Here is a 43772-nt window from a genome sequence, read left to right on the forward strand (position 1 = left end):
AAGAATTAGATTAGCATTCACATACATGAAGCGTAAGTTTCGTTCTGAACGCCAAGCATTAGGCAAAAAGAAAAAGGGAAATGCGATTCGTAGTTCAAGGTCATTTTATCGCCTGTCTCAGTTCATAAAAAATTCCTCCTTGGGTTTCGGTTGTATCGTGCTCATTGCGCCGGCTTGCAGGCTTGCCTGTCCCGGCTACACACCAAGAATAGTCAGGGCTTGTGTCCGCCAAATGACCGGAATATGGAAAAGTCGTGGAATACCGAAAACGCTTGCATTTTTTCCTGCCTTGTCATACATTAGAAGCAGGAATAAGATCGCAGAATTGGCGTGATTCTTATCCAAACAAGTGAATAGACAAAAGGCAAAGGTGCCCTTGAACACGAGTCTTGTTCTTTCGTGTTTAGGCACCTTTTTTTGCGTTTTGAAAAGGGAAGTTGTCTGAAAGGAGTGTGACACGCATGGAAAAACCAATTCGAGCGACGCCGCTTGCGATCCGAATGATTCCCAACGTCGATCCACAATTTGCGGAGAAGCTGAACCTGCCTTCCCATATTCGCAGTGTGGGGATGCTTACATCCACCATTGATGATGTGGGCTATACGGCCATTGATGAGGCGACGAAAAAGGCAGCTGTAGAAGTGATTTACGCCAAGTCGTTTTATGCAGGATCTGGAAATGCGTCCGGTCCGTTGTCCGGCGAGTTCATCGGGATGATCGGTGGAGCGACGCCATCGGAGGTAGAGAGCGGTATCGATGCAGCCGTTGCATTCATGGAGAGTGGAGCTTGCTTTTACTCGTTAAATGAAGAGGGGACGCATGCGTATTACGCACATGTCGTGTCGCGGACGGGCAGCTACTTGTCTGGGCTCGCCGGAATCAGGGAAGGGGAGCCGCTCGCCTATCTGATCGCTCCGCCGCTTGAGGCCATGTACGGCATTGACGCCGCCCTCAAAGCAGCAGATGTGCAGATGGTGCAGTTTTTTGGCCCGCCCACGGAAACGAACTTTGGGGGAGCGTTGCTTACTGGAAGCCAATCGGCATGCACTGCCGCAGCAGATGCTTTTGCCGACGCTGTAAGAAGCGTTGCCCGACAGCCAGTCAAACGATAAAAGGGATTTTCCCTCTTGAAGGGGAGGAAATGTAAATGCGCGCTCATGCATACTCACTGGGCATGATTGAAACACTTGGCTTGCCCGCTCTTATTGCGGCCGCTGATGCTGCTGCCAAAGCGGCAGACGTCAAGGTCGCCACATATGAAGGCGCGGACGGCGGGATCGTAACGGTCTACGTAATCGGAGATGTCTCTTCGGTTCAGGCGGCTGTTGACGCTGGCGCTGAGGCGGCAAAACGCGTTGGACGCTTGCTGCACTCCCACGTCATACCGCGTCCTGATGAAAATGTTCCGAAAATGATTAAAAATCTGATGCGTTCGGAAGCGCAGGAAGAAGCGAAGCCGCAGCCTGCACAGGCAAAGGCAGAGCCGACGCTGGCAGAGCAATCGATCAACGATCTGCGCAAGCTGGCTCGCTCGTTTGCTGATTTCCCGCTCTCGACCAATGACATCAATACGGCGAAGAAAGAAGACCTCATTCGCCTGATTGAAGAAAAGCAACAAGGCGGAGGTGACAAAGCATAATGACACTCGACGCTGATTTGTATTCCATTCAGGAAGTGCGTACGTACCTCGCCCAAGCGAAGGAAGCGCAGGCGAAGCTCGCTACTTACACGCAAGAGCAAATCGATCGGATCATCACTGCCATGTCCAAGGCTGGGGTTGAGAATGCCGAGCGTTTGGCGGCTCTTGCGGTTGAGGAGACAGGCTTCGGAAACGTCCCGGACAAACGGATGAAAAACTTGTTTGCTTCCCAAGATGTTTATGCTTCCATCAAAGACGTGAAAACCGTCGGCATCGTTCGCAAAGACGAGGAAAACAAAGTGTGGGAAGTGGCACAGCCGGTAGGAATCGTCGCCGGGATCGTACCATCCACCAACCCGACATCGACCGTTATTTTCAAGTCGATGATCGCGCTCAAAGCGAGAAACGCAATCGTATTCAGTCCGCATCCGTCGGCAGCCAAGTGCACGCTGGAAGCAGCGCGACTGATGGCACAGGCGGCTGTGCAGGCTGGGGCGCCGGAAGGCTTGATCCACTGCGTCTCCAAGCCGACGCTTCCAGCGACGAATGAGCTGATGAAGCACAAGCTGACCAATGTGATCCTCGCGACTGGCGGTACGCCAATGGTGCGGGCTGCATACAGCTCCGGAAAGCCTGCTTATGGTGTCGGACCAGGAAACGTTCCGGTCTACATCCACCACAGCGCTGACCTCGCTGCTGCTGCCAAGCGCATTGTGCAGAGCAAAACCTTCGACTACGGCACCATCTGCGCCTCCGAGCAGGCACTGGTGATCGAGGAATCGGTCAAACACCAGATGATTGCTGCCTTGAAGCGCGAAGGAGCGTACTTCCTGGACGAAAACGAGAAGGCCAAAGTAGCCGCCATTATTATGGTGAACGGCTCGCTCAACGCCAAAATCGTTGGACGTTCCCCGCATGTGATCGCGCAAATGGCAGGCATCTCGATTCCTGCCGAAACACGAGTGCTGATCGCGGAAGAAACCGGAGTAGGCAAAGAGTACCCGATGTCGGTTGAAAAACTGGCACCGATCCTCGCTCTCTACACCGTTTCGGGAGACAACGAAGCGTTTGCCCGCTGCCGGGAGCTTTTGACGCATGGCGGATTGGGGCACACCGCTGGGATTCACGCGCAGGATGACAATGTGATTGCATCCTACGGTCAAGCGATGCCGGCTTCCCGCATCCCGGTCAATACCGGAACGACTTTCGGGGGAATCGGAGCAACGACTGGCGTGCAGCCATCCTTTACACTCGGATGCGGTTCTTTCGGGAACAACATCACATCCGACAACATCGGTCCGAAGCATCTCTTCAACATCAAGCGCGTCGCTTTTGGCGTGAGAGAAATGCCTGAGTCCACGCCAGTGCAAGCTGCTGCAACGACACAGGCGGAAGAAGCTGTGCTGCAAGCTGTCTCGTCCATGAATGTCGGCCTGAGCCGGGATGAGATCAAAAACATCATTAAATCTGTTTTAACTGAAATGACGTCCTAAAACGTTAAAAATTTGTCCATATAATTAAGGAGGAACGAAAACATGGCTGGAGAAATGTCCGCATTGGGAATGGTAGAAACAAAAGGTTTGGTAGGAGCAGTTGAAGCTGCTGACGCAATGGTAAAAGCAGCTAACGTTAAATTGATTGGCAAAGTACACGTAGGTGGCGGTCTCGTAACAGTCATGGTACGTGGTGACGTAGGTGCAGTAAAAGCTTCCACGGACGCAGGCGCCGCTGCTGCCGAAAAAGTAGGAGAGCTCGTATCTGTACACGTTATCCCACGTCCACACGGAGACATTGAATTGATCCTGCCTAAGCTCGAAGGGTAATCCCCTATGGCAGTTATTACAGAAGCATCTTTGAGAGCAATGCATAAGACAGGCATCCCAAACCCCTTTCTCATTGAGAAAGGGGATAAAATCACACCAGCAGCGGCAGATTTCTTGAAAGGAAGAGGGATTCAAGTGAAATCTTTTGAAGAACAACAACAGCAACCTTCCACCAATCAGACTGCCGAGGCAGTGCGGGAAATTCCCCTTGGTGTATCGAATCGCCACGTTCATTTGTCGCCAACCGATGTAGAAAAGCTTTTTGGAGCAGGACATCAGTTGACGCCAATGCGCGATCTGTCGCAGCCTGGTCAGTTTGCTTGCCAGGAAACCGTGACAATCGTCGGGCCAAAAGGCAGCATTCACGGAGTGCGGATTCTGGGGCCAGCGCGTGGCGCGACACAAGTGGAAATCTCTCGTACTGACGGTTTTGCGCTCGGTGTGCACGCACCTGTGCGGATGTCCGGAGATATTGAAGGAACACCGGGTCTGGTACTCGTAACAGCAAAAGGCACAGTTGTACTCGACAAAGGTGTAATTGTAGCCAAGCGGCACGTTCATATGTCGCCTGCGGATGCCGAGCAATACGAAGTGAAGGATGGCGACACGCTGATCCTTGCGACGCAGAGTGACCGCCCTGTCATCTATCCGGATGTAGTTGTTCGCGTACATCCACAGTTCGCACTCGATTTCCACGTCGATTTGGATGAAGGGAATGCCGCCAATTTGAAAACGGGCGACCGGGTAAAAGTGATCGGCAAAAACGGCCAGTTTTACTCCGGCTAACGGAGGTAGAGCTTTGATGGACATCAGAGAAATGGTGGCATCGATTACAAAAGAAATTTTGCTGTCGATGAATACAGAAAAGAAACCTGAAGCACCTCGTGTCCTGTATGTCTTTTGCGACAGCCAGGCTCATGAGGCGTTTCAGGATCATTTTATCCAGTTGAAAAACCACGGCATCTGCCACGACATTCTCTTCCTGGACGGGGAAACCTCGTCCTGGCTGGGAATGCACAAGATCGAATGCGGGGGAGCAGGCAAAGTCCTGACTGCGGATGAGTACGCTCCTGCGCCATTGGAAGTGCCAAAAGATTACGCTGGTATCGTCATCCCGGAAATCGATCTGGACAATGCGGCAAGAATCGCATCCGGGTTGAAAGGCACGATCAAGGCAGAAATCGTCTTTTCCGCACTCGTGACAGGCAAGTTCGTCATTGCAGGCTCCGATGTGCCGGGCATCAAGCGTGCCGACCGTCGCACCCTGCAAACATTGACGCTGACGCCAGCCTATGAAAAGCTGTTCGAGCGCCACGTGGAAGCGATGAAAGAGCTGGGCGTAGAGTTTGCGGAACAAAAACGTTTGGCCGATCGCGTAGTCTCCAAGCTGAAAGCGCAGTTGCCAAAAGCGGAGGCAAAGCCTGAACAGCCGACATTGACTGCGTTGGACGAGGCAGAGGCGGTTTTTTCCGGCAAGCTGCTTACGGCTGACTGGATCAAATCCCAACCGGAACTTCGGGATACGACCTTGCATGTGAAAAAAGGAGCGATTGTCTCTCCTTTGGCTTACGACAGCATGAGGGAGCGCGGCATTACGGTCAGCTACTTAGGAAAAGGGTGATCGCATGTTTTTGGGAAAAGTGATCGGCAGCGTTTGGGCAACCCAAAAGGAAAACGGCATGGAAAATTTGAAGCTGATGGTTGTTCAGCCGATTGACTGGCGCGGCGAAGAGAGCGGGCAAACCGTGATCGCAGCAGACCGGATCGGGGCTGGGATCGGCGAGCAGGTCATCGTTTCACGAGGAACGCCTGCCCGGATTCTTTTCACGGGCAACAGCGTGCCGATCGATGCGATCATCGTAGGTATCGTGGATTCGTTTGAAGTGCCGGGGGCCGCAGGAGGAGAGGAATAGCGATGGAACAGGAACGTTCGCGAGTCATACAGGAATTTGTGCCAGGAAAACAGGTCACGTTGGCTCATGTGATCGCAAATCCTGACCCTATGCTTTACACCAAGCTGGGGATCAAGGAAGCCGGGGCAATCGGCATTTTGACCCTGACACCGACAGAAACAGCCATTATTGCTGCGGATATCGCGACAAAGGCTGCGGGTGTCGAGCTTGGATTTCTCGATCGCTTCACAGGCTCACTGATTGTCGTTGGGGATGTTTCTGCTGTGCAGATGGCAGTGGATGCGGTCAATCAGGTGTTGAGTGAAAAACTGCGGTTCACACCGGCGCTGGTGACGAAATCATGACAGGCCGTGTCATGATCATCGGTGCTATCGAAGCGGGCAAGTCTTCTCTGGTCAAAGCGCTGTTCAACGATGAACAGCCAGCCAGGAAGACTCAGGCGCTTGAATATCGGGACTGGGTGATTGACACGCCGGGCGAGTATAGCGAAAATCCGATGTTTTACCGCACGCTGATGGCTACCTCGCTGGAGGCGACCATCGTCGTGATGGTTCAGGATGCCACTCGCGACCGCAACTACTTTCCCCCAGGTTTCGCGCAAGGCTTTCCCCAAGCTTGCGTAGGGGTCATCACGAAAGTCGACCATCCCGATGCCGATGTACAACGAGCGGAGGGCTACTTGCGCCAGTCTCTGGGCGACGCGAGAATATTCCCGACGTCTTCCTACACGAGCGAGGGAGTGCCGGAATTGCGTGCGTATTTGCAAGAAATTGTCAGCGAATAAGCCTCTTTCCGCCGTAGCGAGTCTGTGAGAAAATGAAGTCAATATCAAACTCTTAGCAGGTGAAAAGAGGTTCGCATGCAATCCATACGGGAACTGTGCAAATCGTCTACGATATTGAGTGAGGACGACATCCAGATCGTGGAGGACCTTGCTTCCAAACTGCAAATTTTTGCCGATCTGTCGCAGGCAGACATGTTCATCGACTGCCCGACCGTAGATCGAAGTGCTGCTTTGGTTGTTGCGCAGGCCAAGCCGGGCACGGCGCGTTCCATGTACAGCGGTTCAGTCGTAGGCCATTTGGCGACTGCGATCAACGAGCCAGCCGTCATGTACTGCCTGACTACAGGCAAGCCGGTCATCGGCTCCAGAGGTGTATCGCAAGAGCAGGTCGTCATGCGTCAAAGCGTCGTACCGATCACAAACGCCGAGGGCAAGACGATTGGCACGCTGATTACCGAGCAAGACATTTCCAAGCAGGTAGAACAAGAAAAAAACGTCGAAATGCTCAAGGAAACGACCGAGCATCTCAGCGAGACACTGATTCAGTTTGCTGTGCCTGACATGCCGATTTCTTCGCTTCTGCATGAGGGCATGATTTTGTTTGATCAGAGCGGAATCATTACGTATGCCAACGGGCGTGCCCACAAGCTGCTCTCCATGATCGGCTTTGATCGGCCGGAAAAGGGAGAGAGCATCGAACGCATTTTTTCCTGGAGAGTTTCCCCGGAAAATTTCGTGCGCCATGGCGGCTACATTCAGGATGAGTTGTCAAAAGGGAAGCATTTTATCATGATGAAAGCGGTTTCGTCCGTTCGCAAGCTCGACATCATCGGGGGCATTATTTTGCTCCGGGACATTTCGGACATCCGCGAAAAAGAGAAGCAGCTGATGATCAAGTCGGCTGTCATCAAAGAGATTCACCATCGCGTGAAAAACAATTTGCAAACTATTTCAAGCCTGCTGCGCCTGCAAATGCGCCGGTCGCAGTCAAACGAGATTGAGAAAGTATACCGGGAGAGCATCAACCGGATTAACAGCATCGCCATTATTCACGAATATTTGGCGCAAGATGGTCTGGAACAGATCGATTTCAAAGAGATTCTCACCAAAATATCGAAAATTATCGTCTCCTCGATGAGACGTTCAGAGCAAGCCATACACGTCGTCGTGACGGGGGAATCCGTGTACCTTCCGTCCAACAAGGCGACATCTTTTGCTTTAATTGTCACGGAGCTGATTCAAAATTGCATGATTCACGGATTCCGCGAGCTTCATGAAGGGCGCATCTCGATTGCGCTCGTCTCGAAAGACGATTTCGTCAGCCTGTCTGTTACGGATGACGGAGTGGGAATCGAGGATATGGAGCATATTCATAAAAAGGGACACCTTGGCCTGAAAATCGTCGATACGCTCGTCAGGGAAGACCTGGAAGGAACCATGCATTTCCGCAACACAGGCAACGGAACGGAAGTTACCATTCTCTATCCGATCCAAAAGGAGGATGAAGATGACACAGCCGAAGATTATGGTGGTTGATGACGAGCCGATCATCCGCATGGACTTGCGCGAGATGCTCGAAAACGAAGGGTATCAGGTAGTGGCCGAGGCGAAAAACGGGGAAGAGGCAGTCGAACTCGCTCATCGCCACAAGCCCGACCTCATCATCATGGACGTCAAAATGCCGGGCCTGAATGGGATCAAGGCGAGTGGGATCATCCGCACCTTTTCGGACTGCTCCATCCTTCTTTTGACCGCGTACAGCCAGAAGGAACTTGTCCTGGATGCGCGCAAAGCCGGGGTAACGGCGTATCTGGTAAAGCCTGTATCCGAAGATGACCTGATTCCTGCGGTCGAGATTGCGCTCAGCCAAAAGGAAAAAGTGGTGTCGCTGAAGAAAGATATTAGTGATCTGAAACAAAAGATCGAGGATCGCAAAGCAGTGGAAAAAGCCAAAGGCAAGCTGATGAGCGCGCTCTCCCTAGAGGAGGAGGCCGCTTACAAATGGATGCAGCAAGTAAGCATGCAACGGCGCATGCCACTTGTGAAGCTGGCGGAAGAAATTCTTTCAGGCGAGCAAACGATTTTGACTCAGGGGTAATGTCTCTGAGCAGTTTTTTCATAAAAAGAAACGAACGCAACAAGTAGATAGCAAGAGAAGCAAAGGCGCTTGTATCAGACCGGAAGCGATTATTTCGGCTGTTCAAGCGTCTTTTTGCTTGCCTCGTCTGGCACGCCAATGGTTCAAGGAGGTTCATTATGGATGAACAGTGGATCCAAAGCGTCGGCATCGATGTCGGAACCAGCACAACGAAAATGATCGTCAGCCGATTGCGGTTGGGGCGCATGTCCAGCACGTTTTCGCTGCCGCGCTACCAGATCGTGGAGCGGCAGCTGCTGTATGCGAGTGAGGTGCATTCCACCCCGTTGATCGGGTTTGACGAGATTGACGCTGAAGGAATCGGTGCGATTTTGCAAGAGGAGTACAGAAAGGCCCAAATCAGTCTGTCGTCCATCAAGTCAGGCGCCGTGATCATTACCGGAGAGACAGCCAGCAAGAAAAACGCGCAGCACATCGTTCATCTGCTGGCGGAGCGATCCGGCGATTTCGTGGTAGCAACTGCGGGAGCGGACCTTGAAGGCGTGCTGGCAGGCAAAGGCGCGGGGGCGGAAAAACGCTCGCAAACGATCCAGGGAACGATCGTCAATGTCGATATTGGCGGCGGGACGGCGAATGCTGCTTACTTCCAGCGCGGCCGAGCGATTGCGACGGTGACTTTTCACGTCGGAGGCAGGCTGATTCGCCTGGACCAGCAAGATATGGTTACGTACGTGTCGCCGAACATCCAGGCATGGCTTTCTGCGAAAGGCTTGCGCATCACGGTCGGTCAAAGAATCAGTCTGGCCGAGATTTCGGAAGTGGCGCGGCAGATGGCGTGCAGCATGCTGGATTACTTGACGGGAAAAGAGCGGCAAATATCGGGCTTGCTGGTAGTAGGGCCTCAATTGCGCGGCGATTTCCCGGTGGAGGAGCTGACCGTTTCCGGCGGGGTCGGGAAGCTGATGGAAGGCGCTCCCGTAAGAAGCATGGCAGATGTGAGTCGCTACGGCGATTTTGGCCCGCTGCTCGGTTACGTGTTGCAGCAGGAGCGGGAAAAAGGGACGTACGCGGTTAACTGGCTCGATCCGGAACAGACGGTGCGGGCTACGGTTATCGGAGCAGGCATGCAAAGTACGGAGATCAGCGGATCGACTGTGCATATCAAGCCTGAGCTGCTCCCGATCAAAAACATTCCGATTCTCAAGCTGGAGCTTACCCAGGAGCAGTTGGCGAACCCGGCGCAGCTTCATCAGGAAGTGGCGGCGATTTACCAGCTGGGGGAACGGCTTTTTGATAAAACGACAGGAATCCCGTTCGCACTCGCGATCTCGGGCATCGGCTATTGCTCGTATGCGTTGCTGCAAACGATATCCCAGGAGCTGTCCGATCAGTATCGGCACTATTTTGCCGAGAGCCAGACGATGGTCGTGATCTGCGAGACAGATATGGCAAAAGCATTGGGGCAGGCGCTGGCGCTGCGTTGCAAGGGCGCACCGGAAATTATTTGCATCGATCAGGTGCGGGTAGAGTATGGCGATTATATCGACCTGGGCGAGCCGATTTCGGGAACGATTATCCCGGTCGTGGTAAAAACCCTCGCTTTTGACGAGAAGGCGTAACGTATAAAGGGGTGGACAAAATGAACACGAAAACGACTGTGCTTGGACAGACCTATCAATTTCGCGATTTGAAAGAAATTTTCGCGAAGGCAAACGAAGACAAATCAGGAGACCAGCTGGCTGGGATCGCTGCTTCCGATTCACGGGAACGCGTAGCTGCCAAGCAGGTTTTGGCTGACTTGACTTTGGCCGACATCCGCAACAACCCCATGCTTCCTCCAGAGGAAGACGAGGTCTCTCGTGTCATTGAAGAGGGGATTAACGAGAAAATTTACAACGAGATCAAAAACTGGAGCGTTGCCGAGTTGCGCGAGTACATTTTGAGCCACAATGCGGGCGAGAACGACATCAAGCGGATCAGCCGCGGCTTGTCCAGTGAAATGATCGCCGCAACAGCAAAGCTGATGAGCAACCTCGACCTGATCACAGCGGCGGCGAAAATTCGCAATGTGACCCACTGCAACACAGCGATTGGCCAGCCAGGCGTACTGGCCGCACGGGTACAGCCAAACCATCCGTCGGACAACGTGCAAGGGATCAAGGCAGCGCTGTACGAGGGGCTTAGCTACGGAATTGGCGACGCGGTTATCGGGATCAACCCGGTTATCGATACGGCAGACAGCGTCAAAGATATTCTCACGATGACCAAAGAAGTGATGAACAAGTGGGAGATTCCGACGCAAAACTGTGTTCTGGCGCACGTCACTACCCAAATGCGGGCAATCCGTCAAGGTGCGCCTGCCGACCTGATTTTCCAATCACTCGCAGGCAGCGAAAAAGGCAACAATGCTTTCGGTATCGACGTCAAACTGCTGGACGAAGCAGATGAGCTGATGCGCAAAGAAGGTACGTCCTACGGGCCGAACTTCTGGTATTTCGAGACGGGGCAAGGCTCCGAGCTTTCTTCCGAGGCGCATTTCGGCATCGACCAGGTGACGATGGAATCCCGTTGCTACGGATTGGCTCGCAAGTACAACCCGTTTATCGTCAATACGGTGGTCGGCTTCATCGGACCGGAATATTTGTACGACAGCCGCCAGGTCATCCGGGCAGGTTTGGAAGACCACTACATGGGCAAGCTGCACGGGCTGCCAATGGGTTGTGACGTATGCTATACGAACCATATGAAGGTTGACCAGAACGATATGGACAACTTGGGTATTTTGCTCTCGGCGGCAGGGGTCAACTTTGTCATCGGGGTAGCCATGGCGGACGACGTCATGCTGAACTATCAATCGACCAGCTTCCACGATATCGCTGCGTTCCGCGAAGTTCTCGGCCTGCGCCCGGCGCCTGCCTTTGAAAAATGGCTGGAGAAAATGGGGATCATGGAAAACGGCAAGCTGACGGCAAGAGCGGGCGATCCGACAATCTTCATGTAAGAAGAGGGGGTGTATGACGGATGGAACAACAATTGGATTTTTTAGTAGACAAAGTAGTGGCAGAACTGCAAAAGAAACTGTCTGAGCTGGGAGAAAAAGCTCCTGCGCAAGCGGTGGAACAGGCCGTGGAGAAAGTGGTTGAAGCAAGCATGCAACCAAGCGCACAGCCAAGCGCACAGCCAAGCGTGGAAGCGAATGGGGCAGCAGCTTTCCAGTCCGACGTATCGGAGGAGCCGGAGAGAACGGCACAAATTCCGAATCCGCAATGGAAAGAAGGACTCGATGAGCTGTTGACAAGTACGCCAGCCCGGATTGGCGTATGGCGTACAGGCGTCCGACCATTGACCAAAACGATGCTGCAATTGCGTCGCGATCACGCCGCAGCCGTTGATGCCGTATACGGCGAAGTCCGCCAGGAAGTGCTCGACCAATTCTCCCTGTTCACAGTGGAAACGCAGTACGACAACACCGAGAACTATTTGAAACGCCCGGACATGGGACGCATTCTCACGGATGAGGGAGTACGCCTGCTGCAAGAGCGTTGCCAAAAGAAACCGCAGGTGCAAATCGTCGTGTCTGACGGTCTGAGCGCCAGCGCGGTGGACGCCAACCTGAAAGACGTGCTGCCGTCCTTGCTGGACTCTTTGAAAAGCTACGGGCTTAGCTGCGGCACACCGTTCTTTGTCAAAGGCGGCCGCGTAGCAAGCATGGACCATATCGGCGAAGTTTTGGAGCCGGAAGTATTGGTCATGCTGATCGGCGAACGTCCGGGCCTGGTCACGGCGCACTCCATGAGTGCCTACATGTGCTATCGTCCGCGCAAAGGGATGGTAGAGTCCGAGCGTACCGTTATCTCCAACATTCACCGTCAAGGCACATCGCCCGTTGAGGCGGGAGCACATATCGGCACGATTCTCTCCAAAATGCTGGAGCAAAAAGCAAGCGGTGTGAAGCTGGTCTTGTAAGATACGTGGAAAATGACCCGAGGAGGAACTACCATGACATTCCGCAGAAAAAAAGTAGCCGTCATCGGAAGCGGCTTTACCGGAGCGACCACTGCGTTCATCATGGCGCAAAAAGAGTTGGCTGACATCGTGTTGGTGGATATCCCGCAGCTGGAGAATCCGACCAAAGGAAAAGCGCTGGATATGATGGAATCTTCGCCGGTTCTCGGTTTTGATTCCTCAATCACAGGCACATCCGATTACAAAGACATTCAAGGCTCCGATATCGTCATCATCACCGCAGGGATTGCCCGCAAGCCGGGCATGTCCCGCGACGACCTGGTGGCAACAAACGCTGCCATCATGCGTTCTGTAGCGGAGCAAGTGAAAATTTACGCGCCGAACTCCATCGTACTCATCTTGTCCAACCCGGTTGATGCGATGACGTACACGTTCTTCAAAACGTCCGGCTTCCCGAAACACCGCGTCATCGGTCAATCCGGTGTACTCGACACCGCCCGTTTCCGCACCTTCGTGGCCATGGAGCTGAACGTTTCTGTAGAAGACGTGACAGGCTTCGTACTGGGCGGACACGGTGACGACATGGTTCCGCTCTTGCGTTACTCTTACGCTGGCGGCATCCCGCTGGACAAATTGATCCCGCAAAATCGCCTCGATGCCATCGTCGAGCGCACGCGCAAAGGCGGCGGTGAGATCGTCGCCCTGCTCGGAAACGGCTCCGCCTACTACGCGCCTGCCGCTGCCCTGGTGGAAATGGCAGAAGCGATCCTGAAAGACAAGAAGCGCATTTTGCCATCCATCGCATATCTGGAAGGCGAGTACGGCTACCACGACCTGTACCTGGGCGTGCCCACTCTCCTGGGTGGAAACGGCATCGAAAAAGTCATCGAGCTGGATTTGACTGCCTCCGAGAAGGCGGCACTGGACAAATCGGCTGACTCTGTTCGCGCGGTTATGAAAGTAGCTGTGCAGTAAGCGCGCGTGCTAAAGAAGAAGGAAGCCCTGCCATCTGGATTTGGCGGGGCTTTTTTCGTGGGAATGCAAAGAAAAGCCGCCCCTACTGGCAGGGCGGTTTTTCGCGCTTTCGGTTCTTATTTGCTGATCAGTTTTGGCTCTTTTTCGCCCAGCTTGATCGTAGTTTCGCTCGGAATCCACATGCCTGTGTTTTCGTCGCGGCCTTGCAGCACAACTGTTGGATTGGCTTTTCCAAGCTGTTCGGCTGCTTTCGCTGCTTGCTGACCGATTTTGCCGCCTTTGACGCGGTTTACGACCAGTGACAGTTGTACGCTGTCCAGCTCGGTCATCATTTCAAAATCGCCGTTGCTGTCGCCTGCGATCAGGATTGGGCCATAGCCGTACTTTTTCGCGAGTACGCTTTGGATGACTTCTGTTTTGCCGTGACCGACAGTGATTGGATAGTTTGGCTGGTACACGTTCGTGATCAGGCCATTCTCTGTCTTCAAGCGCATGCCGATAATGTTTTCAGTTGGCAGGTTGTATCCGTATTTTGGCAGAGTGGCAAATACGCGGACAACGTCCTCAAGCGATGCCGATACGACGTACACGTCGATACCGTTGGCGCGCAGAGTGTTCATCAGGTTTGCCACTTCCGAAGTCAGGCGCAGTCCTGTTGTGTGAGAAGCGGTGACCACGCCAGCTTTGCCAGCCAATGCTTTCGGGCTTGTCCAGGTCACTTTTTCAATCGCCATGCCCAGACTGACGTCATTGGAAGTCTCGGCAAGCTGATGAACTTCGTCGATCGTCATGTTGGTGAACAGGTAGAGCACCCATGGATAGCCGACGGAGTTGCTGTGTGTATCGTTGATCGCTTCGTACAGGAAAAACAGCTTTGTCTTGAAGTCAGCGAATTGCTCCGTTGCTTTCACTTCCTCCAATGTCTTCGTTCCTTTAAAGCCTTTGTAATTTTGGTACAGGTACGTGTAGTCGGCAACCAGGTCGCTTGCGATCGCGTCGAGCGTCACTTGCTTGCCGTCCACGTTTTTGTACGAATCGGAAAAAGGTCCTTCTGGCACATTGGTGCGGATGACTTTGCCGAATTGTTCCGGCGTCATTTTGTAGGCGAGGTGGTTGATCTGGTAGACGAAGAGAGCTTCCTCTGTGTCGTGCATGATGCTTGTATTGTCCCAGTCAAAAACGGCGTACGGTTTTTTTGCAGCGTTGTAGGCAGGATTTTGCATGCCGTTTTTCTCAATCAATGCGTTGACAGCCTGATAAGTTGCAGGCGCCCATTTCCCCTTGTCGAGCGCTTGCGCGGCTGGTGTGGCAGCCTGTGCGGACACAGTAGTCGCGAGCAGAACAGCGATCATCAGCAGTGTCAGCCACCAAAAGCTGCGTTTTGCCAGTGTGTGAGACATAGTTGTCATCCCCTCTTCTTTCTGTAGTTTCGTCGATTTGCCAAATGAAAACGCTATCATTTTTTCAGGAAGTGGACCAAAGGCAAAAAAACAGGGCCCTTCCCGGCGCTTGACGCAAGCGCAGAAAAAGACCCCATTGTCTTTTGCGTTTTTATTTGTACATCCATCATACTAAATTCAGCCAAAAAATCAAGAAAATTTCGCCAGTTGTCTGCCAGGCAGGAGTGGGTGGAAAAGAACGCGAAGTCAAAAAGGTTTGCAGGTTCGTGATGGACATAATGAATAAAGAGATGTCAGGAAAAGGATGATGAACGGTGAAGCTGATCGAGACGAGCAAGGGCATTTTGACCAATTGCATGGCGTTAAAAGCAAACGAGTCTTTTCTGGTAGTCGCGGACGAACCGAAGCGGGAGCTTGGCGAGGCGCTATGGGAAGCCGGCAAGCAGCTTGGAGCAGAGTCAGTGCTGATAGTGATGACAGAGCGTGAAAAGTCCGGGCAGGAGCCGCCTGTGGCGGTAGCAGCGGCGATGAAGAGTGCCGACGTGGTCGTGTGTGTGACCGAGCATTCCTTGACGCACACCAAAGCGCGCAAAGAAGCAGCGGCAAACGGGACGAGACTTGCCACCATGCCAGGCATCACCGCAGACATGTTCCTCGAAGGGGCGATTTCTGCCGACTATGCGCAAGTGAAAGTGCTGACGGAAAAAGTGACCGAGCTGCTGACCGCAGCCAGTACCGTGCGGATTGAAAAGGCAGGAAAATCGCTCACTTTTTCCATCGCCGGACGCAATGGCGTGCCGAGCACAGGCATGTATGTCAATCCGGGTGAATCGGGCAACCTGCCTTCCGGAGAAGCGTATGTGGCACCGCTGGAAGGAACGGCAGAGGGACAAATCCTCGTGGACGGCTCGATCGCCGGGATTGGCAAAATCGACTCGCCCCTTTTGTTGACGATTGAAAAAGGACGGATCACGCAGGCAGAAGGCGCATCGGCTGAGCGACTGCTGCAAACTTTGGGCGATCAAGACGGCCGTCTGCTCGGCGAATTTGGGATCGGAACGAATGACAAGGCACGAATTACGGGAGTCGTGCTGGAAGACGAAAAAGTGTACGGAACGATTCACGTTGCGTTTGGCAGCAACAACACATTCGGCGGCACGATTGTGGCGGGAGTGCACATCGATCTGGTGGTCAAAGACCCGGATGTGTATTTGGACGACACATGCATCATGAAAAGCGGGAAGCTTTTGGGACAGTAGCCGACTTGACCCGGGAGCCAGGATGAATCCCGATCACAAATGGTGTATGATGGGAGCATATCCTTTGAGGCGGATGTGATGTGATGTTGTTGCTGGAGCAAATTGTGGCGGTCATTACGGCAGGGAACCTGGTTTTGGCCGCTGTTCTCATCTTCATGGAGAGGCGCAACATTGCGGCTACCTGGGCTTGGCTGATGGTTCTCCTGTTTTTGCCGGGTATCGGGTTTCTCTTCTATTTGATTTTTGGGCAAAGACTGAGCAAGAAAAAGCTGTATCGGCTCCGCCAGGGAGAGTTCTCGCATTTTCGGGCGGCTGTCGACAAGCAGAAAAAGCTTCTGGAACAAGGCGAGCTGCAAGTGAACGATCTGGCGATGGAACGGCATCGGGACATGATTTTCATGAACGTGGTGAGCGACGGTGCTTACTATACGCAAGATAACGCTATTCAGGTGTTTGCCGAAGGGCACAGCTTGTTCGACCTTATGTTCAAGCAGATTGCAGAGGCAAAAGAGCACGTTCATTTGCTCTATTATATTTTCAATGATGATGAACTCGGAACACAGCTCGTGCAGCTGCTGACGAAGAAAGCGCGCGAAGGCGTAGAAGTCAGGCTGCTGTACGATGCAGTAGGGTCGGCAGGCGTCCCTTCGCGGTTTTTCCGGCCGCTGGTGGAAGCGGGCGGGGAGGTCGTCTCCTTTTTCCCTTCGTCGATCCCGTTCCTTAATTTCCGGGTCAACTTCCGCAATCACCGCAAGCTGACGATCATCGACGGGAAAAGCGGCTATATCGGCGGCTTCAACATCGGGGATGAATATTTGGGCAAGGACAAAAAGCTGGGGTATTGGCGAGACACCCACCTGCTAATCGAGGGGAAAGCCGTCTACATGCTTCAGGCCCGCTTTTTCCTGGACTGGAATTTGTCCGCTCCCAAGCGAATACAGGAGTCGTTTGCCTATTTCCCGGAAATGAATGAGCCACAAGGGACGATTGGTTGCCAGATCGTGTCCAGCGGGCCAAATTCGGAGAAACAGCAAATCAAGCACGCGTTTCTGAAAATGATCTACAAGGCGCGGAAAAAGATTTACTTGCAAACACCGTACTTCATTCCGGACGACAGCATGCTGACAGCGCTGAAGATGGCGGCGATGTCAGGAGTGGACGTGCGCGTGATGGTGCCAGGCAGGCCCGACCACCTGATGGTTTTCTGGGCGACCCACTCTTATTTGGGGGAGCTGTTGAAAAGCGGTGTCCGCTGCTATTTGTATGAAAAAGGCTTCATGCACGCCAAGACGATGGTGGTGGACACGCAGCTTTCTTCTGTAGGGACAGCGAATGTGGATATTCGCAGCTTCAAGCTGAATTTTGAGACGAACGTGTTCCTGTACGATTCGCAGATGGCCAAGCAACTGGAGGAGCTGTTCGAGGCTGATCTGGAGGATTGCCGGGAAATGACGATGGAAGAGTATTTGAACCGTCCGCTCCGTTCGCGGATGCAGGAATCATTGACACGGCTGTTGTCACCGATTTTATAACAAGAAAAAGGACCCGCTGGCCCTGTGAATCTTTTTCACGGGTTGGGGGTCCTTTCGTTTTTTGCGCGTCCCGGGCGTCACTCCCAGTTCAGCGAGGTACTTTAAGGCTTTTTCGCGCCTGTCAAATATTCCACAGCTTCATCCAGTTGTTTTTCAATCAAAATCGGATCGTAGCCAAGCCATCTGTCTACATCGACGATATACACATGATTGTTTTTCACAGCCGGGAGGTTTTTCCACAGGTTGCTGCTTTCGATTTCTTTCAAGTAGGAAGCGGCATCTTCGCCTGGGAACAGCATCAGGAAAATATGGTCGGCCGCATACTCTGGCAGCAGCTCCATGGAAATGTCTTTGGACCAGAAGTTAGGGTCTTTGTCCAGCTCGGCCTTGATCGGAGCGGGCGGCGTCAGTTGGAGCGAGTTGTACAGGACGTGCCCCATATTGCGCGCGCCGTACATTTTGATTACTTTTGCGCGGACGTTCAAGGCTGCGACTGTTTCGTTCTTGCCGATTTTGGCCTGCACCAGCTTGCGGGCTTCTTCGACTTTGGCGTTATGCTTGGCGATCCACTCTTCGCCCTCTTTTTGTCTTCCGAGGACGTCAGCAACTTGCTTCGTGTGGCCGATGAAGTCGGTTTTATCGAAATCGATTGCGACTACAGGAGCGATTTTTTGCAGCTTCTCAAAAACTTGCTGCTCTACCTCAGTGTCGGTCACAATCAGATCGGGCTGCATCTCCAAGATTTTTTCGAGATTGTAGGAATCGTAATCGCCTACCACTTCGATGCCTTTTACGAACGGGGCCATGTCAGCCCCTTCCATGTGACCTTGCACCGCGCCAATCGGTTTTATACCGAGGACGAGCATATTGCTCAAGTATTGCAAGGCAATGACGCGCTCTGGCTTGACTGGAATCGTTGCTTCGCCTTTTGCGTGCTTGATGACACGCGTCTCTTTTTTGGCAGGCTCAGAAGCAGGTGCTGGTGAAGCGGTTTGCTGCTCGGACTGGCTTGGAGCCGTTTGGGAGCATGCTGTCAAAAGAAGCAGGGCAAAGAGCATAATGCCGGACAGACACGCTTGTATGCGAGATCGTTTCATGAATACCCTCCTGAATGAAAATGATTCTCAACAACAAGCTTCATCTTACCGTGAACCGTTTGACTCATCCATGGAGGATATTCCGGTTTTCTTTGGACAATCCGGCGGTCAGGAAGTTTTCTGCTGCTCCAACAGCTGAATCGCTTCGTCCAATTGGGCGTCAAGCGACAGGGGATCATACGCGAACCAGACGGGGCCAAGCAGCACGACTTGTCCTTTTTGTACGGCAGGAATGCTTTGCCACTCTTTGCGCTGGGTCAGGGCTTGAAAATGAGCGCGCGACAGGTCGTCGTCAAAAATGTGGACGAACAGCCAATCGGCAGCGTAAGCGTTCAGTTGATGTTCCTGTACGGGAACGGCCCAAAAATTCGGATCGCGCTTGATGTTGTCTTGAATGATCGGGGGCGGCGTCAGCTTCAGCGATTTGTACAAGACGTGCCCCAGATTGCGAACGCCGTAAGCAAAGGTGTGCGCCGGACGGACATTCAGGATCGACACCGTCTCCTCTTTGCCGATGCGTGCGTCCACGTACCGCTTCGTTTTCTGCACTTTTTGCTCATGCTGCTTGAACCAGAGCAGCGCTTTGTCTTTTTGCCCGAACAGGTCGGCAATTTGCTGCAAATGACCAAAGACGTCGTCATCCGTCCAGGACAGTGCGCACGTAGGGGCAATCGAGGAGAAGGCCGCACAATCTTTTGGATAATCGGTCAAAATAAAGGACGGTTGCAGTGGCTTGATCAAATCCGGGCAAGCTTTGGACAGCGAAATGATATCTGACGCCTCTTGTAGCCGGAGCTGTTCCCGCATGTGAGAGACTTGGTCTTCCTGCGCCCCCACAGGCTTGATGCCAAGAGCCATCAAATACTCGGTGTACTGGAAAGTGACAGGGGCGATTTGCCGCTGACTCATTTTGACAAAGACAGTCGGAGAGACGCCAACCTGCTGCTTGAACCGTCTGCTGAAGTAAAATTCATCCTCGTATCCGACAAGCTGCGCTACCTCACGCAAACGCTTTTTCGAGTCCCACAACAGCTTTTTTGCCTGATCCATCCGATACCCGGTCAAGTATTCAATCGGGCTTTTTCCTACGTTCTTTTTGAATAGCTCCGTGTAGTAGCGAGGCGTAAGCCCGGCCTTGTTGGCCAGATCAGCCAGCGAGAGCGATTGTGCGTAATGTTCATGGATGTAGGAGAGAGTCTGGTCGATGGGTTGCGACGATTCCACGACTGCTTGCGCGGCAGGGGCCTCCCAGATCGTGAGCAACAGCTGCTGAAAACGAATCTGATTTTGCAACATATCCAGTGGATTCGCTGCCTCGTGCTTGTGCTCATGGTCGGCAAGCAAGGCGCGGGCCAGCTCCAGGCAGACGTGCAGAGACTGGACGTGATAGCTGTCGGCCGGAGGGTGCCACAGGCCATCCGGTGCATAGTTGTTTTGTTGCCTCATGTCTTGTTGCAGCGCGTCAAAAAAGAGGGCGAAAAAAGACAGAGAAGCATCACGCCCAGCTACGATGGAATCGGCAGCTTCCGGTGCGAAAAATCGTACACTCCCGGAAGACAGGGGCGGGGCACTAGCGGTGTCGTCGCTCTGCCAATATCCGCTGCCTTCCGTAATCATGAGCAAGGCGTGTTCCGGGCAGCCGGGAAGCGACCATGCTTGATTCGGAGGCAAAGCGATTTGCCGGATGCTTTTCAAGAGGAAAAAGGTTGTCGCTGCGTGGTTGTCGCCCATGATGACCTCTCATTTCAAATGGAATAGCGTGGAGTTAGCGGATTACGGTACAAGTGGCACAAGTTCGAACGACTCGGTGACGACGATGCTGCCTTTTACCGACTGTACCATCGGGCAGTTTTTGCTGGCGGCATCGACGGCCTTTTGCACTTTTTCTGCCTTCAAGTTTTCTCCGGTAATGATGAAGTGAAGGTGAATTTTTTCAACGCGGTTTGCTTCTGCTTCATTGCGTGTGACGTCTGCTGTGATTTTCATATCGGTGCAAGGCATGCGCATTTTGTCCAACACTTTGCGCAGGACGCCGCCACTGCAAACGGCAATGGAAGAAACGAGCAGCTGGTAAGGGCGAAAGCCGTACGCCTCATCGCCAGAGACGTGCAGATCGCCATATGATAAATGGGTGACGAACCCTTTTTCTTTTGCTTCAAAATTCATGTCCCGCTCTCCTTTGCGATAGCTTTTCTTCATTATAAAGAAAAAGTGGGGAGGGGGGCATAAAAAGCTGGTAATTATGTGTTGGTCGATTGCCGGTAATTTCGTGGCATAATAACCCGGTTTATCAAAATTTTCGACAAAACTATTCAAAAAACCATGGTAAAATTCGACAATAATAGAAGGATCTATTTTTTTGACAAGGGTGGAAAACAAAATATGAATAAAATAGAGTGGCTGCGCCAGATGGTTGTCGATCGGCCTGAAGATGCTCAGGCTCATTATTGGCTCGGGGTAGAATATGCCACAAATGGACTGAATGTAGACGCAATTGGTGCATTTTCGGCCGGGCTTGCTTGCTGTGGTGGAGATGATGAATTGCGAAAAAAACTGCTTCTGGAGCTTTCGCAAGTTACAACGCAGCTTCAAACGGCTTCCGCTTCAGTCGTCCTGAATGAGGGGATGGAGCCAAAAGAGCGGCAGCAGGCACCGAAAGCGAGCAACGATGGTGCTCATCAAGATGAGCAATGTGCAATTGAATCCTGCCAGGTTGAGAAAGAACATAACATGGAGGAGCCTGAGAATAAATGGGAAGACGAAAAAAACGATCAGGCCAGTTCTGATGTACGCTACTATGCGGCAAAAGCGCTTCCTGGTTTGAAGCTGTTAGATGGAGGGCAAGAAGAGCAAAGAGTAGCGTCTCCTGGACTTTCTACGATTACCTTTCAGGATGTAGCGGGGTTAAATGATCTGAAAAAAGTGATTCAGTTACGCATTATCAGTCCGTTTTTCAATCAGGGGCTATTCTCGAAATTCCGCAAAAGAATCGGTGGCGGCGTCCTGCTTTACGGGCCGCCCGGTTGTGGGAAAACGTTTATGGCCAGAGCGACAGCGGGCGAATGCAAGGCGACATTTCTTCCTGTGCATATTACCGATGTGATCGACCCGTACATAGGAGTAAGCGAGCAAAATTTGAAGGCATTGTTCGAAAAAGCTCGTGCTCACAAACCGAGCATCATGTTTTTCGATGAAATTGACATGGTCGGCTACAACCGCTCCAGAGCCTCCACCGATACCATGCGAGGGATTGTCGACACGCTCCTGACAGAAATGGAAGGCATTGATACAAGCACAGACCAGGTATTGATACTGGGAGCAACCAATTTGCCTTGGGATGTCGACAATGCATTAAAACGCCCGGGCAGGTTCGACCGAATGATTTTTGTTGCGCCACCGGATATGGAGGCGAGGAAACTTACTTTTGAAATCAAGCTTCAAGGAAGATATTCAAGCAAAATTGATGTGGAACGACTGGCGAAAGCCACTGAATTTTATTCAGGTGCAGACATTGAAAACGTAGTGGAAAGAGCTACGGAGCACGTATTGGAGAACATTCTTGAGACAGGGGTTGAGCGCCCGATTCAGATGAGGGATATGGAGCAGGCGTTGAGCGAAATTCGACCGACTACGCTGGAATGGTTGCGCACAGCCAAAAACTACGTCAAATACTCGAACCAAAGCGGTATTTACAATGAAGTCGAAGATTATCTCCGGCAATTCGGCAGATTGATTTGACGCTTTACATCGCAGTACCTTCAGACTGAGTTATCGGAAAAGGGAGAAAGCCATGGCGATATCAGAACAAGAGCGAACGATTTCAGCTATTATCAAATTAGCTAATCATTATTGGGATATGGGCAAGAACGAGGCTGCTTTGGAACAAGCCATGGAGGCATTGCGGATTGCCCCCGATCACTGCGATGCTTTACGCATTGCGGGCTGGAATTGCTACAATCTCAACCGTTATGAAGAGGCGCTTCAGTACGCTGCTCACTGGATTGAGCTTCAACCGGACGATTATTATGTGTATCGTTTGGCTGGCTTGATTTATCGGGATACCAAACGATATGACGATTCAGTTGAAGTGTTGAAGCACAGCGTCGAGCTTGATCCACAAGAGGCCATGTCTTATTATCATTTGGCTGTGTCCATATGCTATCAGGCGGAGAACAATTACGGTGATAGGATCATTCAATCAGTTGCAGGCACGGGATTCTGGAATAAAGGGTATAAAGCAGGGTTTGAGCAGGCACGGGAGCTTTTGCAGACAAGCATACAATTGAACCCGGAGTATGGTTGGAGCTATGCCCAGTTGGCATATGTTAACGGAACGCTGGGGTTTGTGGAAGAAGCAGAACGGAATTCCAAGGCAGCGCTTGAGATAGAACCGAGTAACCCGACTTTTCTAGCGAGACATGCCGATGTTCTTTACGATCTTGGGAAACTGGAAGAGGCAAAGCAAGCAGTTGATGCGGCACTGGAGATTGATCCAGAGTATCGTTTTGCAAGTGAGTTGCAGGAGACAATTTCCAAGAGCCAGGCGGATTATTTTGGATATCTTCACGGGATGAGTTTTAAAAGCGCTGTTTATGCAAAGCTTTACAGGGACCGTCCTGATATTTATTTAAGATCGATTCAGCTGATGCTGATGGCAAACCGATTTAGTCCAATTAAGGAACTCAAAAAGTATTTAAAGCTTGAACCTGATAATCTGGAAATGAACATGCATTATGGTCGATTGTTATATCTCGGAAGGAGGTACAAAAAGGCTGTTGCCCATTTTCAAAAGTGTGCCGAACGCTTCCCGGGGCAACCGCAAGTGGAAGACTGGCTGCAAAAAGCTTCTGAAGCGCCTGCAGGCTTCTCCCTGTTTAAACTCAAGTTAGGTTTTTGGATCAGGGCGATGCCTCCCCATATTGTTTACTTTTTCTGGCTGATATTGTTGAGGCCGATTGTGTTCATACTTTACTTTCTGCTAAAATCGCTAGATGTTCTTTTCCAAATGAGGAGAAAGCGTGTAAAGGGTCGCTTACTTAAAATAATAAGGGAAGGAGATCCTCTGTGGAACAGGCGAAATGGACGGTTGAGCTGACCTCTATATGTTTGAAATATTTCCAGGAAGCTGACAAACTGGTGTTGTCCGAAAACAACAAGCATCAAACCATGCGTATCTTTCGGATTCCAGCACATGAGAAGATTTTGGTTGCCCTCATCAATTCCTCGTTCGGTAGTGGCAAAGATGGACTTGTCGTTACTTGTTCTGCTGTATATAGAAAAAAGTGGTGGTCGCTCACGCGGTTTTCCTGGGACGAGTTGATTTCTTCGGATATTGCGGCTATCGACGCCAATACCGTTAGGCTGAAAGATAACATCATGGTTAAGGTCAAGAGGAAGTACAATGCTCATCTTGTCGCAGAGATGTTAAGGGAGATACAGGAAGCAGCGGGGAGACATTTTCAGAAGCCGCAGTTTGGACAGAAAGGATCAAGCAACACGCCAATTACTGTGCGCCGGGAAGGTATCAACTGCAATGATAAGGTAGACCTATTTTACATGCGGGATATATGCTTCCGGTATTATTGGTATCCACATTATTGGACAGGTGTGGACGTTCCGACCAAAAAGATGAAGCTTCTTTGCAACCATTTCGAAATTGATAACAATGAATGGGTTTACGGCATTGTCTATCCTAGCAAATTTGCATTGGGCAAGTACGGTATGGTGGTTCATTCTCAGGGGGTAAAGTGGCGTAATAGCGACAATGCCCCTGTTTGCTGGAACTGGTCTGAAGTCCTGCTTAACAAGGTGGAGAAACAGGGAGGCGCGATCCGTGCCGGAAATGCCCGGTTGTTGGAGGGAGCTGACAGCTATTTAGCAAAGGCTGTGCAATTGGTGAACAACATCCAGTTGTATCTGGAGGGGATCGTTACTGACGGCTGCCCTATTCGGTACGATTACGACACAGCGTATTCCAAGGTTCGAGCGATGCCGATTTCCAGCTCGGGGGAGGAAGCTTTGTGGCTTCCGGTTGAAAATGGTATGCCGTTGCCGATGCTGCGTACGAATGAGCTGAAATGGGCAATCGAGACGGGGCAGGTCGATTGGCAGCAACTGAGTGTGTGGACGAGAGGCATGCCCGGTTGGCTTGCGGTGGAGAGCGTGGAGCAGTTCAAAGAAACGGTGGGAGACAAAGTCTAAAGGTAGCCTCTTGTCTTGCCGTCCCTTTTTTCCTGAAAACAAAGGCCCTTACGCGACAGCCATGCTTCATGCCTCGCCGTAAGAGCCTTTTTTCTATTGATGTGTTAGTTACTCGCTTGCCCGCCCATTCCGCAACAAGGACTGAATGCATTTCGGCAGCATGTCTTTCAATGTGTCGAACGCATAATCAACGTCCAGGCGCTCCGTCCATTGGTGCGCGTCGCGGCCGACGGGGCCGAGGTTCATGACAGGGACGTCGAAGGCTTCCAGCTCCTGGAGCGGAATCGAGTAGCCGTTGTCCCACAGCGGCATGTTGGCGACCAGCGGCTGCATCGACGCGGCCGGGTATTGCAGGCCGACGTAGCTGAGGTCGGAGATTCCGCCGAAGTAGTTTTGCTTGAGCAAGGTCACTTGATGCTGTTCGCGCGCGTATGCTTCCATCTCTGCGACCGTTTGCTGGATCAACGGATGGTTGCGCGAGCTGACGGCCGGGTAGAAAGGTGGGGCAAAGAACAAAATCATCATCGGGGACAGCTCTTTGCACAAAATCGCCAGCTGATCGACCAGCTCGATTGTCGTGTCGCGGTCGTCCTTGTCTTGGCGGTTAGCGATGACATCTGCCTCCAGCTGGCGCAGCTTGTCTTCTCCGTGCGTTTTCAAGGCGTAGGCGTACAGCTCCTCATAGGTCATCACAGAGATCGTCAGGTCGCGCGGGCTGAACGGAGCGAAATTGGCGAACTGGCTGGCGTGGCGAAGGTAGTTTTCGCGGATGCGTTCCGCTACATTGCGGGCTGCGCCAAGCAGCGGCTCCACGACTTCCTCCATTTGTTTTTCCAGCAGGAACAGGTTGAAGAGCGTCACGGCACGATGCGGGATTTGCACCGAGTATTCTTTTTTCAAATCTTTCTGGATCAGGTTGGTAGGCGGCGGAGAAGCTTCGCCGTCCACGACTTCGCAAAAAGAAGTGTTCAGCTCCAGCTCGCACGTAATTTGCGATGCCATGTAGTTCCCGTTCAACCCGGCAAAAGGCTCGCCTACATGCGTTTCTTTTCCGTAGCAGAGGAAGCCTGGCAGGACCTTTCCGATGGAGCCTGTGTACACGTAGGTGTTCTGGTCGCCCGGATAGCGGGTGAACATCGGCTCGGAGTTAAGCACGGTCGTGTAGTGCAAATCAAACTGTTGGGCAATTTCCAAAAGACGAGGAACAGCTGCCCGCATGCCGACGGAGTTTACTTCTTCGTCCGGAACCGTCAGCAAGAGGATGTTGCCGTCAAACTCGCCCGCGCAAGCTTGCTCGATCATGGACATGTGCAGGGTCAAGCCGCATTTCATGTCCATCGTCCCGCGTCCGAACAGCCAGTTGCCGGAACGCAAGTCTTGCTGCACATCGGCAGGCATGTCCGCCTGGTTTTGCTGAAACAGCGGAGTGAGCGTCTTCGGATCAAAGGCATGCTTCATCCAGCCGCCGTAATCCTCCACATCGACTACATCGAAGTGGCTTACCAAAATGACGGTGTCGCGAACGCCCGGTTTTTTGACGAGCGCCGTGACAAAATGACGTCCATCCTCGGTCGGATTGGCCTGAACGTGGTCGGGATTCGCCTGGTAGTAAGGCAATGAACGCAGTTGCTCGACGATGTAGCCAGGCAATTCTTTCTCAGCAGGCGATCCGGTAATGCTCGGGATGTTCACCAAATTGCACAGAAGATCGACGAGTTGCTCTTTTGTTTGCCATTTTTGCATGGGGTATGCCTCCGTTTTCCGTATAGTGAAAACCATTTCCGTTTAGTGGGCAAAAAAATTACGGAGTTGCTCCGATTCTTTTGGAAATTTCCTTGGCGCTTTGCTTGGCGCGATCGATCAAGGTAGCCAATAGCTCCTCTGTGATCCGATAAGTGGGAACACCGATGCTCAGGGCGCCGACCACTCGCTGGTTATAGCCGATAATGGGGGCGGCGATGGAGGCGGTTCCTTCCGTTTTCTCCCCGTAGCTGACAGCGTAACCATTTTCGCGGATGGCGGGGAGCTGCTTCATAAATTCACGCTGCTGCTCAGGATCAGGAATCAGTGCCATGACGGTTCGTTCCGCTTCCCGAGGCTCCATGTTCGCCAAAATCGTTTTGTTGGCCGCGCCGATGTGCAGCGGGATGCGCTCTCCCAGATTGTCGATGCTTCTGACAGTCATGGAGCTTTCCACCCGTTCGAGCACGATAGCGTCATGCCCATCTGGAATATTCAGGTAGACCGACTCGCGCACATCTGCCGCCAACTGCTCCATAACGGTTCGGGCGACTGCCCGCATGTCGATTTTGTCCAGGATGCGCAGACCGATTTCCATCCAGGTGATGCCAAGCTTGTACTGCTTGGTTTCCGGGATCTGCTGAATCAGCCCGTACTTCATGAGACTGCTGATCAGGCGGTGGACTGTACTGATGGGGAGAGATGTCTTCTCTGCGATTTCTGAGATAGACCAGTGCGTCTTGCTTTCGTCAGATGTCAGGACCAAGATGATGCTCATCGCCCGGTCAATCGATTGTACCAAGTTGTTTCCCTCCTGGCTTTCGTTTTGCGAATGACGATTTGTCAGATGCTTCGCCAGCTTTTTATGAGATCAATCTATCAGAATTATTCGGACGAATCAACATCATTTCATGCAGACAAAAATTCATTGACAAAAAATTTAAAACTATTTTACATTAGGAGTGTAATTTTGTATTGTAGAAGCCGTTCCACAATACGGAATAATCAACAGTAAAACGAAGCGATGCATCATCGCCGCTGAAACATTTGTTCCACTGACGAGATTTCAAAACAGAAGGGAGATTTTATCATGAAATTTTCTCGTGCGATTGTAAGAAAACCGGGGCAGAGCTACGTGAACGGTCTGACGACTTCCGATCTGGGAAAGCCGGATTTCGCTCTTGCTTTGGAGCAGCATGCTGCTTATGTAGAGGCGCTGAAGCAAGCGGGTCTGGAAGTGACCGTTTTGGAAGCGGACGAGCGTTTCCCGGATTCCACTTTCGTAGAAGATACAGCGGTTCTGACCGAAAAGTGCGCGGTCATCACCAACCCTGGCGCGGACAGCCGCAACGGTGAGATTGAGGACATGAAACAAGTGCTCCCGCGTTTCTATGACACGATTGAATACATTCAGGCTCCGGGCTTCCTTGACGGCGGAGATGTCATGCAGGTAGAAAATCATTTCTATGTGGGCCTGTCCACGCGTACGAACGAGGAAGGCGCGATTCAGTTCCGGGAAATCCTCTCCAAATACGGCTATGAGGTTACAATCGTTCCGCTGAAGGAGTTTTTCCACCTGAAAACGGGCATTGCTTACCTGGGTAACGACACGCTCGTACTCGCAGGCGAATTTATCGACTCCGAAGTGTTCAAAGACTACAAGCATCTGGTAGTGGAAAAAGAAGTGGAGTATTCCGCCAACTGCATCCACATCAATGACCATGTAATCATTCCAAAAGGCTTCGACAGCACGAAAAAACAGATCACGGATGCTGGCTACCAAGTAATCGAGCTGGATATGTCCGAGTTCCGCAAGCAAGATGGAGGATTGAGCTGCCTGTCCCTGCGCTTCTAACGCAGGCAGTTCCTTCCCGGCTTACTTTTTACACATCTATTTTCCACTCACGAGCTGGGGAAAGAGAGGGATTATATGAACGCTGGGAATGACAAGGACAAACAACTGCAACGCTCGATGAAAAGCCGCCATCTTTTTATGCTGTCGCTTGGCGGAGTAATCGGAACGGGGCTTTTTCTGAATGCCGGGTATACGATCAATCAGGCGGGGCCGGGCGGAGCGCTCGTCGCGTTTGTCGTCGGGGGCATTCTGCTGTACCTGGTGATGACCTGCCTGGGTGAGCTTTCCGTGAAAATGCCCGTAACAGGTTCTTTTCAAACGTATGCGACGAAGTACATTGGCCCGGCAAGCGGCTTTACACTCGGATGGATGTACTGGCTCGGTTCAGCGACGACGGCTGGCGTGGAGTTTACTGCGGCCGGCATGGTTATGCAGCGATGGTTCCCGGATACGCCGATCTGGATTTGGTGCGCGCTCTTTATCCTTTTGCTCTTTACCTTCAACGCTCTGACGACCAAAGGATTCGCGGAAACGGAATACTGGTTTGCGGGCATCAAAGTGTTGGCCGTTCTTATCTTCATTATTGTCGGACTAGGTGCTATTTTCGGTATAGTCAGTATAGAGGGCAGGGAAGCTCCGTTCTTCTCCAACTTTTCCGCGGATGGCGGGCTGTTTCCGTTCGGGTTTGCGATTGTCTTCGTCACGATGATGAACGTCGTGTTTTCGTATCAAGGCTCGGAACTGATCGGGATCGCTGCCGGAGAAACGGAAAATCCGCACAAAAACATCCCGCGGGCCATCCGCAATGTCGTTTTCCGCATTTTGGTGTTCTATGTGGCTTCGGTCATGATTTTGTCCGCTCTTTTCCCATCCAGCGAGCTGGGGTTGCTGGAAAGCCCGTTCGTGACCGTATTTGATTCGGTAGGCATTCCGTTTGCGGCGGATATTATGAACTTCGTCATTTTGACAGCGCTTTTATCTGTCGGAAACTCTTGCCTGTACGCCGCTACCCGTTTGCTCTGGGCATTGTCGCACAGCGGGATGGCGCATCCGGCATTCGGCAAGCTGACCAAGCGGAGCGTTCCACTGAACAGCTTGCTTGCGACTCTGGCCTTCTCGCTTTTGTCGCTTCTGACCAGCGTGATCGCGGCTGATACCGTGTACGTTTTGCTGATGTCTGTTTCCGGGATCGCGGTCACGTTTACCTGGATGGGCATTGCCCTGTCCCAATTCAACTTCCGCCGGAAATATTTGCAGGAAGGCGGCAAGCTTGAAGACTTGCAGTTTGTGGCGCCGTTTTACCCGGTGATGCCGCTGTTGTGTCTGGCTTTGTGCACGTTCATCCTCATCTTCCCGGCGTTTGATCCGACGCAGCGGGTAGGGTTGTTTTACGGGATCGGCGCTTTGGCGCTGTTCTATCTCTACTACTATTTGCGCTATGGCCGCAACAAGAAAATCAAGCCGGATATTCCGACCCAAGGCTAGACGATCGGTCAAAATGAAATGCCCCTGCCAGTTGCCGTGGCGGGGCATTTTTGCGTGTCGTGTCAGGTATGGCTGGTTCTTTGGGTCAGATTCAGGTCAGCCCAAACAGTTCAGACAAATACGGATTGACGAACATGCCGTCAGGATCAAGCTGAGCGCGGATCGCGAGGAAGTCGGGCAGGCGCGGGTACAACTGATGCAGATGTTCTGCCGTCATGTTGTGCATTTTTCCCCAATGCGGGCGACCGCCAAAGCGGCGGAAAATTTGCTCCATGCGCGAAAAGTACGCTTCATATGGCATGCCTTTGTACATGTGCACGGCGATAAAGGCGCTGTCTCGTTCGTAAGCGGGACTGAGCCAAATATCGTCCTGTTTCACGTAGCGGCATTCCAGCGGAAAGTGCACGGCAAAGCGTTCTTGCTCGATGGCTTGCCGCATTTCCTTGATGGCTTCGCCCATATGCTCGGCGGGAATGCAATACTCCATCTCGTAAAAACGGACCAGACGCGGCGTGGCAAACAGCTCGTGGCTATAGCCGCTTTCGTTGACGTTCGGGACGCTTTGCGCCGACAGCTTGCTCACGGATTGGGTAAGTGTCGGGCGCAGACGGCAGCTCTCCGAAAGCAGCCAGAACAGACCGTTTTCCACCACCATTTTTTTCATGTAGCTCCATTGCTGATTCGCACTGGATGGCTCAGAGGTTTCATTCATGAATTTGACCTGGACGGTATCGGAGTACGGGAAGGTGTAAAATTCGAAATGACGGTGCGATTGCTTGAATGTATCGAGGGAAGACAAGCATTCATCAAGCGGCATGCGATGGCTTTGGTAGCGAAGGCGGTAAGCAGGCAGGACGCGAAGTTTGACTCGAACGATGATGCCGAGCAATCCAAGGGAGACTTGCATCGCTTTGAACAGATCGGGATGTGACTGCTCTGACACCTCCAGCACTTCGCCTGATGCGGTAACGACCGTCAATCCGACGACTTGTGTCGAGACGCTTCCGAATTGAATGCCCGTGCCATGCGTTCCGGTGCTGACGGCACCTGCGATGGACTGGGCGTTGATATCGCCGAGATTTTCCTGGGAATAGCCCGCCTGATGGAGCAGCGCGCCAAGCGTCTTGAGCTTCGTTCCCGCCCAGACTTCCACGGTTTGCTGCTCTTGGTCGACGTGGACGATTCCTTGCAAGCGATCCAGGGAAAGCAGGCATTCCTCGGTCTGGACGAGTCTGGTAAAAGAATGCCCGGAACCAACGACGCGGATGCGCGTTCCGTCAGCTTTGCAGGCGCGGACGACGGAGATGACCTCATCCAAAGATTGCGGCATGGCAATGTGCCGCGGCTGGCTCTGAACGTTTCCTGTCCAGTTGCTCCAGCGGTTTGTTTTTTTGCTTACAGTGAGCATAGTCCATCCCCCCGGTATGTCGTCACTTCATCAACAACGTTTCCTCCTGAGACACAATAGAGCCGCGAAAAGCGCTCGCACAGCTCGCCCGCTTTGGCATGGCGAAAGAAGACGGGGTCACCCAATTCCAATGTTTCCAACCCGCGATACTGGATGGGGGTTTGCACTTCTCCGGCGCCTTCGTTGGAAATGAGCCGGACACCTTGCGGCAAGTACGGTTTGGGCAATCGGTCCGCTCCGGCTGAACCGGAAGCGATATAGCCGCCGCCTGCGCAAGTGTAAATATGCTCGGTCGGCTTGCGGATGATTTCCAGGGCAAAGCCGGCTGCTGGCTGGAAATGAAAGTCCTGATAGTAATCAAAAAGTCCGGGAGAAAAGAAGCCGGAGCCAGCCGTGAGTTCTGTAACGGCGTCTTCTTTTCCCGTATGGTGCAAGCTTCCTGTCCCTCCGCCGTTGACGAAGCGCAGCGAGATTCCCATTGCCGTAAGTGCCTTCATCAGTTCCGCTCTGCGATGTGCCACCTCCTTTACCGATCGTTGTTTCAGCAGTCGAATCAGGCTGTTCTTCATAAATCGCCGGGGATAGCGGTCGCCGACGCCTGCAATTTGCGCTTCGTAGCCCATGATTCCGTCCAGGCGGAGATGCTTGGAGGAAGCGACGCGGGAAGCAAGCGCAACGGCGGACTCCAGAGAACGCAGAGGAGAGCGCCAAACGCCGAAATGCAAGCCCAACATATCGGACGACATGTCTATATCCAGGCAGACGGGAAAAATCACGTCTTGCTCGCGGGCGATTTGTTCCAGATGTTCCACATGGGAGACGGAATCGATCATCAAAGTGATGGTACGGCCTTGCCTGATCTGTTCGCCAAGGGCGAGCAGCCAGCTTTTTTCCCAGACGGGATACCCCAGCAGCAAATCGTCAAAGCCTGCCGCGCACAAATGGAGCGCTTCGGGAGCCGAGAAGCACATAAGCCCGGAAAAGCAGTCATCGAACTGCAACAGATGCTTGAGAAGGGCGACACTGCGGATTGACTTGCTGGCAATCCGAATCGGCTTTCTATTGCTTTGCAAAGCGATCTGCTCGGCATTTTGCTCCAAAAGGTCCAGGTCGACGAAAGCGAATGGCTTTGGAATCCCTGCAAAGGCAGACTGGTAATAACGATAATCCCGCATGGGCAAGCCCCATCCTTTTTGTATGAGTGTAGTAATACGAAAATATTTCTTAAAATTCTACATATTCTATCTTTTTATGTCGTTTCCTTCCAACTTTTTTGGGGGAGTTCCTTGGAAATTACGAACGTTCGGATATAATGTTCGGTTTTTGCTGAATGTAACCGTTTCAAACAAGCTGTTTTCATGTTAAAAAATTGTAAACACGAATAAATGGGTGATCGTATATTGACTTGATTCAGATTATGCGCTACTATACATATGGTTGTTAGCAAGATGAACTGGCTTGATGAATCCTTAATAAATTCGTATATCCTCGAAAATATGGTTTGAGGGTCTCTACAGGGAACCGTAAATTCCCGGCTACGAATGAGGTTGTTTTTTGACATACCTTATTCGTCGGCCGGGAATTTTTTGTGTTGTCTTCCATACAACAACTCAGGGGAGACTGCGCAAGAGTGACTCATGCTTGATAAAAACCAAGTATTCAAACGTGTTTACAGGGAGGAATTGCAGATGAAAAAATACGATGCCATTGTAGTAGGAGCAGGACCAGCCGGAATTTTTACATGCTATGAACTGACGCGAAAAGCGCCGAATGCGAAGGTGCTGCTCATAGATAAAGGCCACGATATTTACAGCAGACGCTGCCCGATTTTGGAAGAGAAAATCAAGCTCTGCCCGCCTCCTGCCGGGAAAAAGGATTACGCAGGCTGTCTTCCGGCCTGTTCGATCACCAGCGGGTTTGGTGGAGCAGGCGCTTACAGTGACGGCAAATTCAACATTACGACGGAGTTCGGCGGATGGATGACGGATTACCTCAATCCTTCGACTGTGCTCGGCTTGATCAAATACGTAGACGAAATCAATCTGGAGCACGGCGCGACCGAGACGATTACCGATCCGACGACAGAGACGATCAAAAGCATTGAACAGCGCGGATATGCGGCAGGGCTCAAGCTGTTGCGCGCTCAGGTTCGCCATTTGGGCACAGAGCAAAACCTGGAGATTTTGCAGTCGATTTTTGAATACTTGAAGGAACGGATCGACATGATGTTCAAGACAGAGGTCGAGGATATTTTGACGGTCAAGGAAGACGGAGCCCATCGGGTCAAAGGGGTTGTCCTGAAAAACGGGGAAGAATACGAAAGCGATTTTGTCGTGATCGGCCCTGGACGGGACGGTTCCGCCTGGCTGACCAGCATTTTGAAAAAACGCCGCCTGAAAATGTACAACAATCAGGTGGACGTCGGGGTGCGCGTAGAGACATCAGATGTCGTGATGCGCGAGATCAACGAGCATCTGTACGAGGGCAAATTCATTTTCAACACGTCTGTCGGCACACGGGTTCGCACGTTTTGCAGCAATCCGTCCGGGCACGTGGTCGTGGAAAACCACAGCGGGGTGATGGCGGCAAATGGTCACTCCTACAAGGACCCGGCTCTCGGCTCGCCGAATACGAACTTCGCGCTGCTCGTATCCCACACGTTTACAGAGCCTTTTGACAAGCCGAATGAATACGCGCGGGAAATATGCAAACGGGCAAACGATTTGTCCAACGGCGGCGTCATCGTGCAAAAGTACGGCGATATTTTGCGGGCGCGCCGCTCGACTGAAGCGCGGATCAGGGAAGGCTTCCTGGAGCCGACCTTGAAGGAAGCGGTACCGGGCGACCTGGGACTGGTCTTGCCGTACAACACGATGAAAAGCTTGATCGAAATGGTAGAGGCGCTCGACAAGGTTACGCCGGGAATCGCCTCGGAGCACACGCTGTTTTACGGGGTGGAGGCGAAATTTTACTCGGCTCGTCCGAAGCTTACAGAGGAGTTTGAAACAGAGATCAAAGGACTGTTCTGCGGTGGCGACGGCGCGGGAATCACACGCGGCTTGGCGCAGGCGGGAGCGGCAGGCGTCTGGATGGCGCGCAGCATGGTCAAACGGATGAGCTAATAAAAGAAGAAGGGCTTCTACCTGAACAGCGATGTGTTTAGGTAGAGGCCCTTTTATGCAATCGTATTCAAGTTTTCCGTCATCTTTTTCAGCACCCGATTAAAGACAGCCAACTCGCTCTCATCCAAATCGCGCAGGGCGACGTCTTCCAGGTCGCGGGCAGCTTGCAGCCACTCGGGGAAGCGCTCGATAGCGGCTGGCGAGAGCGAGACGTACCGTTCCCGCTTGTCGTCACCCTCGGAGCGGATGATCCAGCCCATTTCCTCCAGCCGGGTCAATGTCCGCGTAATGGTAGGGGCCTCCACGTTCAAGTAATTGCTCAACTGCACCTGCGTCAGCGAGCTGCGGTAGTGCAGGCAGAGAATGATGCTCCATTGCGAGCTATATAATCCCATGGGCGACATGATTCCATTCAAGGTTTTACTGAAAACTCTGGCAGTTTGGCCGATCTTGTGACCGTAGTGTTGCATGAATATCAGACCTCCAGAAAAAACTGGTTCGATACGATGCGCTTGATTGCTTAAGTAAATATGTACAAATAAAATAGTAGCAGGTAATGACATATAAGTAAATGTTTATTCGAATGTAAAAAAGGCATTTTTCCGAACAAAAAACAAAGCTGATGACAGTCGTTCCCCGTCGCTCAGCTTTGTGCACACACGATTTTGCGTTCAGTTGTTCACTACTTTTAACTGGCGGACAAAATGCCGAGCGGGCCAGATTCGTCTATAATCGACTGCAAGTCGTAGACGGAGATCGGGAACATCGGAAACCCGACGTAATAAGGCGTGATTTCATACAATTGGAAATAAATAACAAGTGATTTGTCTGCGAGATAGAAGTCCTGATCTGGCTTGATTGTGGTAAAATTACCTAAAGTAGGAATATCGCGCTCTTTGATTTGTCGCTTGATGTTTTCCGACAGGACCGTGACGTAGTCGCTGCCGGGCTTGAACAGATCGCGCAAGGTGTAGAGCTTGCCTGTCTGGGTATTGGCTGTTACAGACCCGAGAAAAGTCATTCCGTGAGCCATTTGCGGGGTGTACGCGTAGTTGCTGAGTGTCACGCTGAAAATGCCGCGTTCATTCGTCTTGATTTCAAAGCTGCCTTGCATCTGTGTATTTCCCGGCACCTGCACTCGTTGCTGCTCGTGGATCAAGCCTTGCACCGTTTGCAAAATGGCCCGGTTGATGTCTTTTTCCGCCTGCTGGTTGGCCAGCCCTGCCAGCTGCGGGTAGTAAATCGTGGTGTTCGGACGGTTGATGGTCCGCGTCAGCACAGTGGCTGGCAACAGATTGAGTTGTTCTTCCACAGTTCCAGTTCCTTTCCAAATAGCTTAAAATAAGGGGAGATGATAGTAGCCTATTCTCCAATCGTTTTGGCTGTTCTCACTTTTTTCACAAATTAGTCAATCTGCACGCGATATAATGGTTAAAGAATCCGATACATAAGTAACAGGAAAAGGGGGGCACTTATGATTCAATTGGTTCGTAACACCTTGACGGACAAAGAAGGCTTTATGATTTTTATCCTATGGAACCACCTGTGGATGGCGGGACTGATTGCTTATCAGGTCGATGCAAACTTCTGGAAAGTGACGTCCCTCGGATTGCTGGTCACCCTCATTGTGTCACCGTTTTACTTCATCAAAAGGGACAGTCATGTCATTCGTTACTTGGTAGCGATTGGACTCATGTTTTACGCGATCTCATTCGATCACTTTACTACCTATCCAGAGGTAACTTTTCTCGCATTCATTGTCATGGGATTTTTGGCAGCCTACCTCGACTGGAAGCTGGTAGTGTCGGCGGGAATCGCGCAGATTGTTGTGACTCTGGTCGGCTTTTATACAGGCTCCTACGAAATTTTTAGCGGCGACTTCACGGAACTGAATCTGGTGCTGCGGATTGTAGCGATCCTCATGATGATGGGGGCTGTAACGTACCTCTGTCTGGCTGGACAAGCTTCTCTCAGCAAGGCGAATATCGCCCGACAGGAAGCAGAGGAAAAAGAACGCCGTCTGGGAGAAATGCTCGTACATATTCAACAGATGACGGGGCAGATTGACCGCACGACAGAGCATGTGCACGAGCATGCCGAAGGAACGAAACGCAATACGGACGAGATGATGATTGCGTTTCGCGAAGTTGCGACTGGCATGGAATCGCAGGCCAATTCGACTGTGAAGATCGAAGAAGAGGTGCAGTCGATCGACCAGGAGATCGTGGCGGTAACGACGCAGACGAATGCGATGAAGAGCGAGTCCGATCAAAACAACCAGCGCCTGAAAGACAGTGTGGGCATGATGAACGAGCTTTCGCAGCAAATGGAACAGATCGTGTCTGCGGTCAATGTGGCTGCTGCGACGATTCACCAGCTCAATCGCCAGGCGAACCGGGTAGAAGAAATCGTGGGAGCGATCAACCAGATTGCTACGCAAACGAATCTTTTGGCGCTCAACGCCGCCATCGAGTCAGCGCGGGCTGGCGAGCATGGACGCGGTTTCGCTGTAGTAGCTGACGAAGTGCGCAAGCTGGCTGAGCAAAGCGCGACCGCTACCCAGGAGATTACGGAAATTCTCAAATCGCTCCATCAGGAGAGCGAGAACGCTGTGCAGCAAATCAGCAACGGAGAGGCGTCTGTAGCCAAAGGACAGGAGCTGGCTGTAAAAACGGTGGCTTCGATCGAGGCAGTCCGCTCCGGCATGGTGGCATTCCTGCAAGCGGCCGAGCATGTCGGTTCCAGCATGAACCGGGTCAAAATGCGTTCAGGCGAAGTGGCGATGGAGATGTCGACGATTACGGCCGTCACCGAACAATCGGTTGCCAACCTGGAAGAGCTTTTTGCCACCGCAGAAAATCAGCATCAAAAGGTGCGGGAAATTACCGAAGAGCTGGGTGAGCTTAGCAACCTGTCGCATCGACTCCAGCAAACCTTTCAAACGAAATAAACAAACTGGCGGAAACAATCTGAAAAAACAATTGCTTTTTCAGAGCGTTCTGCTAGAATAAGTTCATTGTAACTCAATAGATGATCTACCTTATCGAGAGCGGCGGAGGGACTGGCCCTATGAAGCCCGGCAACCACTGGACATGCGAGACATGTACAGAAAGGTGCCAATTCCTGCAAAACCTGTACCGGGGTTTTGACAGATGAGGAAGAGGACGGCTTCGGACGCAAACTCTTCCTTCGGGAAGAGTTTTTTTTCGTTAGAAGGGGAGGATGGACAGAGGGAGAATAACGAACGATAAAATAATTTTAATGTGAAATATTCGTGTTTGGTATTGATCTTTTTGTCGAAAAACCGTACATTATGGTTAGGATAGAGAAAACGGAGAACGTTCAGATAGGGGAGAAAGACACCATGAAGAAGTTGTTGTTGGCATTGACTACTTTTGCTGTTTTGGCTGCGGGTTGTTCAGCAGGCGGGAATGCACCTGCCGGGAACGCATCGACTGATAAGCCGAAAGAGCAAGCGGCAGGACAAGAAGGTGCAGCGAAGAAACGCGTTGCCTTGATTTTGCCGGAAAAAATCGGCGTGAACCCATTCTTCCAGCAAATGGACGAGGGCGCGAAAAAAGCAGGACAAGAATTTGGCGCGGAAGTAAAAAGCATCGAGTCGACTGACCATGGTGCGATCGAAGAGAACTTGCGCGTAGCCGTAGCGGAAAACTACGACCTGATCATCACTTCTTCTTTTGAAGCAGAAGACGCACTGAAAAAAGTAGCCGCAGAAAACCCTGATCGCAACTTCGCGATTATTGATACAGTAGTGGACTTGCCAAATGTGCGCAGCGTTACTTTCCGCGAGCAGGAAGCAGCTTACCTGATGGGGGCGGCGGCAGGTCTTGCCACGAAAACAAACAAAGTCGGCATGGTTGTCGCAATGGACATTCCGCTTCTGAAAAAATGGACAGGCGGATTCCAGGAAGGCTTGAAATCGACCAATCCGAATGCAGAATTTCTGGTAAACTACGTGGGCAGCTTCACTGACCCGGCAAAAGCGAAAGAGCTGGCTCTGCTGCAAGCATCCAAAGGCGCTGACTTCATCAACGGAGCAGCTGCGGTAGGCGATCTCGGCGTATTCGAAGCCGCGAAGGAAAAAGGCTTCTTTACAGCAGGACAAGACGTTGACCGCACGACGATTGACCCTGAGCACATCGTATTGTCCCAACTGAAAGGGACAGACGCAGCAGCGTATGAAACCGTGAAATCGTTTGTGGAAGGTTCTTTCAAACCAGGTGTCGTCAACTACGGATTGAAAGAAAAAGGCGTAGGCGTAACGTATGTGACTCACGAAAGCAAAACACCGCTGAACGCTTTCATCGGCCAGGAAGTTGTGGACAAAGTAAAAGCGATCAGTGAAGAGATCATTGCTGGTACCCGCAAAGTGCCGGATTCGTTCTAAAAGCTAGTGCACAGAGCTTGATTGTGACCGACTACGGCTGTGTAGTCGGTCTTCCTTATATGCGAAAGGAAAGCGTAAAGAAGGGGGAGCAAGGATGACCTATCGTTTGGAAATGCGCGCCATGACCAAGAAATACGGAGATTTTATTGCAAACGACAAGGTCTCGTTCTCGCTTGCTGCCGGAGAAGTGCACGCGATCGTCGGTGAGAACGGAGCGGGCAAGACGACGTTGATGAGGATGTTGTACGGCATGGAGCAGCCTACGTCCGGCGATATCGTGCTAAACGGCAAGCCGGTCGCTTTTCGCGGGCCACAGGACGCCATTGGCAACGGAATCGGGATGGTGCACCAGCACTTCATGCTGTTCGGCGAGTTCAGCGTGGCCGAAAACATCGTGATTGGCTACGAACCGCAGCAGGCCGGGTTTTTCCGCCGCCATGACGCTGTGCAAAAAGTGCGCGAGCTAAGCGAAAAGTTCCGTATTCCGATTGATCCACAGGCAAAAGTGTCTAATTGCTCGGTGGGAGAACAGCAGCGGGTCGAGATTTTGAAAGTGCTGTACCAGGGCGCAGACATCATCGTGCTGGACGAACCGACCGCTGTGTTGACTCCGCTGGAGGTTCGCGACTTGCTGCAAACGATTCGCAATCTGGCGGAGAGCGGGAAAAGCGTGATTTTGATTACGCACAAGCTCCAGGAGGTAATGGAGGTAGCAGATCGCATCACGGTGCTGCGCGGCGGCAAGGTGACGGGTACGGTTGCGCGTGAGCAGACAAATGTGGACGATTTGGCCCGGTTGATGGTCGGCCGCGAGCTGCAAGAGCTGAGTGAGCGCGTCGCTTTGGAGCAGGGGCCGCTTTTGCAGGTGGAAAATTTGTCGGTGCGCGAAAAGCAGACGTTGCTCGACCGGGTCAGCTTTACCGTCCATCACGGCGAGATCGTGGGAATTGCCGGAGTTTCTGGCAACGGTCAGTCCGAGTTGCTGCAAGCCGTGAGCGGTTTGCGGGCGGCACAGGAGGGAACGGTGCGGTTGGGCGGCAAGGACGTCACCAACAAATCTGTGGCGACAATCCGGGAAGCGGGTCTGGCCCATATTCCCGAGGATCGTTATATGTGGGGAACCGCCAAGCTGGAAAGTGTCGAAGAGAACGCGTTGATGGGCTATCAGCGCAAGCCTGCATTCAATCGGCGCGGCATCGTACTGCGGGAAGCGTTTCGCCAGGTTGTGACTGGCTGGGTGGAGCGATTCGCGATCAAGACTGGTTCGCGGCAGCTTCAGGAGCTTGCCGGGAATTTGTCGGGCGGAAATTTGCAGAAGCTGATCGTCGCGCGGGAGCTGGGGCATGAAACCCCGTTTTTGATCGCGGCTGAGCCGACGCGCGGTGTCGATATCGGAGCGATGGAGTACATCCATCAGGCGCTGATCGACAAGCGCAACGCAGGAGACGGAATTTTGCTGGTGTCATCCGAGCTGTCGGAAATTTTGGCGCTGTCGGATCGCATTTTGGTGATGTACAAAGGGCGGATCGCCGGAGAGCTTTCGCGCAAAGAGGCAACCGAGGAAAAAATCAGCGTGTTAATGGCGGGAGGAAGCGTTCATGGCAGCAATCAAAGAGCTGTGTAAATCACTGGTTCAGCCGCTTTTGGCGATTGTCATCGGCCTGTTGATCGGGGCGCTCGTCATCGCATCGGTAGGGGAATCGATCTTGGGCACCTATCAGGAAATGTGGAAGGGAGCATTTGGAAGCTTTTACTTCTTCGTTTCCACGTTGGCGAGAGCAACACCGATCATGCTGATCGCCCTGGGGCTGTCGCTTGCTTTTCGGGCGGGAGTATTCAATCTGGGGGCAGAAGGACAGATGGTGCTTGGCGCTATCAGTGCTACGCTGGTAGCCATTTACTTGCCGGCGCCGGGAATCGTGAAGCTGGTGGCTGCGATTGTGACGGGAATGGTCGTTGGCGGGCTTTGGGGGCTATTGCCGGGCATCATGGAAGCGCGGTTTCGGATTCCGCTGCTGATTTCTTCCTTGCTGTTCAACTACATTGCCGTCTTGTTTGCCAGCTATCTGGTCACGGAGCCGTTTCGGGACAGGACTGGTTCGGCAGCTTTGGCGCAAACGGTCATGCTGGACAAGAGCGTCTGGCTTCCCAAGCTGTTCGCAGGGATGAGCGTGCACGCCGGGTTTTTGTTTGCCATTGTCGGCGCTTTGATCCTGTTCTGGGTCATCCGCTTTACGCCGTTCGGCTATGAAGTGAAAATGCTCGGGCAAAACCCGTTGTTCGCTCAATACGGGGGGATCAACCGCATCCGCGTCATGCTGACAGGCATGTTTGCCAGCGGTGGTCTGGCGGGCCTGGCAGGGACGGTCGAGGTGCTGGGGGCGCACTACCGTTTTGTCGATGGCGCTTTGACTGTACCGAACTTCGCCTGGACGGGCCTGATGGCGACGCTCTTGGCAAACTCCCATCCGGTCGGGATTATTTTTACCTCGATCCTGCTGGCTGCTTTTCAGACTGGAGCGATGGGCGTGGAGCGGAACACAGACGTGCCGTTGGAGTTGGCAAGCGTCATCTCGGCAGTGCTGATCCTGTTTATTTCGGCAAAATTCAGCTACGACTGGTGGAAACAGCGGAAAGCAAAAGGGGGAGAATCGCATGGAGCTGCTTGATTGGTCCCTCGTCAGTTCTACCATTCGCATGGTGACACCGATATTGCTGGCTGCTTTGGGCGGAGCGCTGTGCTCGCGTGTAGGCATTTTTAATGTGGGGCTGGAAGGCATGGTGCTGGCCGGAGCCTTTTCCGCGATCGTTGGCAACCACTTTACCGGGAATTTGTTTCTGGCGATCTTGATTGCGGCGTTGACGAGTGTTTTGTTCGCTCTGTTGTTTGCCTATATGACGATCAAGCTCAAAGCAAACGAGATCGTCGTCGGGGTAGCGATCAATTTCCTCGCGCTCGGTCTGACGACGTTTGCGCTGCGGGCGATTTTTGGCGTCAAAGGGGCTTTTTACGATAAAGATATGGCGGGCTTGCCGAAGTGGGACATCCCTGTGATCAAAGATATTCCGGGTGTCGGCGAGGTATTTTCCGGGCATTCTCCGCTTGTTTATTTCGCGTTTTTGGCTGCGATTGCGCTTTATGTGTTCTTTTACAAGACTGTCACTGGTTTTCGGGTTCTTGCCGTCGGATCGAATCCGGTTGCGGCTCGCAGCCTCGGGTTGAAAGTAACGGGCTTGCAGGTGCTGGCTATCGTCATCTGCGGCGCTTTGTGCGGGCTTGCAGGAGCACAGCTTTCGTTGGGCCAGGTGACGATGTTCTCCGAGGGCATGACCGCCGGACGCGGCTTTATCGCTTTGGTGGCGATGATGATGGGGCAGTCCCATCCAATCGGAATACTGGCGTCGAGCTTTTTGTTTGGCTTGATGGATGCGCTGAGCATTCGTCTGCAAGGCTTCTCGCTGCCAACGCAATTCACTTCCATGCTGCCGTATTTGCTCACGGTTGCCGCGATGTTCTTCCTGAAAGAGCGCATGCAGGCGGCGAGCAACAATCAGCAGAGCACCCGTTAACAAAGAACAGTCAGCGAAGAAAAGGGGGGACGCAACATGAACAAGGCAGATCGGATCAAACGGATGAAAGTGCCCGCAGTCGACCCGGCACTGGCAAAAAGGCTTCCGCCAGGACAAATTTTGACCGAGCGCTTTCCGATTTTGCATGAGGGAGAAGTCCCGGTTTACGACATGAAGGAATGGACATTGCGCGTGTTTGGCGAGGTAGATCGCGAAGTTACACTGAGCTACGAGCAAATCATGGAGATGCCGCAAGTCACCGTGACCAGCGATATTCACTGCGTGACGCGCTGGTCGCGTTTTGACAATGCATTTACAGGCGTGCGGTTCTGCGACTTTTTGCAGGCAATCGGGGTAGTGCCGCAGGCATCGTACGTCATGCTGCACGGCGATCACGACTATACGGCGAACGTGCCGCTCGCTGACTTGATGCGCCCTGACGTGCTGTTGGCCCACTCCTTCGACGGAGAGCCGCTGACGGACAAGCATGGCTGGCCTTTGCGCCTGACTGTGCCGCACCTGTACTTCTGGAAAAGCGTGAAGTGGCTGCGAGGCATTGAGTTTATTTCGGAAAACACCCCCGGATTTTGGGAGCAAAACGGCTTTCACCTGATCGCAGACCCGTTCCGCGAAGAGCGGTTCTCCGGTGAAGCGCTGCCGATTCCCGAAGACGAATGGGAGAAAAAGGAGTTTGATTGAGATGCTTACGAACTTGAAAGTAGATCCGGAACAGTTGCCGAAGCGTGTCATCGTATGTGGAGATCCAAAACGGGCTGCCTTGATTGCCGCCAAGCTGGACAACCATCGGTCCATCGGAGAAAATCGCGAGTATCACAGCTATGCCGGGACGTGGAAAGGCACGGAGGTTGCCGTAGTCAGCCACGGCGTCGGTTCGCCGGGTGCTGCCGTATGTTTTGAGGAGTTGGCAAAAGGTGGCGTGCAGGTCATCATTCGCGTAGGTACGGCAGGATCGTACCAAAAAGAAATCGAGCCTGGCAGCCTCGTCATCAGCTCGGCTGTCGTGCGTCAGGACGGACTGACCAGCCAGCTCGTTCCTCCGGGTTTCCCGGCAGTCGCCAATCGCCGCGTGGCGGATGCACTGGTGGCAGCAGCAGAAGCAAACGAGGCCGGACTTCCCGTAGCAGAGGGAATTACGCTGACGCTGGATGTGTTCTACAGTGGCGTTCTGGAGTTTCCGCACAAGCTGTACCAAAAAGCCGGGGTGCTCGCGGTCGAGATGGAAAATTCCGCCCTGTTCGTCATCGCGGTATTGCGCGGAATGAAGGCCGGAGCGATTTTGGCGATTGACGGCTATGCGGATGCCGATTTGCTTGCTTCGTACAACCCGCATACCGATGCGATGGCAAAAGCGATTGAGGCAGAAGCGCTGATTGCGCTGGATGCTTTGGTGGCTGTTTCCTAATCTAATCACATAAACATGCCCAGGACTGTGAATGGTCCTGGGCTTTTTTTCGTGCGCCCAGCATGGGCGATAGC

At 52.4% G+C, this 43772-nt stretch carries 41 protein-coding genes and 2 riboswitches; of the genes, 31 read left to right on the plus strand and 10 right to left on the minus strand.

Going from position 1 to position 43772, the window contains the following annotated elements:
• From DEP07_RS00135 to mdh, 16 genes are all read left to right on the plus strand, one after another.
• On the plus strand, nucleotides 1-334 hold a 334-nt coding region (locus DEP07_RS00135), incomplete at its 5' end, for a hypothetical protein (protein ID WP_287101951.1).
• A 127-nt stretch (nucleotides 335-461) separates the two neighbouring features.
• Complete coding sequence (eutL, locus tag DEP07_RS00140) at nucleotides 462-1112, plus strand: ethanolamine utilization microcompartment protein EutL (RefSeq protein WP_063228860.1); 651 nt, start codon at nucleotides 462-464, stop codon at nucleotides 1110-1112.
• Nucleotides 1113-1147: 35 nt separating this feature from the next.
• Nucleotides 1148-1639, plus strand: coding sequence for a BMC domain-containing protein (locus tag DEP07_RS00145; protein ID WP_063228861.1), 492 nt, complete (start codon nucleotides 1148-1150; stop codon nucleotides 1637-1639).
• Nucleotides 1639-3132, plus strand: a complete 1494-nt coding sequence (locus tag DEP07_RS00150) for an acetaldehyde dehydrogenase (acetylating) (protein WP_173596317.1) — start codon at nucleotides 1639-1641, stop codon at nucleotides 3130-3132. The genes DEP07_RS00145 and DEP07_RS00150 overlap by 1 nt, the downstream gene beginning before the upstream one ends.
• A 42-nt stretch (nucleotides 3133-3174) precedes the next feature.
• Nucleotides 3175-3462 carry an ethanolamine utilization microcompartment protein EutM gene (gene eutM, locus DEP07_RS00155; RefSeq protein WP_005827515.1) on the plus strand — a complete coding sequence of 96 codons (288 nt, stop codon included), beginning with the start codon at nucleotides 3175-3177 and terminating at the stop codon, nucleotides 3460-3462.
• Nucleotides 3463-3468: 6 nt separating this feature from the next.
• A complete protein-coding gene (pduL, locus tag DEP07_RS00160; protein WP_063228863.1) occupies nucleotides 3469-4248 on the plus strand; it encodes a phosphate propanoyltransferase in 780 nt (259 codons plus the stop codon).
• Between the two features lie 16 nt (nucleotides 4249-4264).
• Nucleotides 4265-5083: a hypothetical protein gene (locus DEP07_RS00165; RefSeq protein WP_173596318.1), complete on the plus strand. Its 819-nt coding sequence runs from the start codon at nucleotides 4265-4267 to the stop codon at nucleotides 5081-5083.
• Between the two features lie 4 nt (nucleotides 5084-5087).
• Entirely contained in the window at nucleotides 5088-5375 is a 288-nt protein-coding gene (locus DEP07_RS00170) for a EutN/CcmL family microcompartment protein (RefSeq protein ID WP_063228865.1), read from the plus strand.
• 2 nt (nucleotides 5376-5377) lie between these two features.
• A complete protein-coding gene (gene eutS / locus DEP07_RS00175; RefSeq protein ID WP_063228866.1) occupies nucleotides 5378-5719 on the plus strand; it encodes an ethanolamine utilization microcompartment protein EutS in 342 nt (113 codons plus the stop codon).
• On the plus strand, nucleotides 5716-6159 hold the full coding sequence (locus tag DEP07_RS00180) for a EutP/PduV family microcompartment system protein (RefSeq protein WP_063228867.1): 444 nt from the start codon (nucleotides 5716-5718) through the stop codon (nucleotides 6157-6159). The genes eutS and DEP07_RS00180 overlap by 4 nt, the downstream gene beginning before the upstream one ends.
• A 75-nt stretch (nucleotides 6160-6234) precedes the next feature.
• On the plus strand, nucleotides 6235-7695 hold the full coding sequence (locus DEP07_RS00185; protein ID WP_063228868.1) for a sensor histidine kinase: 1461 nt from the start codon (nucleotides 6235-6237) through the stop codon (nucleotides 7693-7695).
• The gene (locus DEP07_RS00190; RefSeq protein WP_425266752.1) at nucleotides 7661-8257 is read left to right on the plus strand and encodes an ANTAR domain-containing response regulator; all 597 of its coding nucleotides are present in this window, start codon (nucleotides 7661-7663) and stop codon (nucleotides 8255-8257) included. The genes DEP07_RS00185 and DEP07_RS00190 overlap by 35 nt, the downstream gene beginning before the upstream one ends.
• A 158-nt stretch (nucleotides 8258-8415) precedes the next feature.
• Nucleotides 8416-9876 carry an ethanolamine ammonia-lyase reactivating factor EutA gene (locus DEP07_RS00195; RefSeq protein ID WP_122962490.1) on the plus strand — a complete coding sequence of 487 codons (1461 nt, stop codon included), beginning with the start codon at nucleotides 8416-8418 and terminating at the stop codon, nucleotides 9874-9876.
• A gap of 20 nt (nucleotides 9877-9896) precedes the next feature.
• Nucleotides 9897-11258: an ethanolamine ammonia-lyase subunit EutB gene (locus DEP07_RS00200; RefSeq protein ID WP_122962491.1), complete on the plus strand. Its 1362-nt coding sequence runs from the start codon at nucleotides 9897-9899 to the stop codon at nucleotides 11256-11258.
• A gap of 20 nt (nucleotides 11259-11278) precedes the next feature.
• The gene (gene eutC, locus DEP07_RS00205; RefSeq protein WP_287101957.1) at nucleotides 11279-12223 is read left to right on the plus strand and encodes an ethanolamine ammonia-lyase subunit EutC; all 945 of its coding nucleotides are present in this window, start codon (nucleotides 11279-11281) and stop codon (nucleotides 12221-12223) included.
• 33 nt (nucleotides 12224-12256) lie between these two features.
• Nucleotides 12257-13198 carry a malate dehydrogenase gene (gene mdh / locus DEP07_RS00210; protein WP_122962493.1) on the plus strand — a complete coding sequence of 314 codons (942 nt, stop codon included), beginning with the start codon at nucleotides 12257-12259 and terminating at the stop codon, nucleotides 13196-13198.
• Nucleotides 13199-13314: 116 nt separating this feature from the next.
• Here the strand turns inward: mdh and DEP07_RS00215 are convergent, their stop codons facing one another.
• On the minus strand, nucleotides 13315-14598 hold the full coding sequence (locus DEP07_RS00215; RefSeq protein WP_063228874.1) for a haloacid dehalogenase-like hydrolase: 1284 nt from the start codon (nucleotides 14596-14598) through the stop codon (nucleotides 13315-13317).
• 314 nt (nucleotides 14599-14912) lie between these two features.
• On the opposite strand from DEP07_RS00215, the gene DEP07_RS00220 reads away from it, so the two are divergent.
• Nucleotides 14913-15857: an aminopeptidase gene (locus DEP07_RS00220; protein ID WP_287101958.1), complete on the plus strand. Its 945-nt coding sequence runs from the start codon at nucleotides 14913-14915 to the stop codon at nucleotides 15855-15857.
• Between the two features lie 83 nt (nucleotides 15858-15940).
• A complete protein-coding gene (gene cls, locus DEP07_RS00225) occupies nucleotides 15941-17389 on the plus strand; it encodes a cardiolipin synthase (protein ID WP_122962495.1) in 1449 nt (482 codons plus the stop codon).
• 101 nt (nucleotides 17390-17490) lie between these two features.
• On the opposite strand, the gene DEP07_RS00230 is transcribed toward cls, so the two are convergent.
• The 3 genes from DEP07_RS00230 to DEP07_RS00240 form a co-directional block, all read right to left on the minus strand.
• Nucleotides 17491-18486, minus strand: coding sequence for an ABC transporter substrate-binding protein (locus DEP07_RS00230; protein ID WP_173599539.1), 996 nt, complete (start codon nucleotides 18484-18486; stop codon nucleotides 17491-17493).
• 108 nt (nucleotides 18487-18594) lie between these two features.
• Nucleotides 18595-20217, minus strand: a complete 1623-nt coding sequence (locus DEP07_RS00235; protein WP_353772855.1) for an AraC family transcriptional regulator — start codon at nucleotides 20215-20217, stop codon at nucleotides 18595-18597.
• Between the two features lie 42 nt (nucleotides 20218-20259).
• Nucleotides 20260-20652, minus strand: a complete 393-nt coding sequence (locus tag DEP07_RS00240) for an OsmC family protein (RefSeq protein WP_217022084.1) — start codon at nucleotides 20650-20652, stop codon at nucleotides 20260-20262.
• 156 nt (nucleotides 20653-20808) lie between these two features.
• On the opposite strand from DEP07_RS00240, the gene DEP07_RS00245 reads away from it, so the two are divergent.
• Genes DEP07_RS00245 through DEP07_RS00255 form a run of 3 tightly spaced genes read left to right on the plus strand, consistent with a single transcriptional unit; the run spans nucleotide 20809 to nucleotide 24687 of the window.
• The gene (locus DEP07_RS00245) at nucleotides 20809-22224 is read left to right on the plus strand and encodes an ATP-binding protein (RefSeq protein WP_353772856.1); all 1416 of its coding nucleotides are present in this window, start codon (nucleotides 20809-20811) and stop codon (nucleotides 22222-22224) included.
• A gap of 52 nt (nucleotides 22225-22276) precedes the next feature.
• Nucleotides 22277-23581 (plus strand): tetratricopeptide repeat protein, encoded by a 1305-nt coding sequence (locus DEP07_RS00250; RefSeq protein WP_242773739.1) that lies wholly within the window; start codon nucleotides 22277-22279, stop codon nucleotides 23579-23581.
• The gene (locus tag DEP07_RS00255) at nucleotides 23551-24687 is read left to right on the plus strand and encodes a hypothetical protein (RefSeq protein WP_287101959.1); all 1137 of its coding nucleotides are present in this window, start codon (nucleotides 23551-23553) and stop codon (nucleotides 24685-24687) included. The genes DEP07_RS00250 and DEP07_RS00255 overlap by 31 nt, the downstream gene beginning before the upstream one ends.
• Before the next feature lie 108 nt (nucleotides 24688-24795).
• Here the strand turns inward: DEP07_RS00255 and DEP07_RS00260 are convergent, their stop codons facing one another.
• On the minus strand, nucleotides 24796-26430 hold the full coding sequence (locus DEP07_RS00260; protein ID WP_217022085.1) for a M20/M25/M40 family metallo-hydrolase: 1635 nt from the start codon (nucleotides 26428-26430) through the stop codon (nucleotides 24796-24798).
• A gap of 58 nt (nucleotides 26431-26488) precedes the next feature.
• Complete coding sequence (locus DEP07_RS00265; RefSeq protein ID WP_122962499.1) at nucleotides 26489-27229, minus strand: IclR family transcriptional regulator; 741 nt, start codon at nucleotides 27227-27229, stop codon at nucleotides 26489-26491.
• Nucleotides 27230-27517: 288 nt separating this feature from the next.
• Between DEP07_RS00265 and DEP07_RS00270 the strand changes: the two genes are divergently transcribed.
• Together DEP07_RS00270 and DEP07_RS00275 are read left to right on the plus strand one after the other, a co-directional pair.
• Nucleotides 27518-28282, plus strand: a complete 765-nt coding sequence (locus tag DEP07_RS00270) for a dimethylarginine dimethylaminohydrolase family protein (protein WP_063228884.1) — start codon at nucleotides 27518-27520, stop codon at nucleotides 28280-28282.
• A gap of 75 nt (nucleotides 28283-28357) precedes the next feature.
• Nucleotides 28358-29767, plus strand: coding sequence for an amino acid permease (locus tag DEP07_RS00275; protein ID WP_173599074.1), 1410 nt, complete (start codon nucleotides 28358-28360; stop codon nucleotides 29765-29767).
• A gap of 91 nt (nucleotides 29768-29858) precedes the next feature.
• Here the strand turns inward: DEP07_RS00275 and DEP07_RS00280 are convergent, their stop codons facing one another.
• Nucleotides 29859-31175: a D-arabinono-1,4-lactone oxidase gene (locus tag DEP07_RS00280; RefSeq protein ID WP_173599073.1), complete on the minus strand. Its 1317-nt coding sequence runs from the start codon at nucleotides 31173-31175 to the stop codon at nucleotides 29859-29861.
• Nucleotides 31163-32350 carry an amino acid deaminase/aldolase gene (locus tag DEP07_RS00285; protein ID WP_122962502.1) on the minus strand — a complete coding sequence of 396 codons (1188 nt, stop codon included), beginning with the start codon at nucleotides 32348-32350 and terminating at the stop codon, nucleotides 31163-31165. Before DEP07_RS00285 ends, DEP07_RS00280 begins: the two co-directional genes overlap by 13 nt.
• 283 nt (nucleotides 32351-32633) lie before the next feature.
• A riboswitch (purine riboswitch) is annotated at nucleotides 32634-32733 on the plus strand.
• A gap of 130 nt (nucleotides 32734-32863) precedes the next feature.
• Between DEP07_RS00285 and DEP07_RS00290 the strand changes: the two genes are divergently transcribed.
• Entirely contained in the window at nucleotides 32864-34297 is a 1434-nt protein-coding gene (locus DEP07_RS00290; RefSeq protein WP_173596325.1) for an NAD(P)/FAD-dependent oxidoreductase, read from the plus strand.
• 53 nt (nucleotides 34298-34350) lie between these two features.
• Here the strand turns inward: DEP07_RS00290 and DEP07_RS00295 are convergent, their stop codons facing one another.
• Nucleotides 34351-34767, minus strand: coding sequence for a MarR family winged helix-turn-helix transcriptional regulator (locus tag DEP07_RS00295; protein WP_063228891.1), 417 nt, complete (start codon nucleotides 34765-34767; stop codon nucleotides 34351-34353).
• Nucleotides 34768-34985: 218 nt separating this feature from the next.
• Complete coding sequence (locus DEP07_RS00300) at nucleotides 34986-35609, minus strand: DUF3298 and DUF4163 domain-containing protein (protein ID WP_122962504.1); 624 nt, start codon at nucleotides 35607-35609, stop codon at nucleotides 34986-34988.
• 162 nt (nucleotides 35610-35771) lie between these two features.
• Here DEP07_RS00300 and DEP07_RS00305 point away from each other — a divergent pair, with 162 nt between their 5' ends.
• From DEP07_RS00305 to DEP07_RS00335, 7 genes are all read left to right on the plus strand, one after another.
• A complete protein-coding gene (locus tag DEP07_RS00305) occupies nucleotides 35772-37247 on the plus strand; it encodes a methyl-accepting chemotaxis protein (protein ID WP_122962505.1) in 1476 nt (491 codons plus the stop codon).
• A gap of 87 nt (nucleotides 37248-37334) precedes the next feature.
• Nucleotides 37335-37456: riboswitch (SAM riboswitch) on the plus strand.
• A gap of 205 nt (nucleotides 37457-37661) precedes the next feature.
• A complete protein-coding gene (locus DEP07_RS00310; RefSeq protein ID WP_122962506.1) occupies nucleotides 37662-38705 on the plus strand; it encodes a BMP family lipoprotein in 1044 nt (347 codons plus the stop codon).
• 94 nt (nucleotides 38706-38799) lie between these two features.
• Nucleotides 38800-40329, plus strand: a complete 1530-nt coding sequence (locus tag DEP07_RS00315; protein ID WP_173596326.1) for an ABC transporter ATP-binding protein — start codon at nucleotides 38800-38802, stop codon at nucleotides 40327-40329.
• Nucleotides 40304-41374 (plus strand): ABC transporter permease, encoded by a 1071-nt coding sequence (locus DEP07_RS00320; protein ID WP_280648669.1) that lies wholly within the window; start codon nucleotides 40304-40306, stop codon nucleotides 41372-41374. The genes DEP07_RS00315 and DEP07_RS00320 overlap by 26 nt, the downstream gene beginning before the upstream one ends.
• A complete protein-coding gene (locus DEP07_RS00325; protein WP_280648668.1) occupies nucleotides 41361-42275 on the plus strand; it encodes an ABC transporter permease in 915 nt (304 codons plus the stop codon). Before DEP07_RS00320 ends, DEP07_RS00325 begins: the two co-directional genes overlap by 14 nt.
• A 36-nt stretch (nucleotides 42276-42311) precedes the next feature.
• Entirely contained in the window at nucleotides 42312-42974 is a 663-nt protein-coding gene (locus DEP07_RS00330; RefSeq protein WP_287101960.1) for a sulfite oxidase-like oxidoreductase, read from the plus strand.
• A 1-nt stretch (nucleotide 42975) separates the two neighbouring features.
• On the plus strand, nucleotides 42976-43698 hold the full coding sequence (locus DEP07_RS00335) for a nucleoside phosphorylase (RefSeq protein ID WP_173596329.1): 723 nt from the start codon (nucleotides 42976-42978) through the stop codon (nucleotides 43696-43698).
• Nucleotides 43699-43772 lie beyond the last annotated feature (74 nt).

The organism is Brevibacillus sp. (assembly GCF_003521185.1).
Classification (GTDB): Bacteria; Bacillota; Bacilli; order Brevibacillales; family Brevibacillaceae; genus Brevibacillus; species Brevibacillus parabrevis.

Coding starts and splice junctions, on each gene's coding strand:
- eutL (WP_063228860.1), top strand. CDS start 462: ATGGAAAAACCAATTCGAGCGACGCCGCTTGCGATCCGAATGATTCCC.
- DEP07_RS00145 (WP_063228861.1), top strand. CDS start 1,148: ATGCGCGCTCATGCATACTCACTGGGCATGATTGAAACACTTGGCTTG.
- DEP07_RS00150 (WP_173596317.1), top strand. CDS start 1,639: ATGACACTCGACGCTGATTTGTATTCCATTCAGGAAGTGCGTACGTAC.
- eutM (WP_005827515.1), top strand. CDS start 3,175: ATGGCTGGAGAAATGTCCGCATTGGGAATGGTAGAAACAAAAGGTTTG.
- pduL (WP_063228863.1), top strand. CDS start 3,469: ATGGCAGTTATTACAGAAGCATCTTTGAGAGCAATGCATAAGACAGGC.
- DEP07_RS00165 (WP_173596318.1), top strand. CDS start 4,265: ATGGACATCAGAGAAATGGTGGCATCGATTACAAAAGAAATTTTGCTG.
- DEP07_RS00170 (WP_063228865.1), top strand. CDS start 5,088: ATGTTTTTGGGAAAAGTGATCGGCAGCGTTTGGGCAACCCAAAAGGAA.
- eutS (WP_063228866.1), top strand. CDS start 5,378: ATGGAACAGGAACGTTCGCGAGTCATACAGGAATTTGTGCCAGGAAAA.
- DEP07_RS00180 (WP_063228867.1), top strand. CDS start 5,716: ATGACAGGCCGTGTCATGATCATCGGTGCTATCGAAGCGGGCAAGTCT.
- DEP07_RS00185 (WP_063228868.1), top strand. CDS start 6,235: ATGCAATCCATACGGGAACTGTGCAAATCGTCTACGATATTGAGTGAG.
- DEP07_RS00190 (WP_425266752.1), top strand. CDS start 7,661: ATGAAGATGACACAGCCGAAGATTATGGTGGTTGATGACGAGCCGATC.
- DEP07_RS00195 (WP_122962490.1), top strand. CDS start 8,416: ATGGATGAACAGTGGATCCAAAGCGTCGGCATCGATGTCGGAACCAGC.
- DEP07_RS00200 (WP_122962491.1), top strand. CDS start 9,897: ATGAACACGAAAACGACTGTGCTTGGACAGACCTATCAATTTCGCGAT.
- eutC (WP_287101957.1), top strand. CDS start 11,279: ATGGAACAACAATTGGATTTTTTAGTAGACAAAGTAGTGGCAGAACTG.
- mdh (WP_122962493.1), top strand. CDS start 12,257: ATGACATTCCGCAGAAAAAAAGTAGCCGTCATCGGAAGCGGCTTTACC.
- DEP07_RS00215 (WP_063228874.1), bottom strand. CDS start 14,598: ATGTCTCACACACTGGCAAAACGCAGCTTTTGGTGGCTGACACTGCTG.
- cls (WP_122962495.1), top strand. CDS start 15,941: ATGTTGTTGCTGGAGCAAATTGTGGCGGTCATTACGGCAGGGAACCTG.
- DEP07_RS00230 (WP_173599539.1), bottom strand. CDS start 18,486: ATGAAACGATCTCGCATACAAGCGTGTCTGTCCGGCATTATGCTCTTT.
- DEP07_RS00235 (WP_353772855.1), bottom strand. CDS start 20,217: ATGGGCGACAACCACGCAGCGACAACCTTTTTCCTCTTGAAAAGCATC.
- DEP07_RS00240 (WP_217022084.1), bottom strand. CDS start 20,652: ATGAATTTTGAAGCAAAAGAAAAAGGGTTCGTCACCCATTTATCATAT.
- DEP07_RS00245 (WP_353772856.1), top strand. CDS start 20,809: ATGGTAAAATTCGACAATAATAGAAGGATCTATTTTTTTGACAAGGGT.
- DEP07_RS00250 (WP_242773739.1), top strand. CDS start 22,277: ATGGCGATATCAGAACAAGAGCGAACGATTTCAGCTATTATCAAATTA.
- DEP07_RS00260 (WP_217022085.1), bottom strand. CDS start 26,430: ATGCAAAAATGGCAAACAAAAGAGCAACTCGTCGATCTTCTGTGCAAT.
- DEP07_RS00270 (WP_063228884.1), top strand. CDS start 27,518: ATGAAATTTTCTCGTGCGATTGTAAGAAAACCGGGGCAGAGCTACGTG.
- DEP07_RS00275 (WP_173599074.1), top strand. CDS start 28,358: ATGAACGCTGGGAATGACAAGGACAAACAACTGCAACGCTCGATGAAA.
- DEP07_RS00280 (WP_173599073.1), bottom strand. CDS start 31,175: ATGCTCACTGTAAGCAAAAAAACAAACCGCTGGAGCAACTGGACAGGA.
- DEP07_RS00285 (WP_122962502.1), bottom strand. CDS start 32,350: ATGCGGGATTATCGTTATTACCAGTCTGCCTTTGCAGGGATTCCAAAG.
- DEP07_RS00290 (WP_173596325.1), top strand. CDS start 32,864: ATGAAAAAATACGATGCCATTGTAGTAGGAGCAGGACCAGCCGGAATT.
- DEP07_RS00295 (WP_063228891.1), bottom strand. CDS start 34,767: ATGCAACACTACGGTCACAAGATCGGCCAAACTGCCAGAGTTTTCAGT.
- DEP07_RS00305 (WP_122962505.1), top strand. CDS start 35,772: ATGATTCAATTGGTTCGTAACACCTTGACGGACAAAGAAGGCTTTATG.
- DEP07_RS00310 (WP_122962506.1), top strand. CDS start 37,662: ATGAAGAAGTTGTTGTTGGCATTGACTACTTTTGCTGTTTTGGCTGCG.
- DEP07_RS00315 (WP_173596326.1), top strand. CDS start 38,800: ATGACCTATCGTTTGGAAATGCGCGCCATGACCAAGAAATACGGAGAT.
- DEP07_RS00320 (WP_280648669.1), top strand. CDS start 40,304: ATGGCAGCAATCAAAGAGCTGTGTAAATCACTGGTTCAGCCGCTTTTG.
- DEP07_RS00325 (WP_280648668.1), top strand. CDS start 41,361: ATGGAGCTGCTTGATTGGTCCCTCGTCAGTTCTACCATTCGCATGGTG.
- DEP07_RS00330 (WP_287101960.1), top strand. CDS start 42,312: ATGAACAAGGCAGATCGGATCAAACGGATGAAAGTGCCCGCAGTCGAC.
- DEP07_RS00335 (WP_173596329.1), top strand. CDS start 42,976: ATGCTTACGAACTTGAAAGTAGATCCGGAACAGTTGCCGAAGCGTGTC.